The sequence below is a fragment of the Pedobacter hartonius genome (genome assembly GCF_900107535.1).
GTDB lineage: Bacteria > Bacteroidota > Bacteroidia > Sphingobacteriales > Sphingobacteriaceae > Pedobacter > Pedobacter hartonius.
The window spans coordinates 1-45,487 of sequence record NZ_FNRA01000018.1 but is presented as its reverse complement, the minus strand read 5'-3'; the positions used below and the strand labels follow the sequence as shown (position 1 = coordinate 45,487).

Annotated in this window: 48 protein-coding genes, 2 tRNA genes and 1 pseudogene; 23 read left to right on the top strand and 28 right to left on the bottom strand. The window is 40.0% G+C overall.

All coding sequences use genetic code 11. From position 1 onward, the window contains the following. Positions 1 to 21: 21 nt before the first annotated feature. The 5 genes from BLW16_RS21895 to BLW16_RS21875 form a co-directional block, all read right to left on the bottom strand. Positions 22 to 94: transfer RNA gene (locus BLW16_RS21895), tRNA-Lys, on the bottom strand. 197 nt (positions 95 to 291) lie between these two features. Further along, on the bottom strand, positions 292 to 810 hold the full coding sequence (locus tag BLW16_RS21890; protein ID WP_090560019.1) for a cupin domain-containing protein: 519 nt from the start codon (positions 808 to 810) through the stop codon (positions 292 to 294). Between the two features lie 220 nt (positions 811 to 1,030). Then, a complete protein-coding gene (locus BLW16_RS21885) occupies positions 1,031 to 1,603 on the bottom strand; it encodes a DUF1349 domain-containing protein (RefSeq protein WP_217631622.1) in 573 nt (190 codons plus the stop codon). A gap of 9 nt (positions 1,604 to 1,612) precedes the next feature. Beyond that, positions 1,613 to 1,981, bottom strand: a complete 369-nt coding sequence (locus tag BLW16_RS21880) for a VOC family protein (RefSeq protein ID WP_090560018.1) — start codon at positions 1,979 to 1,981, stop codon at positions 1,613 to 1,615. Then, positions 1,982 to 2,248 (bottom strand): hypothetical protein, encoded by a 267-nt coding sequence (locus tag BLW16_RS21875; protein ID WP_090560017.1) that lies wholly within the window; start codon positions 2,246 to 2,248, stop codon positions 1,982 to 1,984. It lies immediately after the preceding gene. A gap of 281 nt (positions 2,249 to 2,529) precedes the next feature. On the opposite strand from BLW16_RS21875, the gene BLW16_RS21870 reads away from it, so the two are divergent. From BLW16_RS21870 to BLW16_RS21845, 6 genes are all read left to right on the top strand, one after another. Then, positions 2,530 to 3,729, top strand: a complete 1,200-nt coding sequence (locus BLW16_RS21870; protein WP_090560016.1) for a hypothetical protein — start codon at positions 2,530 to 2,532, stop codon at positions 3,727 to 3,729. A gap of 6 nt (positions 3,730 to 3,735) precedes the next feature. Continuing rightward, the gene (locus BLW16_RS21865; RefSeq protein ID WP_090560015.1) at positions 3,736 to 5,397 is read left to right on the top strand and encodes a hypothetical protein; all 1,662 of its coding nucleotides are present in this window, start codon (positions 3,736 to 3,738) and stop codon (positions 5,395 to 5,397) included. Between the two features lie 138 nt (positions 5,398 to 5,535). After that, a complete protein-coding gene (locus tag BLW16_RS21860) occupies positions 5,536 to 6,228 on the top strand; it encodes a DUF4142 domain-containing protein (protein ID WP_090560014.1) in 693 nt (230 codons plus the stop codon). Positions 6,229 to 6,501: 273 nt separating this feature from the next. Further along, positions 6,502 to 7,071: an RNA polymerase sigma factor gene (locus tag BLW16_RS21855; RefSeq protein WP_245735416.1), complete on the top strand. Its 570-nt coding sequence runs from the start codon at positions 6,502 to 6,504 to the stop codon at positions 7,069 to 7,071. 19 nt (positions 7,072 to 7,090) lie between these two features. After that, positions 7,091 to 7,432 (top strand): DUF3106 domain-containing protein, encoded by a 342-nt coding sequence (locus BLW16_RS21850; protein ID WP_217631621.1) that lies wholly within the window; start codon positions 7,091 to 7,093, stop codon positions 7,430 to 7,432. 16 nt (positions 7,433 to 7,448) lie between these two features. After that, positions 7,449 to 7,679: a hypothetical protein gene (locus tag BLW16_RS21845; protein ID WP_090560012.1), complete on the top strand. Its 231-nt coding sequence runs from the start codon at positions 7,449 to 7,451 to the stop codon at positions 7,677 to 7,679. A gap of 161 nt (positions 7,680 to 7,840) precedes the next feature. On the opposite strand, the gene BLW16_RS21840 is transcribed toward BLW16_RS21845, so the two are convergent. The 3 genes and pseudogenes from BLW16_RS21840 to BLW16_RS21830 all read right to left on the bottom strand — a co-directional run bounded on the left by BLW16_RS21840 (position 7,841) and on the right by BLW16_RS21830 (position 10,798). After that, the gene (locus tag BLW16_RS21840; protein WP_090560011.1) at positions 7,841 to 8,455 is read right to left on the bottom strand and encodes a gluconate 2-dehydrogenase subunit 3 family protein; all 615 of its coding nucleotides are present in this window, start codon (positions 8,453 to 8,455) and stop codon (positions 7,841 to 7,843) included. Positions 8,456 to 8,465: 10 nt separating this feature from the next. Next, positions 8,466 to 10,144: pseudogene (locus tag BLW16_RS21835) on the bottom strand (GMC oxidoreductase). A gap of 87 nt (positions 10,145 to 10,231) precedes the next feature. Beyond that, the gene (locus BLW16_RS21830) at positions 10,232 to 10,798 is read right to left on the bottom strand and encodes a DUF4256 domain-containing protein (RefSeq protein WP_090560010.1); all 567 of its coding nucleotides are present in this window, start codon (positions 10,796 to 10,798) and stop codon (positions 10,232 to 10,234) included. A 219-nt stretch (positions 10,799 to 11,017) separates the two neighbouring features. Between BLW16_RS21830 and BLW16_RS21825 the strand changes: the two genes are divergently transcribed. Continuing rightward, positions 11,018 to 11,275, top strand: coding sequence for a DUF4974 domain-containing protein (locus tag BLW16_RS21825; RefSeq protein ID WP_090560009.1), 258 nt, complete (start codon positions 11,018 to 11,020; stop codon positions 11,273 to 11,275). Positions 11,276 to 11,582: 307 nt separating this feature from the next. Continuing rightward, on the top strand, positions 11,583 to 11,870 hold the full coding sequence (locus tag BLW16_RS21815; RefSeq protein WP_090560007.1) for a hypothetical protein: 288 nt from the start codon (positions 11,583 to 11,585) through the stop codon (positions 11,868 to 11,870). Here BLW16_RS21815 and BLW16_RS21810 read toward each other — a convergent pair. The 15 genes from BLW16_RS21810 to BLW16_RS21745 form a co-directional block, all read right to left on the bottom strand. After that, on the bottom strand, positions 11,856 to 12,770 hold the full coding sequence (locus BLW16_RS21810) for an arginase family protein (protein WP_090560006.1): 915 nt from the start codon (positions 12,768 to 12,770) through the stop codon (positions 11,856 to 11,858). The genes BLW16_RS21815 and BLW16_RS21810 overlap by 15 nt on opposite strands. A gap of 449 nt (positions 12,771 to 13,219) precedes the next feature. Beyond that, positions 13,220 to 14,740: a hypothetical protein gene (locus BLW16_RS23375; protein ID WP_175470680.1), complete on the bottom strand. Its 1,521-nt coding sequence runs from the start codon at positions 14,738 to 14,740 to the stop codon at positions 13,220 to 13,222. A gap of 733 nt (positions 14,741 to 15,473) precedes the next feature. Then, the gene (locus tag BLW16_RS21800; RefSeq protein WP_090560005.1) at positions 15,474 to 16,400 is read right to left on the bottom strand and encodes a transporter; all 927 of its coding nucleotides are present in this window, start codon (positions 16,398 to 16,400) and stop codon (positions 15,474 to 15,476) included. Positions 16,401 to 16,402: 2 nt separating this feature from the next. Beyond that, positions 16,403 to 17,449, bottom strand: coding sequence for a cytochrome-c peroxidase (locus tag BLW16_RS21795; RefSeq protein WP_090560004.1), 1,047 nt, complete (start codon positions 17,447 to 17,449; stop codon positions 16,403 to 16,405). 5 nt (positions 17,450 to 17,454) lie between these two features. After that, positions 17,455 to 18,309: an MbnP family protein gene (locus tag BLW16_RS21790; protein ID WP_090560003.1), complete on the bottom strand. Its 855-nt coding sequence runs from the start codon at positions 18,307 to 18,309 to the stop codon at positions 17,455 to 17,457. A gap of 5 nt (positions 18,310 to 18,314) precedes the next feature. Further along, positions 18,315 to 19,400, bottom strand: coding sequence for a cytochrome-c peroxidase (locus BLW16_RS21785; RefSeq protein ID WP_090560002.1), 1,086 nt, complete (start codon positions 19,398 to 19,400; stop codon positions 18,315 to 18,317). A gap of 4 nt (positions 19,401 to 19,404) precedes the next feature. Then, positions 19,405 to 20,187: an MbnP family protein gene (locus BLW16_RS21780; RefSeq protein ID WP_090560001.1), complete on the bottom strand. Its 783-nt coding sequence runs from the start codon at positions 20,185 to 20,187 to the stop codon at positions 19,405 to 19,407. A 256-nt stretch (positions 20,188 to 20,443) separates the two neighbouring features. Continuing rightward, positions 20,444 to 20,827, bottom strand: coding sequence for a hypothetical protein (locus BLW16_RS21775; RefSeq protein WP_090560000.1), 384 nt, complete (start codon positions 20,825 to 20,827; stop codon positions 20,444 to 20,446). Positions 20,828 to 21,211: 384 nt separating this feature from the next. After that, positions 21,212 to 21,427, bottom strand: a complete 216-nt coding sequence (locus BLW16_RS23795) for a helix-turn-helix domain-containing protein (RefSeq protein ID WP_245735415.1) — start codon at positions 21,425 to 21,427, stop codon at positions 21,212 to 21,214. Between the two features lie 50 nt (positions 21,428 to 21,477). Next, a complete protein-coding gene (locus tag BLW16_RS23790) occupies positions 21,478 to 21,801 on the bottom strand; it encodes a hypothetical protein (RefSeq protein WP_245735414.1) in 324 nt (107 codons plus the stop codon). A gap of 11 nt (positions 21,802 to 21,812) precedes the next feature. Then, positions 21,813 to 22,052: a hypothetical protein gene (locus tag BLW16_RS21765; protein WP_090559999.1), complete on the bottom strand. Its 240-nt coding sequence runs from the start codon at positions 22,050 to 22,052 to the stop codon at positions 21,813 to 21,815. A gap of 584 nt (positions 22,053 to 22,636) precedes the next feature. Next, positions 22,637 to 22,712 (bottom strand) — tRNA-Lys (locus BLW16_RS21760). Positions 22,713 to 22,768: 56 nt separating this feature from the next. Beyond that, the gene (locus BLW16_RS21755) at positions 22,769 to 23,305 is read right to left on the bottom strand and encodes a pyridoxamine 5'-phosphate oxidase family protein (RefSeq protein WP_090559998.1); all 537 of its coding nucleotides are present in this window, start codon (positions 23,303 to 23,305) and stop codon (positions 22,769 to 22,771) included. Between the two features lie 104 nt (positions 23,306 to 23,409). Next, the gene (locus tag BLW16_RS21750) at positions 23,410 to 24,174 is read right to left on the bottom strand and encodes a response regulator transcription factor (protein WP_090559997.1); all 765 of its coding nucleotides are present in this window, start codon (positions 24,172 to 24,174) and stop codon (positions 23,410 to 23,412) included. Between the two features lie 134 nt (positions 24,175 to 24,308). Then, a complete protein-coding gene (locus BLW16_RS21745; RefSeq protein ID WP_090560022.1) occupies positions 24,309 to 25,055 on the bottom strand; it encodes a DUF1223 domain-containing protein in 747 nt (248 codons plus the stop codon). 126 nt (positions 25,056 to 25,181) lie between these two features. Between BLW16_RS21745 and BLW16_RS21740 the strand changes: the two genes are divergently transcribed. The 7 genes from BLW16_RS21740 (at position 25,182) to adhP (ending at position 30,389) form a co-directional block, all read left to right on the top strand. After that, on the top strand, positions 25,182 to 25,769 hold the full coding sequence (locus tag BLW16_RS21740; RefSeq protein WP_090559996.1) for a sigma-70 family RNA polymerase sigma factor: 588 nt from the start codon (positions 25,182 to 25,184) through the stop codon (positions 25,767 to 25,769). 70 nt (positions 25,770 to 25,839) lie between these two features. Further along, positions 25,840 to 26,037, top strand: coding sequence for a hypothetical protein (locus BLW16_RS21735; RefSeq protein WP_245735413.1), 198 nt, complete (start codon positions 25,840 to 25,842; stop codon positions 26,035 to 26,037). Positions 26,038 to 26,097: 60 nt separating this feature from the next. After that, positions 26,098 to 26,337, top strand: coding sequence for a hypothetical protein (locus BLW16_RS21730; protein WP_090559994.1), 240 nt, complete (start codon positions 26,098 to 26,100; stop codon positions 26,335 to 26,337). A gap of 163 nt (positions 26,338 to 26,500) precedes the next feature. Further along, positions 26,501 to 27,151 carry a DUF1349 domain-containing protein gene (locus tag BLW16_RS21725; protein ID WP_090559993.1) on the top strand — a complete coding sequence of 217 codons (651 nt, stop codon included), beginning with the start codon at positions 26,501 to 26,503 and terminating at the stop codon, positions 27,149 to 27,151. Positions 27,152 to 27,418: 267 nt separating this feature from the next. Next, the gene (locus BLW16_RS21720; protein WP_090559992.1) at positions 27,419 to 27,652 is read left to right on the top strand and encodes a VOC family protein; all 234 of its coding nucleotides are present in this window, start codon (positions 27,419 to 27,421) and stop codon (positions 27,650 to 27,652) included. Between the two features lie 207 nt (positions 27,653 to 27,859). Next, complete coding sequence (locus tag BLW16_RS21715; protein ID WP_090559991.1) at positions 27,860 to 29,263, top strand: NAD-dependent succinate-semialdehyde dehydrogenase; 1,404 nt, start codon at positions 27,860 to 27,862, stop codon at positions 29,261 to 29,263. 91 nt (positions 29,264 to 29,354) lie between these two features. Further along, on the top strand, positions 29,355 to 30,389 hold the full coding sequence (adhP, locus tag BLW16_RS21710) for an alcohol dehydrogenase AdhP (protein ID WP_090559990.1): 1,035 nt from the start codon (positions 29,355 to 29,357) through the stop codon (positions 30,387 to 30,389). A 54-nt stretch (positions 30,390 to 30,443) separates the two neighbouring features. Here adhP and BLW16_RS21705 read toward each other — a convergent pair whose 3' ends face one another. Next, on the bottom strand, positions 30,444 to 31,328 hold the full coding sequence (locus BLW16_RS21705) for an NmrA family NAD(P)-binding protein (protein ID WP_245735412.1): 885 nt from the start codon (positions 31,326 to 31,328) through the stop codon (positions 30,444 to 30,446). Between the two features lie 72 nt (positions 31,329 to 31,400). Further along, positions 31,401 to 31,964: a Crp/Fnr family transcriptional regulator gene (locus tag BLW16_RS21700; protein ID WP_090559989.1), complete on the bottom strand. Its 564-nt coding sequence runs from the start codon at positions 31,962 to 31,964 to the stop codon at positions 31,401 to 31,403. Positions 31,965 to 32,324: 360 nt separating this feature from the next. Here BLW16_RS21700 and BLW16_RS21695 point away from each other — a divergent pair, with 360 nt between their 5' ends. The 4 genes from BLW16_RS21695 to BLW16_RS21680 all read left to right on the top strand — a co-directional run bounded on the left by BLW16_RS21695 (position 32,325) and on the right by BLW16_RS21680 (position 36,810). After that, positions 32,325 to 32,759 carry a VOC family protein gene (locus tag BLW16_RS21695; protein WP_090559988.1) on the top strand — a complete coding sequence of 145 codons (435 nt, stop codon included), beginning with the start codon at positions 32,325 to 32,327 and terminating at the stop codon, positions 32,757 to 32,759. A gap of 397 nt (positions 32,760 to 33,156) precedes the next feature. Further along, positions 33,157 to 33,387, top strand: coding sequence for a hypothetical protein (locus BLW16_RS21690; RefSeq protein ID WP_090559987.1), 231 nt, complete (start codon positions 33,157 to 33,159; stop codon positions 33,385 to 33,387). Between the two features lie 2 nt (positions 33,388 to 33,389). After that, positions 33,390 to 33,758: a type II toxin-antitoxin system VapC family toxin gene (locus tag BLW16_RS21685; RefSeq protein WP_090559986.1), complete on the top strand. Its 369-nt coding sequence runs from the start codon at positions 33,390 to 33,392 to the stop codon at positions 33,756 to 33,758. Positions 33,759 to 33,804: 46 nt separating this feature from the next. Next, the gene (locus BLW16_RS21680; RefSeq protein WP_245735411.1) at positions 33,805 to 36,810 is read left to right on the top strand and encodes a DEAD/DEAH box helicase; all 3,006 of its coding nucleotides are present in this window, start codon (positions 33,805 to 33,807) and stop codon (positions 36,808 to 36,810) included. A 313-nt stretch (positions 36,811 to 37,123) separates the two neighbouring features. Here the strand turns inward: BLW16_RS21680 and BLW16_RS21675 are convergent, their stop codons facing one another. The 3 genes from BLW16_RS21675 to BLW16_RS21665 are packed head-to-tail and all read right to left on the bottom strand — an operon-like array spanning position 37,124 to position 43,096. Continuing rightward, a complete protein-coding gene (locus tag BLW16_RS21675; RefSeq protein ID WP_090559985.1) occupies positions 37,124 to 38,335 on the bottom strand; it encodes a GIY-YIG nuclease family protein in 1,212 nt (403 codons plus the stop codon). Then, the gene (locus BLW16_RS21670; RefSeq protein WP_090559984.1) at positions 38,328 to 40,376 is read right to left on the bottom strand and encodes a DEAD/DEAH box helicase; all 2,049 of its coding nucleotides are present in this window, start codon (positions 40,374 to 40,376) and stop codon (positions 38,328 to 38,330) included. The genes BLW16_RS21675 and BLW16_RS21670 overlap by 8 nt, the downstream gene beginning before the upstream one ends. Beyond that, positions 40,376 to 43,096, bottom strand: a complete 2,721-nt coding sequence (locus BLW16_RS21665) for a class I SAM-dependent DNA methyltransferase (protein WP_090559983.1) — start codon at positions 43,094 to 43,096, stop codon at positions 40,376 to 40,378. The genes BLW16_RS21670 and BLW16_RS21665 overlap by 1 nt, the downstream gene beginning before the upstream one ends. Positions 43,097 to 43,459: 363 nt before the next feature. Here BLW16_RS21665 and BLW16_RS21660 point away from each other — a divergent pair, with 363 nt between their 5' ends. The 4 genes from BLW16_RS21660 (at position 43,460) to BLW16_RS21645 (ending at position 45,245) form a co-directional block, all read left to right on the top strand. Then, a complete protein-coding gene (locus tag BLW16_RS21660; protein ID WP_090559982.1) occupies positions 43,460 to 44,209 on the top strand; it encodes a hypothetical protein in 750 nt (249 codons plus the stop codon). A gap of 179 nt (positions 44,210 to 44,388) precedes the next feature. After that, positions 44,389 to 44,661: a helix-turn-helix transcriptional regulator gene (locus BLW16_RS21655; protein ID WP_090559981.1), complete on the top strand. Its 273-nt coding sequence runs from the start codon at positions 44,389 to 44,391 to the stop codon at positions 44,659 to 44,661. An 18-nt stretch (positions 44,662 to 44,679) separates the two neighbouring features. Then, a complete protein-coding gene (locus BLW16_RS21650) occupies positions 44,680 to 44,943 on the top strand; it encodes a helix-turn-helix domain-containing protein (RefSeq protein ID WP_090559980.1) in 264 nt (87 codons plus the stop codon). Then, positions 44,940 to 45,245: a hypothetical protein gene (locus BLW16_RS21645; protein ID WP_090559979.1), complete on the top strand. Its 306-nt coding sequence runs from the start codon at positions 44,940 to 44,942 to the stop codon at positions 45,243 to 45,245. Before BLW16_RS21650 ends, BLW16_RS21645 begins: the two co-directional genes overlap by 4 nt. Positions 45,246 to 45,487: the final 242 nt, after the last annotated feature.

Sequence of the window (45,487 nt, the reverse complement as noted above, 5' to 3'; positions counted from 1 at the left end):
TCTCTTTGATATTGTTTCTTGTGATCCCGCTGGGATTCGAACCCAGGACCACTACATTAAAAGTGTAATGCTCTACCAGCTGAGCTACGGAATCAATTCCTTTCGTTTAAGGAGGTGCAAAGATAGAAATTAAATATTATGTTGCAATTAAATCTGAAAATAAATCTAAAAAAGATTCAGATATCCTTTTAAAATGCTAAAAACACCCTGAATCATCGTCCTTAGATCACTCATGCAGCTATGATATCAGCAATTTCTTTCACCATAGCTGCTTCGTCAATAGCTATGCCGTTAAGCTTCGTTGCGTTCCCTGCATAATTTATTCAGAATCACCTCGTGCTGAGGATAGCGACCGATTAATTCTTGCTTATCTGCCATTTCAAATTCTTTAAACTCGAAGCCCGGGGCGACTACACAACTAACCAATGTAAAATCAGTTCCGGATGGAATCTCAGCGGCAAACCAGATCCCTGCTTCAATCAAAAATGACAGGGTTCCTGTTGACGTATCTGAAAGTTCCTGCGTCGTATAAACTCCATTATTATCGATCATATGAATGAGCAGGGGAGCTCCTTTGTGGAAATACCAGATTTCATCCGAAGCGAGGCGGTGAAAGCTGGAATAGTCATTTCCTTCAAGCAAATAGTAAATAGAGGTACAGGCATTGTATACTGAAACAGAGACAGATGACCATCTTGATACCTTCAGCTGAGAACGGTAAAGTTCATTATAATAACCGCCTTCCGGATGTGGCTGTAATTTCAGTTTCTCAATCCAGCGGGCAGCACTTTGTGGTTTATTTTCTTCCATTGTTAGTTTAAATTTTTATTGTTGAAGTTATTTCTATTTTACAATATCTAAACGCAAATATTCAATATCTAATATCATTATACGATTTTTTTACATAAGTACTGCATGACCAGCATATGATATATGCACTAAGAGGAGGGATAACATCTATTTACTATCTGATATACAGGATATTATAGATTATACTGGGAAGAGAAATATTTCCGGGTGGGCAGATACTTTATATAACAGGTTCAACTTTAAAATCTTCGAATATTACATCAAAAGATTGTTTACCAGGCGCCGCTGCAACCACTCCGATCATTGCTTTCACTTCCGGAGGGAAATAGGCCAACCGCAGCATATCAAATTTTACGCCGTCAAAAGAGTACTTAATCTCCACGAAATCACTTTTACGTAGTAACTTTAACCACATAGATTTTGGGCTGTCATGCCTCGGTATTACCGACCAGTCAGAAACCTCACGGGTAACTACAGCACTGACGTTCTGTACGCCATCCACATATTCAATTCCGGTCTTTATCCAGTTTTTATCATCAATACGAACCATTAACCCGGCCTGGTGAAATAGTTCTTTATACTTACCGCTGATCTTTACACTGGCTTCAAAAGCTCCGGCTTGTTCCATATAAAAATAGGGGCCATTGTCACGGATAAAACCATAATGTGTAATACGCCAGTAATCTGTATCAGGATTTACTGTCATGTGTAATTTACATCCCTGTGCGAAAGATTTATCCGGTTCATTAAACCACTTCATCCGGGACTGTGAAAAATCAAGTGAGGAGCTCATGGGCAAATACTATTTAAGATGTTCAAGTAATTCAAAACGGTTGCCGAAGGGATCACGAAAGAAACAGCGCTGCCGGCCGTCGATCTCCGAAGAATATGCAATAGCTACTCCCTTTTTTTGCAAAAACAGCTTTGCTGCATCAAGGCTTTCAACTTCAAAAGCCGGGTGCCTGTCAGACAAAGGACCGGCAGGCTCTTGTCTGACATGTAATTCTATATCACCTATCTTAAACCAGAGCGCAGCCCGCGGATGTTCCCCACTGATCTCTTCAAGTTCCATGACATCTCCATAAAATTCTCTCGCCTGTAGCTGCGTACCTTCAGGAACAGTGATCATCACATGATTTATTCTTTTAAAATTGATATTCTGCGCACTCATTTAAAACTCCTCATCAAGATAAATATCATGTACAAGGAATTTGACTTTGGCGAGCGGCTCCAGCAACTCGGTAATATCGTCAGATTCAATAGGATAAATGGTTTCTTCAGCATCCGGGATCTCTGAATCTGGAATCAGCTCGAAGAACTTAACCGGAAGATCTGTTTCCAGCTCTACCAGCTTAATATATTTTACGCCATTAGCTTTCCAATTTTCAAGAATCCCTACATTAAATTGGGTGTAGGGATTGCTGCGTTCATTTTCCATTTCGTAAAGCTAGTGATTTTAGCGGAACAAGAATTATCGGCAGGGCTTTGTAAGAAAATTGATAAACCCGTTCCTGCACTATTAATTCTTAGAAGAATCTACAGGAAGACAGCGTCAAATCAACATAAATTATAACTTAATAAAAATATAGCAATAATATTTTCGTTTATTTATTGATTTTAACTATAAAAATATCTTTATAAAATTTCATTTTAATCAATCATTTATCATACAGACGCATATCTCGAACTCAACCAATCTATGCATATAATCAAATTCTAATGGAAACAATAACCATATCACAGCCTTCAAAGGAAGAAAAGATTGCTACAGGTGTAACAGCAGAAAGTTCTTTACCTGTCTACATTTACGCCGTGGTATTTTCGTCATTGAGTATCACCGGGGGACTGATCTGGGATCTTTCCTGGCATATGACCATCGGGCGTGACGGGCTGTTTGCCCCTCCGCATATGTTTATGTATCTGGGGGCAGTGATCGCCGGGGTATTCTCCGGCTATCATGTCCTTCGCCTTACGTTTGCATCCAAAGCGGTTGAAAAACAGTCGGCTGTTCATTTCTGGGGCATATTTTATGGATCGCTTGGTGCATTATTCTGTATATGGGGGGCATTCGCAATGATCACATCTGCTCCATTTGACGATTGGTGGCACAATACCTTTGGGCTCGATGTTAAAGTGCTTTCGCCTCCGCACAGTATTTTGGCAGTTGGTATGATCACCATACAGTTTGGTGCCATTGTTAGTGTACTGGCATTTCAAAACAGGGCAACCGACGCATCACCGAGTACCAGAGATATCATCAACCAGTGTTTTAACCTCTCGTTTGGATTTCTGCTGATCATGGTATTTTTCTTCGCGAATGAATACCTGTCCAGAAATAGTATGCACAAAAGCCTTTTTTACCAGATTAGCGGAGCGTTATTCCCATTATTTATGGTTGCCGCATCCCGGGCTTCTGCCGGTAAATGGGGAGCCACAGGTATGACCATCGTTTTTTCTGTCCTTTTAATCCTTCTGGTATGGATCCTTCCATTATTCCCCGCAGAACCTAAATTAGGACCGGTATTGAACCATGTAACACATTATCAAAACTTCGATTTCCCTTTGCTGCTTATTTTTCCGGCCATCGCCATTGATCTGGTTAACCAGCGTATGCGGGATAAAGGTGATTTTGTAAAAGCAATATACATAGGGATCCTGTTCAGTGTGATATTTTTGGTATTTCAATGGCCCTTTGGCGATTTCCTGATGAGCACCTATGCGCGAAACTGGATCTTCGGCAGCCGCTCCTGGTACTTCGGTACTGATCCTGACTATCCGTACAGGTATGTTTTCAAGCCTTCAGACCTGGAAACAACTGCAGTTTTTATAAAAGGTATTGGCATTGCGATAGTCATCACGATAGTATCATCATCAGTGGGATTCAGATGGGGCAGGTGGATGAAATCTATAAAACGGTAAACAAACATGAAAAAGAGCATATTATTTTTAAGCCTGCTGTTTACTGCTGTAACTGGTTACGGGCATGTTGGCAGCCCGGGAGTAACGTTTGAGGGGGATGCGGGGCCGTATAAACTACTGGTAAACATTACTCCGCCAGATGTAATTCCAGGCACAGCGCTGGTAACGGTGTATCTGGAAGGTGCTGATAAGAACATCAATATCAGTGCAAGACCTGTCTATTGGCTTTCTGGGGCAGATGGTTCGCCAAAGGCTGATGTTGCTGTGCCATCCGCTACAGAATCCGGGCGTTATGAACTGAAACTATGGCTCATGACTACCGGTACATCCAGCGTTCAGGTCACGGTAAATGGCGCCAGGGGCAAAGGTATAGCCGTAATTCCTGTGATGGCTGTCTCCACTGGCAAGCGTAATATGCCCCCTGGCTTAGGCTGGGCATTGCTGGCCATGGCTGTCTTTTTACTGATCCTGATGGTAACGATCATCGGTTCCAGCGTAAGTGACAGCTTACTAAATCCCGGTGAAAAATTTACTACTAAATTGCGAAGACGGCAAATCTCCGGCGTGGTTACAGCTATCGTAGTGTTGGGATTGATTTTATGGGGAGGAAGAAGCTGGTGGAACTCTGCCGCAGATGAGTATACAAGGTATCTGTACAGGCCCCTTCAGGCAACTACCACATTGGATGCCAGCAACGGTACACTCAGACTGACGATTGATACCGCCTCGCTGAGAAAGATTGGAAACGCAAAGCGGATGGACCTTACCAGGAAAATGAATTACATCGTACCGGACCACGGTAAACTGATGCACCTGTTTTTAGTACGTTCAGGTGAACTGAATGCCTTTGCGCACTTACACCCACGCAGACTTGATTCCCTGACTTTTATAGCCGCAATGCCTGATCTGCCTGCCGGAAGGTACTGGGTTTATGCGGACATTACCCGCCTGAGTGGTTTTGCAGAAACTATTGTGGATACACTGGATATACCGGAGCATACATTTCATCTGGTGAGCAACCGGCCGGAGTTAAAGATATCATCCAACAAGGATGACAGCTACTTTGTTACCAATCCGCTTAACGGAGGCAATATGCCTGCAAGCACGCGGCCCTCGGTATTATGCGGGTCATCCGGAATAGAAGCCAAATTGCCGGACGGTTCCTCGGCAGTATGGCTGCAAACCGCAGGACAGACGATCAGATCAGGCGAGTTGACGATGCTCAGATTTGAAATACTGGACAAGAACAGGAAGCGGGCCAAACTGGAGCCTTATTTAGGGATGGCCGCACATGCGGTGATCCTCAAGGATGATGGCAGCGTATACATACACCTGCATCCCGCAGGCAGTTATTCTATGGGTTCACAAAAAGCATTACTGGACAGGATAGCATTCCATCAGCCTTTAAATGAATACTTACCCAACCCTTCAGTATTTGCAGACAGCGTGAACCATCTGGTAAACCGCCTGGATACGATGGATGAAAAAGATCGAAATGAGATCCTGATGGCCGGCATGGAACATCCTGTGGAAACAACAGGCGCACATGATATGCAGGAAATCAGTTTCCCCTATACCTTTCCACAACCGGGTAAGTACAGGATATTTATACAGACTAAACGCGAAGGGCAGATACTGAATACCGCTTTCGACGCAGATATCAAATAAAAACAGGATTGCCTTTATTCATCATTAGAAGGATGAATAAAGGCAATAATTATAAACAACATTGCGGCTATAGCCCGCCTGTCATTATCATAATTGTAGCATGGTGTTTGATAGAGGCTTGGATATGCAATTAACCTCATGAAAAGTTTTGGTTTTATAATTCTGCTGGTGGCCGTAACCGCTCTGGTACAGTCTTGCAGCAGCATGTTTTCAACTGCGGGAGGCAACACTGCCGGAAATGATAGTATTAGTAGATTTACAGCCCCCACCATAGTTGGAACATCAAATACACCGGGAACACCCAGAGGAGGGTATTTAGGTGAACCGCCACCCGGGATTCGCTCTACAGCCAATTCTACAGGCCCCAGTCCGTCTCCTAACGATACAAAGACCAACTCAGCCCTGGCTTTTGAAACACAGAAATTTATCCGGCTGGCATCTGTCAGCAAAATCACTGAAACACAGTTAAGCCAGCTGGCCACATCCAGGTCTAAAAATTCCGGGATTAAAGAATATGCTTCCAGGATTGTGCTTGAGCAGAACAGGATAGGAGAAGACCTGAAGTCTTTATCAATTTCCAGAGACATGGCTGTAGTAGATTTAGATCAGTCTGCAAGTGATGAGCTCACCGGCAAACTGGACAAACTGAACAAAGCAACGGATACACAATTTGATGAACTTTATAAAAAGATGATCCAGAAGGAGCACCGCGATGCAATCAGAATATTTGACGGAGGCTCTAAATTTAAAGATCCCGGAATTGCTGCTCTTTCAAATAAATACTTACCGTTGTTAAAAACACGATTGCAGGAACTGGAGTCTTTAAAATAGGCTTTCAAATCCATTCTCCTGTACATTCTTAAGCCAATTGAACCCGAAACCGGCGTTGGTTCTCCGTATAGTTATACCAAAAGGCCTTAACAATTAATTTTGCTGAGGCCTTGTTATTTATAAATAATATTGCATTAACGCCATTTAATGAGTTACTTACGTCCGTTATCCAAAGATATAACTAGAGGCAAATATCACATTCTTCAGAAGAAAGTAAAAAAAATTAAAATGTTTCGCCGCCATAGTCGTCTTTATCAGTAAACAATCCATATTTTGAAAGCCGCGTTGATGCCCAAAGACCAGAACAGTTACATTATAGAAACTATTAAAGCATATGGTAAGAGCTTGATGGGTTTTATTCGTAAGCAGGTAAAAAGCGATGCGGATGCAGAAGATATATTGCAGGATGTATGGTACCAGTTCAGCAATGTGATCAATGCCCAGCCTATTGAACAAACCAGTGCATGGTTATATCGCGTAGCTAAAAACAAAATCCTGGATAAACACAAAAAACATGGCGAAAGGCTGCTTGATGATCTTTATAAGGCGGAGGATAATGATGATACAGCTGATCTGATCAGTATGCTGATGATCGAAGTGACCACCCCTGAAACTGCCTATCTGCGTAACCTTTTCTGGGAACAGCTTTTCCTTGCACTTGATGAATTACCTCCGGAACAGAAGGCTGTTTTTGTATGGCAGGAACTGGAGGACCTTTCATTTGAAGAGATCTCCGAGAAAACCGGTGTCAAATTCAACACCCTGGTGTCCCGTAAGCGCTATGCAGTACTCCATCTCCGTAAACGTTTAAAACAGCTTTACCAGGAGATCACAGAATATTAACTAAAACACACTTAGTCAAATGAAATCTACATTCAATAGAAACAGAAAAAAGTTTTTTCTTATTCCTTTCGGTATCGCAGCCTTGCTGGCCCTGGTTAGTTACGTGGTAATGATATTGTGGAATAATTTACTTCCGGAAATACTCCATGTGGGCACTATTACTTACTGGCAGGCTATGGGCATCTTTATTTTATGCAAGCTCCTGTTCGGATTTGGAAAGGGCAGTGGAAGAGGCCCATGGTCACGCCATAAAATGGCAGACCGTTTCAGGGGCATGACGCCAGAAGAAAGACAGCACTTTAAAGAAGAGATGAAAAACAAAATGTGCGGCTGGACAAAGCACGACACAGAAAATAGCTAATTTTAAAGAACCCGGGATGCACCTTATCATATTTAAAACAAGCGTTGACAAACAAAAACATGTTGGGAAGCTGTTGTCATTACTAAAGGCATTGCCGCCGGTTACCCAATGTAATTTTGATCTGGATGATTGTGACAATATCCTGAGGGTAGTCAGTACAGATTTACAGCCGCAGCTGATCTGTGAGCTGCTAAAAACTGAGGGCTTTCACTGCGAGCCAATGGAATCCTTCGTCTACCATTTATAATCTTTATCTGCCATTTATAATGCTTTATGGTCTCGTTCTGGCTTCATCTATGCTTGTGGGTCCGAGGTAGGTAGTACCTGTCTTGTAGGATACTCGGACTCATAAGCATAGAGCAAGCCAGAAACAAGCCGGAGATAAGCCGGATGCACTGCGCCTGCAGCTTATGACTTCGTCACGTTCCCATCATACCGTCCCGGTACAGAAACATAACCTATGCTCTTATATCCGATCTCTGAGGTGAAGTAACCCAATAATGTAAGTTGTTTGATCATCGCAAAATAAGGTGTGGGCGGCGTTTTTTTAAGGTAATTGGGCTTGCCGCCTGCCTGTGAGGATTTTTGCCTTTCAGCTTCTTTCTGCTGTAGCAGGTCATTTCTTTTTTTGCCGTCTTTTACTTCGGCGTCCAGGGTGATTAATAACTTTTGCCTTTCCTCCAGACTGCTGCTTAAAAACCCTTTACCCAGTGTTTTTTTACAGCGCTGCTCCAGGGCATCCAATCCATCAAAGAATATTTGGCGGTCTTCAGGAGAATAACAATCTCTAACCATAATCTTCATAAAGGCACCCACATTTGCGGCTTTAGCACCGTCCGAGGCAGCGGTTTTAGGAAGGATAGTTTCGCCTACTTCGTTTAGATAACTGACCTGAGCGTCAGTAAGTAGCGCCTGAACCTGTGCAGGGTGTTCATTTGTACAACCACTTATAAATAAATCAGCACCTATGATAGTGCTTCCCAATATCATGGCCACCCTTGAAATTGCTGTTCTTCTGTCCATAAGTTAATAATTAAAGATTACCGCTTTTTAATTCATTAAAGGCAAAGTCGCAGGCCCTGGCGGTAAGCGCCATATAGGTCAGTGAGGGGTTTACACATGCTGATGAAGTCATACAGGCACCATCGGTTACAAAAACGTTAGGGCATCCCACACCTGGTTATGCTTATTGAGCACTGAGGTTTTAGGGTCGAGCCCCATTCTGGCGCTTCCCATCTCATGTATTCCATGGCCCATGGCGTGTCCGCTATCCCATGTACGTATGTTTTTTACGCCTGCAACATCCAGCATATTTGCCGCTTCCATTGTAATGGCACTGCGCATCTTCTTTTCATTGTCCTTCAGCTCTGCGTCCATAGACAAAACCGGTAAGCCCCATTTGTCTTTTCTATTTGCATCCAGGGTGATCTTATTTTCATGATAAGGGAGAATTTCGCCGAATCCGGTCATTCCGATGTTCCAGTTGCCGGGTTTGCTCAGGGTATCTTTAAATTCACCCCCGATGTTCAGTTCTGCGATCTCCCTGCTCCAGGAGTCGCGGCTGGCACTACCCTGATAACCAAAACCGCGCGAAAAATCTCTTTTATCGCCATAAAGATTGGTAAACCTCGGAATGTAAAACCCTGTCGGCCTCCGTCCGTATATGTAATGGTCTTCGAAACCTTCAATAGTTCCGGAGGCACCCAAATTGTAATGATGATCCATAATATTATGCCCCAGTTCTCCGCTGCTGCTTCCTAAACCACCTTCCCATACATCTGTGGCCGAATTCATCAATACCCAGGCAGAGTTGAGGCTCGAAGCATTCAGGAAGATAATTTTTGCATGATAGCGATAGGTCTGGTTTGTCTGCGCATCCAGGATTTCGACTCCTGTAGCCTTCTTTTTATCCTTATCATAGATGATGCGGGTAACGATGCTCCATGGCCTGACAGTTAGGTTGCCTGTGTCCATGGCTGCCGGCAGGGTAGAAGACTGCGTACTGAAATAGCCTCCAAAGGGACAACCTTCCCAGCAGCGGTCCCTGAACTGGCATCTGGTACGTCCGGGGATCGCTGCTGTTAAATTAGCTACGCGTCCGTTGATCAGATGCCGCTGATCCTTGTAGTATTTTTTCAGACGGCTGGCCACATCTTTTTCTACGATGTTCATGCTTACCGGTGGCAGAAAATGACCATCCGGTAAATGTGCCAGGTCGTCCATGGCGCCACTGATGCCTGCAAATTTCTCTACATAATCATACCATGGCGAAATATCTTTGTACCGGATAGGCCAGTCTATAGCCCAGCCTTCCTTGGCGTTGGCTTCAAAATCAAAGTCACTCCAGCGGTAGCTTTGTCTTCCCCATAAAGTAGAGCGGCCGCCCAACTGGTAACTGCGCCACCAGGTAAAAGGCTTTATTTCCGTATAAGGACTATCCTGCTCGTTTACCCAGCATTCCATTACGGCCTCATTTGCCGCCCAACCACGATGAATTACCGGGTACTTGACCTGCTGCTCTTTTGTAGTGCTGCCCCGGTGTTCAGCTTCCCATGGTTGTTTGGTTCCGTATTTATAATCCTTAATATGTTCGTAATTTCTGCCTCTTTCAAGCATCAGCGTTTTTAAGCCTTTGCCGGTTAATTCTTTGGCTGCCCAGCCGCCGCTGATACCTGATCCTATAACGATTGCATCGTACGTGTTTTCTACCATGTTTTTTGGTTGATAAGGTTTATACCTGGATTGATATCCTAATGTATCATTTATTTACCAAACAGCAAACGTTTTAGCCAGCGGAAATCAAACCTTCAGTGAACCCCGGAATGCTCTCGCAGCATAATAGGACTGGGCGCCGTTGTGATACACGAAAACAGTACCATAGCGAAAATCAGCGAAGAGGGCACCTCCAAGTTTTCTGATATCAGCAGGTGTCTTTATCCAGCTTGACGTTTTTGCATCAAATTTTCCAAGTTTCTGCAAGGCCCGGTATTCTTCTTCCGATAAAAGCGCGATGCCCATCGCGGCAGCCATATCAATGGCGTTATTTCTAGGCCGGTGTTCTTTCCTTGATTCCAGCCCTTCGATGTCGTAACAACCACTTCTGCGGCCAGCAGGGCTTTCTGCTGAGCAATCGTAAAAAACGTATTCGCCGGTATTCTGATCAAAACTCACCACATCAGGCTCACCGCCGCTGCTCTCCATTTGACTTAGAGACCAAATTTTTTCAGTACCGGCTTCCAGTTTTGCCCGCACTTTAACCCATTCCAGATCTTTATGACGGTTCATGTTTTTCTCAAAACGGGATTTCAATATGCCGATTAGTGCTTCACGTTGTTCAGGCGACAACTCCTTTTTATTGCTGTTCATATGGCTGCTCAGGAATGTGGTTAAGTTTTTTATGCAATTTACTTATGAATTCCGCAATTTTCCAAATCCCGCAAGTAATTCGCTCTGGTGTTAATTTCATAATAAATACTTAATACTAGACTAATCGAAAAATGAAGCGGGCTCTAGTTTTGCTGAAAATATATTCATCCATTGATATGGAATATCCCTTATTTTAAGCAATTATTGCAGGAGTGTTCAATGAACAACCTGAAAGCTTTCAATACTTTATTCGACAGGTATTTTGTGAAGCTTTACCACTATGCCCTGAAGTATGTCAGAGATGAGCACTTGGCAGAAGAAGCAGAATCCAGGCTGATTTTCCGGGAAGCAACGCTCGTCGAGATTTTGCAGACCCTGCAAAGGTGGTATAATGTTAAAATAAGCTTCAAAAAACACCAGAAATCGGAAGAAAGGATGACAGTATTCAGGGCCATCAACAGGGGAGTGGATCATTGACCGGTAAAATTCGGAAACAGGGAGATATTCCGGTTCCGCACGAAGTATATAAAAAAAGCGGAAATGACCAAGAATGGCCACTTCCGCTTATCTAAATTAACGCTCTCATATACTAAAGCGTAAAATGGCTTTAAATATTGTGCAGCTGTTAAAATAATTTTATAAATCTTTTTCGCACCACCATTGAAGCTGTTCTTTCGCTTTTCAGCCGGAGAAGCAAACAAAAACCGGTAAATAAATATCCCAATAAAAAACGTTATCGTTAAATTAGGCAAATCTTAAACAGTAATCAGAAACAAGACGTTCAATGAAAGACTTACAGGAATTTAAAGACTCTTTAAAAAACGAAAGCCCGGGTGCGGATCTATCTGCGCAATTAAAGGCACTTTGGTATGACGGTAAAGGTGATTGGAATAATGCGCATCAGCAGGTAGACCATTTGAATGACCGCTCGTCAGCACACGTCCATGCTTACCTGCACCGCAAGGAAGGAGATATCTGGAATGCCGATTACTGGTACGGGAAGGCACAGCGGACACGTCCGGATCTATCTCTGGATGAGGAGTGGGAGCAACTCGTATTATTGTTCATGTAAATTTTGGATTGAATTGACCGTACCACAAAAATTAGCTACAAAATTCTTAGTGTATATACCAAGGGGGTCGAGGTCCGGATCTAATATCGTAATTTCTAAACCTATAGCTTTTGTATCAGATAATAGTAAAGTCAACATTTCATTAAACTCGGTATATTCCAGTCCATCTGGTTGGCGGCTATCAACCGCAGGCATGATATGATCATTCAAAACATCAACGTCGATATGGATCCAAAAACCATTTAAATTTTTATCCCTAACCATTTGTAGAAAATCAGAAATACATTTTCCAATTCCTTTTTGCCTCAGTAAATTAAGGTCAACATAATTTATACCTGAATCCGCTATTGCTTTAACATACCATTCCTCATAGTCTCTGTTTCCAACACACCAAACATTCTGTTCTTTAAAATAGGGTTTCTCCCCACTAATATCTGTGAGTTTGTTATGCCCATAGCCAGTTACTATTGCCAAATCCATTCCTGCAGCTCCACCCGTATGCGATAGGGATGGCCACATAAAATCTGTGTGCCCATCGAGAAAAAATAATGCAAACTCACCTGTTTTTTTTAATGCCAATGAATTGCCGATTAAAATGCTGCAATCACCGCCAATTACAATCGGGAAGTTGTTTTCGGAAAGCACCCTTTCTAATATTAGAGATTGTTCTTCGGCATATTCCGAAATTTGGCCGGCATTTCTTACGCCAGAAATTTCATCAAGGCTCATGCTATAAGGTGGCGGGGCAAGGTTAAGAATGCTGCTTGGGTTTAACGATGAATGAAAGTGATGCTTTCTTAAAAAGTCTGGTAATTTTTTTACGCCAGGTTCCCGTCCGGCACAGGGCTCTTTCAAACCAAGGTTAGAAGGGAATTCCAATATGCAAATAGGGTTTCTCATACAATTGCAAATAATATTTTGACGCTTGGTGTAAAAGCAATGTTTGGATCCATCGCTTACATTTCTAAGGCAGTTACATCAATAGACTGACGATCTGGTAACTAGACCAGGAATAATGGTAAACTGGTACAGTTCTCTATTTTGTAGAATTTAATATAGTTATTTATAAATTTTCAATGAATAAATTATTTAACATTTTAATTTTCCTGGGTTTCCTGCCCTTTACCAGCATTGTTCATGCTTAGGATGTTTATGTTCCTGGACACGGTCATGCCTAGAAGGTCTCACTATTACCGTTACCGAATCACCCGGCTCCCAAACACCTTATGCATTCGCTTGTCCTCCGCCCACAAATATCCCCGGATGTGGACAAGGGGATTGGAAAAAGTCGGATTCATAGAACATAAAAAAACCTATCAGAATATAAAATCCTGATAGGTTGAAAGGGATTAATTAGTACAGTTCTGTACAAATTCCCATGGGCCCCATTGTTCTGCTTCAGGCACCTGGTTAGGATTAACATACCACTTGTTCTTGTATATTTTTCTGTTATAAAAAACCTTGGTGCCTACAGTTGGATAAGCTTTTGTTGCATTATAAGCAGCTATTCCACAACCTCCTGTACTCGGATTAGTAGGGTTGGCAGGAGGAGTAGGATTTGTTGGTGTAGTTGGTATAGTTGGTGACTGGCCTGCATAATCAAATGCGCTTGCCAGTGCTGCAGACGTAGTCTGTCCGTTTAAAACTTTGTTGGCTACATTCAGGTAAGTTATACCAGTATAGTTAGTTCCTTTTGCAGATAACAAGGAAAGATTCCAGATCATGATACCGTCATTTTTACCTGCTCTTTTTTGTGAACCACCATCATGGATGTATTTTGCAAGATCGGCTTCAAACTGTGGTGTATGCTCAAAATAGGGCCCCCATGGTTCGTTAGGAACATGAGTACCATGTGCTAATTTAAAACCATAGGTGTTGGCATAATAAGCATATGAATCGTACATGAGTTTACGGTTAGGAGCTGCGCCAGTATTATAAGCCTGATAGGCAATAATATCCAGTTTATCCCCGGCAGCTTTAATTACAGGGATCATTGCACCTGTTGCGCTGAAGCCAAATAAACTGATACTTTTTGTACCATCCGTGGCACTGTACAAGTAACTATCGGATTCACCTGTTACTGTATTACGTTTACTGTAAGCAAAAGGAGAGGCCGTATCATCATTGTTCAGGCCACCCAATGCTCCTGCCCCTGCAGGTGCGGTAGCAATGATATACCCTGCTGATTTTGGCATTAATTTCCTGGATTCGGTGATGTATTTTGTTAGACGGGCTACATTGACTGCATTCCCTGATTCGCTGAAACTACCATTTGGCTCGAAATCCCAGTCAATACCTGCAAAGCCGATATCGTCTACCAGATCCTTTATCTGCTGATAGTTAATATTGTCGAAGTTCTCCTGTGTCCGCCAGTAGGTTTCTCCCCCTAAAGATAAAATTACAGATATACCGCGTTGTTTGAGGATTCCGACAGCACGTTTCAACATTAGTCCACCATCTGGACTACTGTAACACTCCAGGCCAGTATTTGCAGTTGTAATATTGTAAGAGCCTTTTACGTACTTCAGGTTAGGCTTGCCAAAAGCTAAGAATACGTGGGTTACAGTAGTTGGTAAAGTTGTAAATGGACTTTTTCCATCTTCATTAAGCCATCCTTCAGTCCAGCTTGGATAATAGCCTATGGTAATTGGTTTGGTCAAACTAACGTTAGGATTAGTTTCCAGAACCGCCAGGTTGACTTTTGAATTAGCTGACTGGCTATCGGACTGAAATTTTTCGTTTCCGGTTTTCTTACAGGAAGAAAGTACTGTTAATAATAAGAGCCCCGTTGCAGTACTCGTTTTCAGGAAATTGTACAATTTCGTTTTCGATGACAATATTTTGCCATAAACAGATAGATATTTTTTCATAGTATTTAATGTTTATTTAAAAGCAAAAATAGGAGATTTTATAAAATTTGCAAATTTAATTGTAAAAAAAAAGTTATAAACTAAAAAGTGTTAACTGTTTATCGATAATCTTATTATGTGTTATGCTAATATTGTTACTGTTGTCACAATCACGCTGGTTTATATATTAGGGACAGTAGTAGCAATAAATTATCACATAGACTATTATGTGATAATTTAGTGTGATTATTATAATTTTTACAACCTTCGGTTGTATTTTTTATTTGCTGTATTATGACAAGTTCAAATTTCTTTTTACATAAATTTTAGGCTATACATACGCATATCATAGAAATAAAATATTGTTTAAATAATAAATATTTATTATAAAGTGATGATTACAGATTCTATTTGTAGCCATATTGGAGATTTAAAGGAATCGAAATGGGATCAGAATCATGAGGATCCCAGGCCCTCAACACACAACAGGGTATTTATGGCAAGTTTACACATCCACAGTCTTGACGATGGCTGATTTTCTTGATCATTTCTAACACCAAGCCCTGTTTTTCATCAGACGTTAAAGCTTTTTTTCGACCGCTTATTTGAAAGTTTCATGGACCAGACTCAAATTCGCAAACATGTTGCTGTATCTGCGTGTTGAATTTAGCTGTCACTGTTGGAGGGAAAATTGCATATACTGCTTACACAAAAATCAATGCGATATAAATATATTTTGTCATAAGTTTTATTTCTAAAAAGGTAAAGAAATGTGAACCATTACACGGTTTCCTGCATGTGCTCTACCTCCTGCAAGATCCTGCGAACGTACATTTTGATAATTTACACCGAAAGAGAGTCCCTTCATTGCAACCTCGACACCGCCAACGGCAGATAAAGAATACCCACCTGATATCGCTACGTCATATTTTTCACTTTCCACATCTTTAGCCGCAGTTTCATATAACAAGCCAATATTTGGTGCTAAGGTTACTTTATTTGCTATCCTTAATTTGTAGTACGCCAACACATTAGATGTGAATTTATTTCCGTAACGGTAATCGTATTTATTTTCGGTATTGATTTTATAATTAACATTGGTATTGATTCCCATATCATTGTAACGGATGTCATAAGCCACATTAAGTGTGAAATCTGTACTGGCGGTTCCCAACTGGAAATTATTTGGAGACTCGCTTACGGCCAAACGCTCGGAAGGCTCATACTTCCCGGTAGGCACCTTAATTCCTCCACCGATCCATAAAGACTGAACCAATAATCGTTCACCCAAATTACCTTTGTGGTCGAATAATTTATAGTATGCCATTACTGCAATGTCTCCCAAACCTGTCTTTGTACCATTTCCAGTCTGGCTCTCCCGCTTGTTAAAATTGTAAGGTACAAAAGCCAGTACCCTAAATCTGTTTCCAAAATTCCAGCCTCCCCAAAGTTCTGCACTCTGGTAAGTTTCATCCGCTGTTATTGGAGTACGTTCTCCGATTGGCCCCAAGTGGGTACGCAGGCTTTTGTATTGGTAGCGCATGCCCAGAAAGCGTTTATTGTATTCCGGTAAAATTCCCAAGTAATAGCTCCCAACACCACAACCGCAAATATCACATGCTCGGGTAGCTGGTATGCCAATCATAATTAGGACTACCGTAATCATTATTTTCTTCTTCATATCTATTGTTCTGATAGTATCTTATTATTGACAAAGTCCGTGTCATTCAGGGTATTCAGAAAGGCAGTGAGTTTTGCTTTTTGATTTTCATTTAGCGCTATACCGAGTTTTCCATTTTGGTTCAATAGTGGATCTAAATTAGGTGTAGTCTGAACTTCTGAATTGTAATGCTCCAGCACACCAGCCAGCGATAAAAACCTCCCATCGTGCATATAAGGCGCAGTATATTGCAAGTTCCTTAGTGATGGTACTTTAAACTTATATCTATCTGTCTCGATCAGCGTAGCACCATATAAACCTTTGTCATTGATAGCACTGATACCTAAACCATTGTTACGGAAAGATCCATCGGTGAATAAAGGCTCGGAATGACAAGAGGCACACTTTTCTGTAAACAGCACATAACCTGCCTGCTCATCGGCCGTAAAGGTTGCATCAGCTTCCTTACGCATCACCTTGTCGTATTTGGAATTGCTGCTTACGCACATTACCATAAATTGAGACAAGGCTTTCATGAAACATGCCGTTGTTACTTCTTCTGTTCCAAAAGCATCTTTAAACAGGGCTGTATACTTAGGCAGTGCCCGGATCTTGTTCAATACATTTTCAAGATTCTCGTCCATTTCTTCATGGGTAGTGATTGGCGTGATCGGTTGCAGATCAAGATCAAAAATGCCACCTCCCCACATAAAGGCCTTATTCCAGGCCAGGTTCATAATTGGCGGTGAATTTCTTTTTCCCAGTCGGTCATCAATCCCGTGGCTCACATCGTGTCCATGCTGCGTAAATGCGGATGACTGGATATGACACGAACCACAGCTGATGGTATTGTTACGCGAAAGTCTGGGCTCATAGAACAAAGCCCGCCCCAGTTCAAACCCTTCTTTGGTAACGGGATTATTGGCTAACTTATACACAGGCTCAGGAAAGTTAGCTGGCTTCTGAAAGCCAAGAAACTTCTCTATCTCTTCTTTGATCGGGTTGTCTTTCTTACAGGCCAATATAAAAAGGCCAAAAACACACCATACGATCCAGTGTTTTCTGTTCATGTTACTTAATTTTCAGTATGGTCGTGCCTAAACATTTCCTGGAAATTGGCTGCAATTTTAGCACTAAAATCGTCGAACATCACATTCGGTTTCTCCGCTATTTTAAAAGCATTTTTACCATTAAATACCTTCATCAGATCTACAAAAAGGTGGATATTACTCTGACGGTCTTTCCTCACTTTGGCTATTCCCGCTGTCCTTAAATCAACATTTATCACTTTTATGTTATTCAATGTTGGGGCACTGTAGCCGCCAAAAAAGCCAATATGATATTTCATCTGTTTCTTACCTGTAGGATCCCCATTTACATCATCTGAAATGACATTCGAATTACCTTCAAATTTAAAGAAGATGTATCCGCTGTTCCATCCCCAATACATGCCGCCATCTTCCATACCACCACCCGCTGCCGGATCAAGTACACCTTTACGTTTGTCAATCGGCATGGTACTGCGTAAACTATCTATACCCAACGTGAAAGTTAAATTCGTATAATCGCCTTCAGGCACTCTGACCTTCGCAAAACGGGTTGCTTTGTCATCACCTTTAATCAAGAAATAACTACTGTCCTGTTTTACGGTATAGGTATTTCCAGACGCAGTGGTTGCCTTAATGTTGCTGATAAAATACTGAATTCTCGATACGGTAAAGGCCTCGCCAGCTGCATTTTTGTAAGGACTACCTGTATTGTCAAAAGCTAATGTCCTCTCCCCAACAATACTGTCAAACTCAACTGAAAGTGGCGCAAGGTTTTCTTCTTGAAAGTCTGGCGTAGGGTCGTCTTTTTTAGAACAAGCAGCAAGTACTAGCATGAAACTAAGCAACAGCATTGATTTTAAATTTTTTCCATTTATATTCATTTTGATTATGGATTAGGGTTATTAATTTTTTTATTGGTAATAAATTCATGATCGGTAAGCGCACCCAGAAAGGCAATAATGGCTTTCCTTTCTGTTTGTGATAGAGGAATACCTCCTTGCCCCAGATGCTGATAAAGTAACTGATCTGTAGTCGAAGAGATTTGAATCCCAAACTGATAATGATCTAATACTTCGTCAATTGTTTTAAATCTGCCGTCATGCATATAAGGAGCGGTAAGCAACACATTTCTTAGTGAAGGGGTCTTGAATTTACCAATATCGTTCGGATTAAAACTCACCCGAAAACGTCCCTGAAAAATGCCTTCATGCTCATCACTGAAACTTGCGTCAATGCCATTGTTATGGTAACCATCATCCGTAAACAGTTCACCGCTATGGCAAGCTTTACACTTGCTATTTACCAGGTTCATTCCCTGCAATTCAATAGCGGTAAGACTGGCGCCAACTTCAGTTCTTTTGTATTTATCGTATCTGGAAGTACCAGAAATCAGCGTACGTTGGAATTGGGCTAATGCCTTAACCACATTTGCAGATTTAATATCCTCATTAAAAACCTGCTTAAACCGTGTTACATAATCAGGAATGTGTTTCAGTTCAGCCTCTAATACCAAAAGATCCTGATGCATCTCGTCTGCACTAGTTAAAGGCCCAAACGCCTGAGATTCAAGGTTCTTTGAACCACCATCCCAGAACAGTCCGGTTTTTGCCCATGCCAGATTAAACAGTGCCGGAGCATGCCTGTCTAACATTTTCCCAGAAATACCAATCGTACTCAAAGCTACTCCATCAGTAAAAGCAAGATCCTGACGGTGGCAAGAGGCACAGGAAATCCTGTTGTTTCCAGATAGTCTCACATCATAGAAAAGCAACCTGCCGAGTTCAATACCTTCAGCAGTCAAAGGGTTGTCCAGATCCTTTTCAGCAGCCGGGAAGTTATCCGGTACCTCTAGCTTTACAGCATGAGGTACCGGATTAAGTTCTTCCAGCGGAACATCCTTTTTACAGGATGATACGGCAGTCAGTAAAAGAATACAGACAGTAATACGCAAATATGCGATCTTACCTGTCATTGAATTAGTTTACTGATTTTACCGAAAATACTTTTGTTGAATAGTTGGTTGCTACCGCGGTCATTATAGCTGCTTTTGAAGCGCTAACAACAGGATTGGTCAACACATCCACACCATCGATGGTTTTTTCTACATCAGCATTCAAAGCGATCTTTGTATCTTTCGCGGAACTGATTTTAACAGCCTGAGGCAAATCAAGTGTTACGGTTTTATAATTTGCATTTAGGCCAGTCTCTACCAATAAAGTTTTTGAGGTGCCATTTTCCGTTACTTTACCGCCAACAGAAGAAAAAATATAGCTGGTCATCCACATCCAGGAAACATTTGTCATCCCGTTTAACTGAGAAAGTTCACCTGTTTGCAGACTTAAATTGTCATTGTATTTCTGATCTACACCGATAGAGAATTTGATAGTTTTGTAATCTCCCAATGGAATATTTGACAACACCACATCTTCACGTTTAGTAGCCGGGTAGGTAAAAACCCCGTCCTGAACAGGAACCGCAGCGGTTTCCTCTACTAAAAAGTAAGAATTAGGTACTTTGTATTCTTCCCCTTTACTGTTTACAAGGATTACATTACTCACCCAGTATCTGAATCTGGTGAAGTTAAAGGTCTTTGTTCCAGAAGTTAGATCTTTATTCAATGCGAAATCCTGAGATCCGAAAACGGCATCAAAAGAAACAGTTGCTTTGCCCTCTGCTTCTACCAGAATAGTATCATTGTCTTTTGAGCATGAAGTAAATAGTAAAGCAGTTAAACCTATGATAGATAGTAATTTTTTCATTTTTAAGTGTATAATGTATGGTAATGAAACATCATCAATAATGACGACCGATTCAAAAAAATTAATAGGCGCACAACTTTACGATAATGTAGGTTATGCAAATTTTGATAATTGATAATGGTTACAACAGACTCTTGTATGTTGCAATACTTAAATACAATTTTCTAAAAACAGCTAGAACATAAAATTACAGTCAAACAATACAATTCCATTTATCGGAATATAAATTACCTGATTACATGTTATAAGTCTGTGATTACGAAAAAACCTTGGCAGGTGGTGGATGAAGTATTTCTGAACTAATTTTAGGAAGCTGGAAAGAAATGAAAGCTGGCTTTTTCTTTTTAGGCGTAAATTCGTAGAACGAAACTACCAATGGACTGCTTAGGATAAAAGCATCCTGTCCGCCTTTTTTCTGGTTAGCCTCTTCCTGCTTTTTTTCTTTTTCTTCCGCCTCTTTAAGCTTTTTCATCAGGTAACATTTACCATTACAATGCATTTGTGGTTTGTCTCTGTTTTCGCAAAGTGCAGCAGCAATGTATTTTTGATTAGCTTTAAATTCAGCATAAATGAAAAACCGTGATAAGTTAGTGCTTACCAATGCTAAAAGTAGGGTAATAGCAATTAAACGGTTGATCATTTGCCGCAAAGGTAATTAAAATACGTAATTCTCCAATGCTTTAATATTTTATAAGACCGTAGATGCTATATCTTGGAGCCGTAAAGATTTTCTAAAGCATTTGTTTAAAAGAATTTTCGCAATCAGCCAAGAACGCATTGAAGAATTTTATCAACGGCATCTTAATTATTATCTCGAACATCACCCCGACGGTAATGATGAAAATTTTTTAGATATCTATGGGATTTGATAGATCGTCAGCTGAGCGTATTACTGCTCAAAGATATCTACGACAAAGACCATATCCGAAATGAGGCTGAAATCCGACAGCTTAAAAAATTCACCGAAGTATTGATCTCACACGACACATGGAATTTGCATAAATCCACCGAATCAGTTGTTGCCTCACAGGCGATAATTAAAAGAAGCGCGAAATTCTAAAGGTGTTGTATTCGTTTTATCTTTAAAAAGCTTATTGAAACTTTGTGAATGCTCAAAGCCCAATTCATAGGCAATTTCGCTAACCGAAAGATTGGTGGTTGACAACCTTTCTTTCGCCTTTATAATAAGTTTTTCGTGAATGAGCTGTTGTGTATTCTGGCCGGTTAAAGTGCGGGTCATGTCAATTAGATACCTTTGTGAAACTTTTAATTGATCCGCCAGGTCTGCTACTACAGGAAGGCCCCTGTGCACCGCTTTATCTTTATCAAATAATCATTTAGCAATTGATCAAGCTGTTTTAAAACGTTGCTATTGACTGATTTTCGGGTTATGAATTGTCGTTGGTAAAAGCGATTGCAATAGTTTAGCATTAACTCAATTTGCGACCATACGATCTCCTGCGTTATGGCATCGATATGTTCGCATTCCTGTTCTATTTTACAAAACAGATCCTGCATATCCTTTGCTTCCCTTGCAGAAAGATGCAAGGCTTCGTTAACGGAATAATCAAAATATACATCCCAAGCTCTATTTTTAAAAAATACTTTTTCCATTCTTAAATTTTCTAAACTAATGAAACAAAGTTAGAATTACTAATTTGTAGGGTTGTTGCCGATTTGGTGTCTTTTGTAGTTGATTTGGTTGCAATACAATCAGTTGTCTTATACTTGATAATCAGGTATTCTTTGATATGTCTTTCCAATACATCAAATCTCTCTAATGTTCTTTCCGCATAATCTTCCGTTTCTACCAATACCGCCATGTTTTCATTGTGGATTTTAATGGCCTCGCAGATCGTATGCATTCTTTTAGATTTACCAAGATTTTTGCATTTAACACTATCAGCGGTGACTTCAGCCCAATCTGCATTTAAAAGCGATGGGCTACATAAACTTCAGCTTTTATATTTTCCAGAATAGGCATTCAAGGTTTTGACGTCTCCCTTTGTGCCAATTACTTTACCTGCTTTTGCACTCCATCGTTCCGGTTCGCGATTTCTGCTAGCTAACATTTCCGCACGAACCCCGTCTACAGTGATTCTTAAAAAGATAAAGTAAACGCCTCCTTGCAGACTTTTTGAATGATGATTTTACTAAGTTGATGAAGGATTTTTCTACTCCGCCCTTCATGATGGGGATGTATGCAAAGGTGATGGCTAACCAATACAAACTTAAAACGAAGGACTCTGTGGTGTTAAAAATGATCTTCTAAAAGAAATTAATACCGTAGATAAACAGCTCAAAAATGTAGAGAATTACTGATTGACGATAAAATTGACTTATCGAACACCTAAATTGAATGAAGGCGCTTTCTATATACCTCTGTTAAACAAGATATTAGGTGAGAATTATGACGGGACAAACTATGATTTTTAAAGCTTGTCCCATATGGTGACCCCGCTGGGGCTCGAACCCAGGACCCATACATTAAGAGTGTATTGCTCTACCAACTGAGCTACAGAGTCGTTTTTATATTTGAAGATACGAATATACAATAATGAACTTAAAAATTCATTTTCAGTTAAACATTAATATCACCTTCAATTGAATCATCAAGGGTTTTACCGACCGCTGCACCGATCACAGTTTTAAGGGCAGCGATGACGTTCCCATGCTTATTGTCCCAGTAATAACCAGTTGCAGGCGAAACCTTTATAATAGCAATACGGTGATCATCTACGCCTTCGGTAAACCATGTCTTCATGATGGGATTCCACAATTCCTTGATTCTGACTTTATCTGCTGAGAGTATTGCTATTCCTTCAAGAAAAAGGAAATCGGAGTGCGGTGAACCCTGAAAATATAATTTCACATCTGAATTCAGGCTGATGTCCCGGTAAGTATGGCTGTCATTGGCCACCAGAAACCATAATGTGCCTTGCTCATCAACTTCCTGCACATTCATAGGCCGCGTACCATTGGAGTCTTCTGCTGTAGGGGTTGTGCACAGGAAGCAGGTTTTAGCTATTCCGGTAAGTTCTTTAATCTTCTCAATAGCGGATACGCTATCCAGATTTTCGTGATTTTGTTCAGATTGATTTTGATTAATGCTGTCCATAGATATATTTTTATGGATGCATTACAACTCATTCTGATTATTTGTTTTCCTCTCTAATGAATTGTTTACAACCTTAGCGGGGGAGGGGCATGAAGCTGAATGATTTAGATAAGGTGCATTAACTCTGCAATACGGCAAGCTTCATGAGAATTATTTACCCTCAGCTTTTCCAGAATATTCTGACGGTGCCTGTTCACTGTATTTATACTTATTTTGATTATATCAGCAATTTCTTTACTCATCTTACCTTTTCGGATCAGTTGTAAGATTTCCTTTTCCCGCACAGACAGAATATTGTTTGATTTTTGATTGTCAGATTTTATGATTTCACCCGTGGCAGAATTTACAATTTTACATTCAGGTTTTTCAACGGCAAACTCCTCATCGGAAAAATTATAAAGGCACAGGGCCAGCCAGAGACTACCGTTGGGTAAGCTGGAAACATAGAACATGCGGTGCCTGATGAATTTATATTTTCCTGTCTGATCAAACATCCTTATTCTGCTCTTAACCTGATAATGAACCCTTTCTGAAACTGGCATACCTCTCAACATATTGAAAAACTGCAGCTCCAGCAGATGTTTATCCAAAAGGTCATCCGGATGAATCTTACTAAAAATCTCATCCTCCCATATTGAATTTATCTCCTCTGAAAGGCCTGATCCCATCAGTCCCAGCTCGTTAGCCACATTCCCCTTATATATATAGCTTTTATTTGATTTCATGTCACTCAATACAGCTATCGAATTTTCTATCCGGGAATACATCAATGCGGTATATTGATAATGGGGCAGACTCAGCAGCTTAGATTGGTTATCGCTAAAAACCTGCTTTAATAATTTTTCGCTCAATGTATTTACGATATCCATCTGGTTATTGTTCAGTATTGACTGCTCTTTAAAGGGTGTATATATATCTTTGTTAAGATAAATATTATATGGTTATTAACCAATGAAAAAAATATTCTGTCTATTATCTCATTAACAGAACCGCCATTTCAGCTTTAATATTTCAGCTTTGCCACTGCAGTTATTTTGCCAGTTTTACCATTTTGCAATAAGGCAATGATGTCCGCACTGCCCTGCTGAATTCCTTTTGCAGGAAGAAAACTTACCCTTCCATTTTCTTCCCCGTTCAGGCTGAAATTTTCCAAACTGCGCACGATCTGTACATGCGAAAGTGTTCTTCCCTTATTTTCCCCCCGTTCAATTTTATTGCGTGCATTTGGTGTGATGAATGCGACCAGTAAATTGTAGCCTGAGGTTGGCTGATTGATTTGATAATCCATTATAAGGCTTTCCCCCATGTGCCCCGAAAGGGAGATTCCGAGTTTTGTATTGCCTGCTTCAGAAAGTGAAGCTGCAATTGCGTCCCGTAGTGTTTTTTCTTCCGAACCGACAAATTCTTTGCTGCCATTGACCACGATCTGTGGTGTATAAACGCTGCCAAGTCTTAACCATTTTGCGTATTGACCCTGTCTTTGGGAAAATATGCGTTCACTAAAGGTATCTTTCCAGCCCAGCCGGTCCCAATAATCGACATGATAGGCCAGCACATAAACAGATCTGTCTTTATTTTCCGTCTCTATTTTGGCAACCAAGGCATCTGCCGGCGGACAGCTTGAACACCCTTCCGAAGTAAAAAGCTCCAGTACCGCAAAACCGTTCCGGACGGGTTGCCTGAGCTCACTAGTAAATGCAAGACTTATAGCGCACAGTGAAGTTAGGAGCAATGTTGTTTTTATGGACATAAGATTCTTTTTACCATTGGTCGCGGGCCTGGTGTATTCCTTACAAAAAAACAAAAAAATGTAAGGAATTAATTTTTTAGCGACTAAACTCTTAAGCACTATATTTATACAGATGTAATCAAAAAAATGAAAGAGGAGAAGACTGCAATAAACAGCCCATTAAAGAGCGATCCGGCAACCTGGGTTGAACAGTATGCCGATTATCTGTACCGCTTTGCCTTTTCCAGGCTCCGCAATGAAGAGATTGCAAGGGATCTGATACAGGACACATTTCTGGCGGCACTACAACAGGTTTCCAGGTTTGAAGGAAAGAGCAGCGAAAAAACATGGCTGACCGGTATCCTTAAAAACAAGATTGCGGACTTCTACCGCAGGCAGGCTTCAAAAAGTATTACCGAAATTAGGACTGCTGAAATTGAACTGCAGAATTTCTTCGATGCAGATAACGGACATTGGAATATGCAGCATTCCCCCAAGGCCTTTGGATTGGACGACAACGATCCAATGTTGTTAAAAGAACTTGGCGGTATTTTAAACGACTGTCTTAAAAAACTCCCTGCATTGTGGCTTTCCGTATTTTCAATGAAACATATGGATGACCTGACATCGGAAAAAATCTGTATAGAACTTAAGCTGACAGGCTCTAATTTCTGGGTAATCATGCACCGGACAAAACTTAACCTGAGGGCCTGCCTTCAAAAACACTGGAACTGATATGACAGGAGCACTAAAAAAAATAATATATAACTGTAAACAGGCTACTTTTCTTATAGAAAAAAGAACATTGGGAAAAATCACAGCGGCCGAGTCGCTACAGCTTCAGCTGCATCTAACAGGCTGTTCGATCTGCAGGACCTACCAAAAGCAAAGTACACTTATCAGCCGCCTTTTTACCGGTTTTCAATCCAATGAACTCAGACTGGATGCTGAGTTTAAACTACAGCTTCAGCAGCGCATTGAAAAAGAAATGAATAAAAATTGATTTTGATTGTAAGGAGTTTTATAGTCTAACGACTAAGAAGGAAACAAAAAATACAATAACATGAAAAATAAATTCTTAAAATCGGTAGGTAAGCTTTTTCTTATTGCTTTGGTGATGGTAAGTCTTTCTGTATCAGGCTTTGCAAACGCTCCTAAACAGGAGAAAGAAAAAATGTCCAAAATGAAACAAGATAAAATGGGCAAGGAGAAAATGGAGAAAAGCAAAATGTCAAAGATGAAAGCAGACTCGATGAAAAAATCTAAAATGTCAGACAGTAAAATGTCGAAAGGAAAAATGTAAAAAACAGGCAGGAAAGTATTTTCTTTCCTGCCAAAATTTTTGATATGATAGAAATATTTACGATATCCATCTCCATATGGTTATTATTCAGTATTGATTGCTCTTTAAAGGGTATATACATTTGTTAAGATAAATGTTATATGGTTATTAAACCAATCAACAAATGAAAAAAATTATTCTGGCCATTATCATGATGGCGGTAGGGCAGACGGGATCCGCTCAAAATCTTGAGAAGATGCAGTGGTTTAATGAACCAGATAAGTGGGAAATAAAAAATAACACTTTGAATATGTTTGTGACACCTCAAAGTGATTACTGGAGAATTTCATATTATGGTTTTACTGTTGACGATGCTCCATTTTTTTATACAACCTATGGTGGAGAATTCGAGGCAAAGGTTAAAATATCTGGTGATTACAAAGTTCGTTTTGATCAAATGGGCTTAATGCTTCGTATTGATCAGGAAAATTACATCAAAACAGGAATTGAATTTGTGGATGGCAAATATAATCTGAGCACCGTAGTAACACATAAAACGAGCGATTGGAGTGTAACAACAATAGATAAGACCCCGGACTTCCTATGGATAAAAGCAGTCAGAAAGCTGGATGCTGTTGAGATATTCTACTCTTATGATGATAAAACATATATCATGCTGAGAAATGCCCATCTCCAGGACAATGTTCCGGTGATGGTTGGATTAATGGCCGCAAGCCCGGACGGCAAGGGCTTCAATGCTAAATTTGATAGTTTCCAGGTGAAACATTTGCCTGATCAGAGAAGATTAGAATGGCTGAAAAAGAATCCTGATTAAACACCATCATAGAAAGATAAAGACCCTGCAACAGCCTTCTAGGATAGGCCTATAACCCAGGCGATCTCCTTTTAGAATCGCCGTACCCTCTGCTATAAGCAGCACACTCCAAAATGAATATGATTTTATTCCCCAGGAATTCTTACCGGGTTGCGTTTTCATATTTTGATTTTTAGTGAACCAAAATTCTGATATAAAAAACCGCGAATCATACACCTGGGTTAATAAATAATACCAGGTAGTATTGTCAGCGATAACATTTATGTTATGCTGTTAACTATGCCTTTCTTCCAGACTTTTACCAAAAAAGAAATCGTAGATGCCCATAAAGCCGTGGAGTGCTCTATATGCCTGTCTGCCGATACTAAAGATGCAGTTAACGAAATGGTAGACAAAGCAGAAGCGTCGGGCGCCACAATACCTAACCCAGCTACTGACTATGGCTTTATGTACAAGCACAGCTTTGAAGATCTGGATGGTCATCATTGGGAGTATGTATAGATCCAAAAGGTATTCCTGAAGATCAAGGGTAAAACATCCCATTAAACAAGTAATGGTGGCACGTGTATTCCGTTGATCAATGTATGTAATCAAAGATTGGAACACCAAAAAGGAAATAGTGAGGAAGATTACTGATATAACTGATTGGCATCATTTATTACACCCAGGGCTGTTCCTAACTTTGATTAACCTCTAAAATATGATGAAATGGAAACAGTAGCTAAGACTTCCCCAATAAAAACAGTGAACCCTTTTAATAATGAATTTGTCAAAGCGTTCGACGTAATGAGTGATGAGCAGGTCGAGTCAAAGGTCGCTCTTGCAGACGCCGCCTTCCAAACCTGGAAGAAAACGCCAAAAAAGGAACGGGCGCGACTCTTGCACAGAGTAGCGCAGCTGATGCGTTTCCGGAAGCCACAACTGGAAGTACTGGCGACGCTGGAAATGGGAAAACTTCTGACAGAGAGCCGTGCAGAAGTGGAGCTTTGTGCCGCCATCTTCGACTATTATGCAGATAATGGTGAAAAGTTTTTGGCGGACCGCCCTTTACAAACCCCGCAGGGTTCAGCCTTCCTAAGTTATGAGCCAATTGGTGTTTTACTTAGTATCCAGCCCTGGAACTTTCCTTTCTACCAAATTACCCGTTCTGCAGCCCCTCATTTGATGGCCGGTAATACCATGCTGCTCAAACATGCTTCCAATGTACCGCAATGCGCGCAAATCATGGAAGATATTTTTATCGAGGCTGGTTTCCCTGTCGGTATTTACCAAAATCTATTTATTCCCGGGAGCAAAATTGATGTCCTTATAGCAGACAAAAGGATCAAAGCGGTAACCCTTACCGGCAGTGAACCTGCAGGTTCTTCAATAGCAGCGGCGGCTGGTAAGTACATTAAGAAATCTGCATTAGAACTTGGCGGGAGTGATGCATTTATAGTGCTGGATGATGCAGACCTTGAAAAAGCAGCTGAAGCCGCTGTGCGTGGCCGCATGTGGAATGCCGGCCAGGTTTGTGTGTCGCCAAAGAGAGTGATCGTGGAGGAAAGTATAGCCGACCTGTTCCTGGAAAAAGTAAAAGTTAAATTCGCCGCATTAAAAGTAGGCGACCCGATGGATGAGCAAACCGACCTTGCGCCATTAAGCAGTGAAAAAGCCGTAGAGGACGTAATGAAGCAGATTCAAAAAGCCCTGGAACAAGGGGCAACCTTGATAGCAGGTGGGCATCGCATTGATTGCCCCGGTGCTTTTATGGAGCCGACCATCTTAAGTAACATCCAACCTGGAACTGCAGCCTACCAGGATGAGATTTTCGGTCCGGTATTTATGTTTTACAAGGTAAAAGACGAGCAGGCAGCCATTGACCTGGCCAATGACTCTGATTTCGGTTTAGGAGGCAGTGTGTTCAGCTCTGATGACGAGCGGGCAGTTAATGTGGCAAGACAGATTGATACGGGCATGGTATACATCAATCATGTGACTGGTATAGCACCTGAACTGCCATTCGGTGGCACGAAAAATTCCGGATACGGCAGGGAACAATCACCGGCAGCGATTTATGAATTTGTCAACGCAAAACTGATCCGGGTGACTACGCCGGAAAATGCCTATTAATCATAATATCAGGCAGCTAAGGCCTGCATTTCGCATCGCTGTGACAATCAGGAATATGATAATTCTTCATTTTTAAACAATTAAATAGCTTATGATACCAAAAAAAATGAAAGCAGCAGTTATCCATGCGTTTGGAGAGCCATTGCATATTGAGGAGATGCCAGTCAGGGAACCTGGTGAAAATCAGATACTGGTGAAAGTAATTGCCTGTGGCGTTTGCCATACCGATTTACATGCCTGCCAGGGAGACTGGCCTGCTAAACCAAAAATGCCCTTGATCCCCGGACACGAGGCAATTGGGTACGTTGTTGCCATTGGCCGCAGTGTACAAAAAATTAAAGAAGGAGATGTGGTAGGTGTACCCTGGTTATACAGTGCCTGTGGCTGCTGTGATTACTGCTATACCGGTTGGGAAACGCTCTGCGAATCCCAGCAGAACGGCGGCTATAGTGTTGACGGCGGTTTTGCAGAATATGTTATTGCAGACTCCAGATATGTTGCACATTTTCCTTCCAATATCAATTTTTCAGAAATGGCCCCGATCATTTGTGCCGGTGTTACTGTTTACAAAGGTTTAAAGGAAACTGAAGCGAAACCAGGGGAATGGGTGGCAATTTCCGGCATCGGCGGTTTGGGACACCTTGCTGTGCAGTATGCTAAAGCAATGGGACTGCATGTTGCTGCCATTGATATTTCTGAAGATAAGCTGCAACTGGCTAAAGATTTAGGTGCCGACCTTACCGTTAATGCCAAAGAAACGGATCCCGGTATATTCCTAAAAAAGGAAACAGGTGGCATGCATGGGGTGTTGGTAACAGCCCCATCACCCATTGCCTTTAACCAGGGGTTAAGTGCACTTCGGCGTAAAGGGATACTGTCATTAAACGGCCTGCCGGCAGGGACATTTGATCTTTCCATTTTTAACACCGTAATAAACGGGACTACCATAAGGGGTTCCATCGTGGGTACACGCAAAGATATGGAAGAGGCTATTTCCTTCGCGGTGGAAGGGAAGATTAAAGCGACAGTCAAATCAGCCCGCCTTGAAGATATCAACACTGTTTTTAACGATATGAAAAATGGAGACATTAGTGGACGGATAGTCTTAGAAATAGGCAAGCCTTAGCTAGATGATATTTGTGTTTTCGCGACTCATTTTCTGATGATTTATTAAAATACTTTAGATATTTTTTTCGACTGAAGACCAATTTAATCCCTTGTAGCGGTCGTTATCCAAACTTTCATGATGTGCAAAAAACATACTATATAAATATTGCGACTGCTGCCATCTTGAATAGAGTTCATTTTCACCGGCGGGATTTACTGCCCGCTGCATTTTATTGTAAGCGGAAAATCCTTCCATAGTTCCCATATTAACAAGTTTAAATTCTGCACCCTTAAGTTCTTTACTTAACTGTACAAGGTCATTGGGACTAACCCTGAAGCTGGCGATTTTCAAATATCTTGGAGTTGTTTCAGCGAGGGCTGCCATCGCTGCATAGGCGGCAGTATCATCCATTGTTGTAAAGTCAATTTTCCAATCCTGTTTACCATCATAATAAGCAATAGTTTTTTCAGGGACATTAAAGAGTGGGGTATTGTAGCGCAGGATATCAGCAAAGCAGCCATTAAAAATTGAGGTAGCTTTAATTGGACTTCGATCAAGATAGACATGGAATTTCCTCCTCAGGTCAAAATTGCGATTTTCGCCTTCGGGAATGCAGGTGAAATCAGATGAAAAATCTGAGGGAATAAAATGGTTCACACCTGCAGCAATAGCGGCATTTAAGAGTTTTGTTTGTGCTTCTACGATGACATTACTTAAACCTGCAAGGGCAGATACAACGCATGAAACGCCAGTACATGCCTTTATTAATTCCTGTTCGTTGGATAGATCAGCCTTAAATAACTCAACGCCCATTTTTTCAAGGCTGTCAACTTTTTCATTACTGCTTTCTTTTCTTATAACCGCCCTTACTTTGACCTTATTTTTAATCAGTTCACGGCAAATCTTTTGCCCAAGATTACCGGTAGCGCCTGCTACCAATATTAGTTTATCGATCATAAATCATTTTTTAATGACGTAAAGCTATGGGCAATTGATATCTGAAAAACTACCATTTGGTAGTTAATAAATCTATCTGATGTTTTTTCTGATTCTGCTCAATGCATTAGGAGTGATTCCCAGATAGGAGGCCATTTGTTTTACTGGAATTTTTGTAATTACCTGAGAATCGGTCATGAATTCTAAATAGCGCTCTTCCGCAGATAAAGTTTGAAAACTGATGATCTGATTGATCATTCTTACTGCCATATTTTCCAAGGTGATCCTTCCAAATTCCTGCCACGCAGGGAATTCTTTATACAATTTTTCCATGTCCTGTTTATCGATGCAGAGTAATTCTGTATCTTCTATAGCTTCAATATTAAACCGGGAGGGCTTTTGTGGACCAAGACTAGAGATCTCTGTAAAAAATTCGCCCTGGAAAACTACCCAGGCGGTCACCTGTTGATCAAATTCACCATAAAAAAAACGCAATGCCCCTGATTTAATATAGAAATATTGGTTGGCAATTTGGCCTCTTTTTAAAATTGACTGCCCCTTTCTAACAGACTTTTGCTTAAAGTTTGATAGAATGACTTCCAAAGTTGATTGTTCAATCAGGACTTTTGATCTTATAAAATCAGAAAACTCTTTCACTAATATCAGTATTTTACGAGACCTAATGTAGGTAAAATTTTACTCACAGAATCACTCGTCTTTTTTACTGTGAATTTTGATGAATTTCAGGTATTCCTGTAAACGAAAAAAGCTTACAATTATGTGATTTGCAATATTTACGTAGTATTGATACTATTCTCTATGACCCTGCTGATACCTTTATCGAACACTTTTATTAAGGATTGCATGAAAATTAGTATATTAAGCTATAGTTTTGAACGGATGTAGAATTTACACAAGGCTTTTAGGATGGGTACGCGGTAATGTTAACCAACCTTGACAATCTGCTGACGACATTAACGCAGAAATAATAAGAAATTAATCACTCAAGATAAAATCATGAAAGCAATCAATCCCTGGATTAACTTTAATGGCAATGCCGAAGAAGCATTCACCTTTTACAAATCAGTTTTTGGCGGAGAGTTCACAAAGATGATTCGTTTCAAAGATCTGGCAACTACCGAATTTCCGGTAGCAGATAATGATGCAGATAAACTCATGCACATTGCTTTGCCTATTGGCCCAAATAATGTATTAATAGCCAATGATGTACCTGAATTTATGGGACGGGTAAGTGAAAACGAAAACCGGTCAAAAATAACACTGAGTGCCGAAAGTAAGGAAGAGGCTGATAATATATTTAACGGACTATCGGCAGGCGGTGATATTGAAGGGCAGATTGGCGACAGTCCATGGGGCACATATGCTGGAATGTTTAGAGACAAATATGGTATTGAATGGATTGTGGAATTTGACCCAGATTACAACGCGTAAAATTATGACTTGATCCGATTTAATACATATTTTAGGTATTCCTGTAAACGAGAAAAGCTTGCAATCGTTTGATTTGCAAGCTTTTACGTAGTATTTATACTATTCTCTGTGATCCCGCTGGGATTCGAACCTAATCCAAAAATCAGCGTTTAAATAATATTTTATGTGGTTTTCGATTTCGGCTCACCTAATCGCTCACCATTATTTTCGATACGTTTTAGCTGCAATTGCTATATTGTAAATATAAGAATCATATTATTATGATTCAATTAATATTTTGTATTCAAGGGCTATAAGTGCAAATGTTAAGATATTTCCAGCACGATTTTTGTTTCCATTTTATCGTATAAAACTTTATTTTTAGTAATTTTGTAAATATCACAAAGAACATATTACTATGGAACTCATCTTAAAATCAAATAACCAAGAGAGCCTCGCTAAGATCATGACATTAGCTAAAAAGTTAAATGTAGTGATTGAAAAGAAAGATGCCGATTTACAGGACACCTCTAAGGAAGCACTTAGGAATAGAATTTTAAATTTCAAAGCTAAAAGAGCATCTTCATTCGGAGATGCAGGCAGATGGGAAAAAGACCAGCGTGAAGATCGTTACCTTCCGCTTATATAAATATGGCTTTTCTTCTCGATAGTAATATAATTATTTATTCCTATTCAAGTGAATTTGAATATCTAAGGGAGCTAATCATAAGCGAATCATGTACAATCTCTGAAATTTCCAGAGTGGAGGTACTTGGTTATCATGGATTAAAAAAAGAAGAAGATAAATACTTTAGGGACATTTTTGACTATGTCCCTTTAATTCTTCCTGATCAGGACATATTTGATCAGGCGATTACTATACGCAAGAAATACAACTTAAAATTGGGTGATAGTCTGATAGCCGCGACAGCGGTTGTTAATGACTTAGAAATTTATACTCGTAACTTAAGTGACTTTGAGCGGGTGAAAGGCTTAAAGTCTTATAATCCAATTTCTTAGAATGTAAAAACATACAATTCAAAATTAATTAATATATAGATATATATTGGATAATTCATCTGTAAATAACATTTTGCTATATAAATCTTTATTCCGAGGCAGGGAAGATATTTATGCAGTTCACTGGGCAAAAGGAAATAAAAGTGGTTATATGCCTGCTAAAGTATTTGACCCATATCTTAACAGGATTTATAAAAAAAATACAAGTTCAATAAATTCCACATCTCCAACCTATCTCGAATTAACTCAGGAACAGATTCAAAGACACCTCGAAGGCAGGCAGCTGGTGGGATTATATCCACTTTTAACCGATAACACTTCTTGGCTGATAGCAGCAGATTTTGACAAGAGTAACTGGCTGGAAGATTGCAGGAGTTTTATTAAAATATGTTCCAGCTATAATATACCAGTGTACTTAGAGCGTTCACGTTCTGGAAATGGCGGCCATGTCTGGATTTTCTTTGACAAACCTTATCCTGCTTCTAGAAGCAGAAGTATCATAATAGCATTACTTGAGAAATCTGGGTTGGTGTCAGTCTTTGATAAAAATTCCAGCTTCGACCGATTGTTTCCAAATCAGGATAAACTTTCTGGAAAGGGGTTTGGAAACCTAATAGCCTTGCCCCTTCATAAAACATCAATGGAATCTGGCAATAGTTGTTTCATCGATATCAACAGTGGACTACCATATAAAGACCAGTGGCATTTTTTAAACTATATTCAACGAATTTCCACAGGGGAACTAGATCATATATTCTTTTCGATAGTTAATTATAAAAAATCAGATCCCATAGGGTCAGAAAAGCTCACGATATCCTTATCAAACAGAATAGAAATCAAAAGCAGTGAAATGAGTACCGCTTTAATTACCTTTTTAAAAGATGAGCTCAATTTCTTTAATGCGGATTTCATAATTAAAAAGAATAGCGGAAGGTCAACTTTCGGTACGAAGCGATATTTTAAATTTATAGAGGAGGCGGATGGATGTCTTGTTATTCCGAAGGGGTTTATCAAAAAATTAGTAATGTATTGCCGAAAGCAGAATATCGAATATCAACTAAATGATAATCGCAAATTATTACCTCCTGTGATATTTTCATTCAACGCCTCACTCAGGGAATATCAATTGCCAGCAGTATTAGCTGCATCTCAAAAAGGCATTGGCGTTATAGTTGCCCCACCAGGATCAGGTAAAACTGTAGTTGGTCTTAAAATAATTGCAGACAAACAACAACCAGCGTTAATCGTAGTTCATCGCAAGCAATTGGCTGATCAATGGGCAGAAAGAATTGAAGCATTTCTTGGAATACCCAAACACGATATTGGAAAAATTGGCGATGGGAAAACCAAAATAGGAAAGCAGATCACCATTGCCATGATACAGAGCCTTGGCAAAGAATTACAGAAACCTGAAGCAAATCAGTTGGTAAAAAGCTTTGGAACTATTATAGTTGACGAATGCCACCATATTGCTGCTGAAACCTTTAAAAATGCAATTTCGCTGTTTCATTCTTATTTCTTGTATGGCCTTACAGCCACGCCCTTTCGAAAAAATAGTGATGACAGGCTAATTTTCATACACCTTGGAGAAGTTATTTCCAATCTGGAGGCAAGTGATTTTGGGACATCAGTATATCCAGAAATTATTATAAGAAACACAAGTCTGGAAGTGCAGTACAATGCTAAAACTGATCGATTTGAAACGTTATCTAATATACTTATTCATGATTCTGACAGAAACAAACTAATTTTTAAAGATGTAGCATTTCAGCTTGGTAAGGGAAAACGAATTGTTATACTTACCGAAAGAAAGGAGCATATTGAGACGCTGCAACAATATTTAAAACAGTCTTATGAGACTGTCACATTAAGCGGTGATGATTCTGAAGCCAGACGCACATCTAAATGGAAAATATTAAGGGCTGGCAACTATCAGATACTCATCACAACCGGACAATATTTTGGAGAAGGCTCTGACCTGCAAAATGTTCAATGTTTATTTTTAGTTTATCCGTTTTCTTTTGAAGGAAAGCTCATTCAATATATTGGACGTGTGCAGCGTTCAGAGCTGAACCCTATTATTTATGATTATAAAGACATTAAAATAGATTATCTCAATGCAATGTTTCTTAAACGTAATGTATACTATAAAAAATTGATAAGGCACAGGACGCTATTCGATGATGTAATTGATAATGATGATCAAGTACAGCCAGCGACCGATTTTAAAAGTAGTTTAAGCGATCAAATTATCGAGCGGACTATTAAGGTAACAATTGAATCGTTGGATTTTCTATATGGCGGTATTTGTTTCCGTGAACATATTAATGAAATTGATGATAAAATATTATTTTATATAGAAAATCTTAATATGCGCCCAGAGTTTGAAGTGTTAAAATCATACTTTGCGAAATTTCTAAAAACTAAAGTATTACATATAGAAATCTGTATTGTAATAGAGCATGGAGCTATTGTAGGAAAATCTGCCAAATCGGACGATGTAAAAAAGTTGAACAGAGAGGTCGTAGATGGCGTGCGTTTCCGCTTCACCGAAAAGAATTTTATTAAGAAATCCAATCTTTCGGAAAAAGACATTAAAATTTCACAGCTTAATACTGGTGATTCTAATCACACATTATATGAATCTGGTGAAGAACTGCTCAAGGATGTATTATCGAAGGGCAATTATAGACACAGAATTCACCTCAAATATCTTTCTGAAGTGCATGAAGGAAAGATACTTAAGATACGGTTTGTTCTTAGCCCATTCTCATTCGTTTTTCTCATCGGAGGCATTGAGCAATACCATATTGTCATGGAGACCTTAGATACGGATGAGGCGACTTATATTTGGCATGTTTTAAAAGATATTGCTGCTCTTAAAAATGCACTTCACGACATTGACAATGATCTCTATAAAATACGCAATGATGGAAGGGCATCATACTTGGAATCCACCCCAATAAACTTTAGTCGTGTTTTGCATGATTATACAGATGAACTCAAAGGTTTTGTAATTTGGAAAGACGATTTAGAGCAACTTTTAGTGTAATTATGAGGGCTCTTAGATTTCGATGAAGTATATTACCCCTCAATTCTATCTTGGACAATTCTGGATCACATACAAATATTTTTTAATGCAAAATGCCCCAATTTGCATTGAGGCATTTCGTGATCCCGCTGGGATTTACACCTAGTGTAAAAATCAACGTTTGCAATATCTTAGAGTGGCTTTGAAATTCGAACTCCCCGAATAACGCACCTTTTTTTTAATATATTTTAGCTGCAAATGCTATGCTTAAATCTACTGATTTATCTGAAAAAAAACAAATCAACATTAAACTTTAGAGGCTACTAAGTATTGTTCAATACTTATTCAGTCCCACAGAAGCGGGATCATAATAATAATCGGTGATAGTGCCATCCTTTATTTTTCCCACCATTTCGTCAATAATAAATAGTGGTACTAAAAACCATTCTTGTGCCTTTACCAGCTTTCCAAAACGATCCTTCATTTCAATATCTAGTTTTGCTGCACTGAAAAACTTATGGATGACTTTCTCAAGTTTTGAGCGATTGATATTGGCCAGTTTATAAGTAGCAATAATTTCTACATCAGCCAAAAGGAAGGTAGCGTCATATTTGGCATTTGCGATGCGTTTTTTGACATCCCCACCAGTCACACCAATTTTATGAACAACGTTACGATTTTCTCTAACGAGAGGGTAATCGGAAAGACTGCGAAGTACATATATTGTCCCGCTTTCAAGGTCATATTCGCTGTTTTCACTTGAGAAAAGAGGTCCAGAATTAGGTTCAGTAATAAATCTACTCGTTTCATCTTTATACATTGAGCGGATAAGAGACCGTAATAAAATATTACTTTCAGTGCGGTTGTCATAAATAACCCTTAAACGAGCATCATCTTCGCCATTGGGAGCTTTGAATGAATCTCCAATTTCTGCTATATATGCAATTTGACCACCTATTATAATGAATTGTCCTTTTTTAAGCGTCGTTTTAGTGAAACCTGCATCTTTCCTAAAACGAATAGTGGTCTTATACTGGGTATCAATATCATTTTTTACAGCCTCAAATAGTGGTTTAAATTGCTCAAAATCTTCGCAGCTAGTACGGTTGGCTATTTCTTCAGCAGCCTTTTTTTCTGCATTAGATTTTACGTGTTTTAGCTTTGTAATCGAATTTTCTTCATTTCCATCAAACCCAAGTTGCGCTAGCAATTCATCATCATTTATATTATCTGGGGTGTCCATTATTTGTTGAAAGTCATCCTCTAAAAGATTATGAAAGTCCAGGTGTTTCAAAAGATTTCTGCATTCTTCTTGTTTACGGATTTGATCAAGTCTAACTGCATAAAGCCTTTCAAAAATATCTCCGTCTTCACCATGTTGTGGTAAGCGCCCTTTTTCTTCTACAAATTTTTCTATCTCTTGAAAACCAGTAATAATCCGCTCCTCACGCGAAGTGTGACTAGCAATCTCCTTTTTTTCGACCTCAATACCCAATTCTGCTAAAAGTGCATCATCTTCCTCGGTAAGTATCTTTTTTTTAGCCATTTCTTTCTTCAGATTTTATGCGGGAAAGAAACGCAATGCCTTGAGCCATGCGTTGTTCCCAGGGGTCAATCGATTTGATTTCTGGCAGTCTACCTCGTTCTTTCTTGAACTTTAAAGCGCGTTTGGCCAGTTCACGAGCTTCTTCTAATGAAATATTGGGTTTTTTACCAGAAATTACTTCCGCCATAGTTTTTAGGCTTTGCTCTGTCATTGCCTTGGATAAAATGGCATAAGCTTCACTAAATGGGTTGATACTATCAATCCAATCCACATCAAGTTCCCGGACATCCATAGCGAATCTACGTATTCCATCAATTAATGCTGTATTGCCACGAGTGCTTAGATCATCATCACTATTGAGTGTTTCTTTTGCCTTTTGAGTTAAATTTAAGGCAGCTATAGCATGTTGTCTTACGGCTTCCAGATCCTCTTCATCTAGTTCTGGATATTTATCTTTGATTATTTTACCCATTCTGATTTGCGTCAGCTCTTGTGGTACAACTTCCTTGTCAAAAAGTCCGCGTTCAACCGTTTGTTTATCTTGTGCAAATGCCGCAATAACCTCATTTAAATCTTGTTGGCAAATACGCTGGGCATCAAGGCTTTTTGGCATCGAAAGTCCTTTAACTTCAATTTGGAATTGACCAGTTTGATCATTGAATCCGACATTTTCTTTGTCCGGATTGTAACCGCCTTCACCATAATCGTATCCCTCGATTGGGCCGTTTTGTGGTTTTTTCGGCGTGAAATTGAATCTTGGCGCCAGTACCTGTTCCATCAACAAACTAGCCGAAATGGCTTTAAGCGTATCATTTACTGCATCAGCAACAGCCCCCTCTGAAGCATCTGGCTCAGCAATCAGATTTGTGAAACGTGCATGGGTCTTGTTTGGTGCGTCGCGAGTTGCACGGCCAATAATCTGTACGATTTCAGTTAGGCTTGAACGATAACCTACTGTTAGCGCATGTTCACACCATATCCAATCAAAACCTTCTTTAGCCATGCCAAGCGCGATTATAATATCAACATAATCACGATTCTTCTTTGCTTCTGGGTGTTTTAACGCCGCGGAGACTTTATTACGCTTCGCATCATTATCTACTAGATCAGCGATACGCAAAATTTTACCTTCGGGAGTTTTAACCAAATGAAAGCCTGTTATAGGATCAATTCCTTGCCAATCTCCTAACTCATCAATGATATGCTCAACTTCTTTGATCTTATCACCCATGCTTTCGCGGGAGTTGACATTCGGAATGTGTATAATAGTTTTTTCACTTGGATTTAGAACATTTAAGATCTCGTCAGCATATGCCCCGCTATAAAAATAATACCCGAGATTCAGTGTTTTTAGATATTCGTATCCATTTAGCTGCTCATAATATGTATAAGTAACAGTATCGAATTTGACTTCGTCCTCATGTATTAGCACAGGATTTGCATCTCCACGAAAATAAGATCCCGTCATAGCGACTATATGTGTTTTATCCCTTGCAACTAATTGCCTTAGTTGTGAACCAAGTACATTACCTTCATCTGCACTAACATGGTGGAATTCATCAATAGCTATTAGTCGGTCGTCAAAAAATTCAACTCCAAATCTCTCTATCGCGAAACGGAAGGTCGAATGTGTGCAAACTAGTACCTGATCTTCACTTTTAAGAAAAGATTTAACTGAATTGACCTTGCTACCATCCTCGCCAGGTGCATTACAAAGATTCCATTTTGGCTCCACGTTCCAATCGTAATAGTAACCGAATTCTGTAAGCAACTCATTAGCAAAGCTTGAGCCGATGGACTTTTCAGGTACGGCTATAATTGCTTGCTTAATTCCTTGATTTCGCAACTTATCAAGCGCGATGAACATCAAAGCACGGCTTTTTCCGGAAGCCGGAGGAGATTTAATTAATAAATATTGTTCACCTCGCTTTTCGTAAGCACGTTCCTGCATTTGTCGCATACCAAGTTCATTTGATTTGGTCGAACTCTTAGTACTTTTATAATTTACAGTAACAGATGGTATAGCTTTTTTTTCATTCATTAAGCTTTTCTTTTAGAGGTTAATTGGGTGTAAAGATCAAAGAGCTTTTCAAGTCGTTCAGTGTCATTTTTAAACCTGCGGCCAACATAGATGCGATCAATGACTTCATCATTCCTATCATGAGCGCGGCGCAAATCTTCTGGCATACTTTCCGAATCATATAGGTCGGCAATTGTAGCTGGGAAGTACCGTTCTCTTGCAATCAGAATTTCTTCGGCACAGTTAATTAAATCTTCTTTATTTTTTTCTGTAAGGAGCGGTACAGGGAAGGTATTATAGGCAGTTGTGTTACCATACCTAGTTCCATTACCTAGACGCCCAGCAATTGTTTCTGCCCAGACACAATGTAAGGTTGATACGATAATTGAAAACTCCACAAGCGGGGTACCGTAAATAGTAAAGGCTGCATCGCTTGATACAAATCCTTTAGGGCGAAGAGTAGCGGGTACAAATTTCGTAGAATTGCCTATTACTTTGCCTACATTAACAAATGGTAAATCATTATAAGTAGAATAACAAAAAGCGTAAGGACGTTTTGCTGCTTTTCTGGCATCCCGCCCAGCCGTTTCCCTGTATATGCGACAGGCCTCAACTCTTTCAGCTATCAATGGAATTGCCAGAGCCTCTTCAACTTCATCTTCCTCAATCCATATACACCATCGATTATTTCCAGACGTAATTTCATCGGTACCTCCATATTTTTTAAGGTACTTTTTTGCTCGTGGGTCAGAACTAATTATTTTTTTATATTCTTCTACCGAAAGTACCAATCTTTTACCATCAACAGGGTTACTACCCATTTGCATTTGTCGAATATCAGAAATAGGTTTCTTGCGAGGCTCGCAAATTATATCCGGCCCAGGTATTAAATATGGAGCAATATTATCACAAAGTTTAAGCTGCCCATCAAAAAAAAGGCGTTTTATTTTTTTTTCATGGGCTTCTAAACCAAGAATTGTACACCAAACACCAGCATTATTCGCTGCCGAGTTTGCCCATTTAAAGGGACGGTAAGCAAAATTCAATTTAGATTTTTTGAAAATTTCAGGCCAAAGTAGTGACACTTGCTCACCTTGACAAATGGAGCTTGTTACAACTAATGCCATTCCGCATTCAGTATGTTTAATGACTTCTAAACCTTTAATTATGAATGCACAAACATAATCAAGCAGTTGTGCTTTTCCTAAACCCACCGCATTCATATCTTCAGTTTGTATTGTAGATTTTTTTTTTGCTCCAAGATAAGGCGGATTGCCGCAAATGTAGGTTTCGCCTCTTTCGTTTTCGAAGTTGATTTCTGATTGATGAAGCGGAGTGGAGAAAAGATCATCGGCGTGAAGTTTGACGCCGGCGCCTTTTACGTCCATCAGGCTGAGCCAATCTCTTCGTAGAGAATTTCCACAAACAATCCAGTTTTCCTTATTAAGCGGTAGAAACTCAGCAAGAGCTAATTTCTGACCTCGATAAATCACATCGCTTTGGTATTCAGCTATAATAAGGGCAAGGCGTGCTATTTCGCAAGAAAAATCTCGAAGTTCTATACCCCTAAAATTAGTAAGAGGAATTTCGGAGGCAAGGTGACCTTCGCCGCGGCGACTATTGATCTCCGCCTCAATTTCTCGCATCTGTTTATAGGCAATCACTAGAAAATTGCCTGATCCACAGGCTGGGTCAAAAATGCGAATGCGCGAAATGCGTTTACGCAAGTTCAGGAGCTTGCGCGTATTATCCCCCGCTTCTTCCAATTGCATTTTAAGATCATCAAGGAATAATGGATTTAGAACCTTAAGTATATTAGGGACAGATGTATAGTGCATTCCTAATGCACCACGTTCATCTTCATCTGCCACAGCCTGAATCATCGAACCGAAAATATCTGGATTGACTTTTTTCCAGTCCAGCTTACCGACATGAAGCAAATAGGATCGCCCAATTTTGGTAAACTTCGGCGTTTCAGTCGATCCAGAAAATAATTGTCCATTTACATACGGAAATTTAATAGCCCAATTTTTGACTTTCCCCTCAGCGCGATCATCCTTTTTAATGTCCATCGTTCGAAAGATCTCGCTAATAATCTCATGCGTATCGGACGCATCACGATTACTCATCTGCTGAACAGTTTGGGTGAAAAGACCATCTTCTATGAATATATCCGTATCTTCAGCAAAGAAACAAAATATCAAACGTGCTAAAAAATGGTTCATATCATGTCGGCGTTCCGCCGTTGCCCATTCAGGATTATTGCTTAACAACTCGATATACAATTTGTTTAGTCGGCTTGTAGCTTTTATATCAAAAGCGTCTTCACGGATTTGCTTAACAGTGCTAATACCAGCAAGAGATAGAAAGAATCCAAAGTAATTATGAAAGGCTGAATAATCACAGACCACGGTTTCACCACTGTTCAAATCTTCAGCCTGAAATTCGCTTCCGTCTGTGGCTAGAATAAATTTGACCTTCGCCTTGGTGGTGGCGGGGCTTTCTTTCAGCTTAAAAAGTGTTTCTGTGACGTTGCCGATATCACAAACAGCAATATGGATATTATTATATTGTAGAACACCACCTTCAACATCGGATTTATTATTATTACCCGTTTTGAGTCGTATAATCGTTGTTGCTTTGTTTCCAAAAGCTTCTAAGAACGCATATGGAAATTCAGCAGCAACAAATGGCTGTTCTGCTAACAAAGAAATAGCTTCTTCAATCTCAACTGCATTCATTTCTTAAATAATGTGAATCAAATTGCAAAAAAAAGGAAACTTTTAGAATATTTAAATACCAAGATATAGTTCTAAAAAGTTGTAGTTTAATTTGAGCAATTCGTTTGTTTTTCTAACAAGATTAACGATTTTCTCGGGTTAAAAAGAATAAAATTTTTAAAGGCATTTCAAATAAGGATCGACGTTCATTACTAGGTTGTTAAGATTCATTACGTTATCAATAGAAAAGCCAGCCATTTAAAGTTTATTTTTTTTGGTATTTTAAAGGCACTATTGTTCTGTTTTTCTAAACATGCTTCTAATATTATTAAATTTGATTAAGCAATTTTTTATCGTTCCTACCAGATCTTAATATTAAAAGCCATGCCTAACAAATATTTTAAAGCACACGAAGCCTACAACCTTAATCCACACCGTTACGATGTAGGTACAATCATCGGGCTAAAAAATGGCTTCGAGGATAATCTCTTCATTAAAAAACTATTTACGCTACCCGAACCGGAATATCCCGCCTTTTACCAATATCACCTTGCTTATTTTCTAGGAAAGGAACCAGACGGCGAAGAGGAATTTTTTACCTTTGTTTGGCAGATCGTCCTTAGACGTATCAATTTTTTAGAGCATAAAAATCCTTTTAATTCCAGTCATGCACTGGATATGGAGATACTGGAAAAACTCACAGATTTTCAAAAATATCTTCGTTCGATTGACCAGTGGCATACCCAAAAGACCTTACCTGAAATTATCGCAGACCAGTATGAGGAAATAAGGAATCAGCAATCAAAGATTGAGCTTTTGAAAGAAGAGTTAAGGATAGCAAATAAGCTGGAAACCAAACAATATATAGATATCCCTAAGGGTCACCTATTGACCGTTTATGACATTTTTAACCAATTGATTGATCTCAAAATCAAGGACGAAAAGCTGATGGTTACAAAATTCCCGATTGTATGGGTCAAGATAATATGTAAGTATTTTCGGGTGGATAAGAAGGTGCTAGACATGGAACGTGTACGCAGTTATTTTCCAAAAGACAGGGACAATCCTGGCGAGCGATCACGCCTTGTTCCAATGGATCAAAAGATTTTTGAAATCAAAACTAAAAAAAGATAGGTAAAAACGTCCTCATATCCGATCAGTAAATCTTTTATACCTTAGAATTGTATCAATCTGATATCAAGCATCTTGCGTTTTAACATCAACTTAATTTAAACATCCCCAAGTTACCATAAAAATCTTTATGGTACAGGCAAATCATTTCCATAGCATTCCTTTGTCCCAAAACAAAGGCTATGGAGATTATCAATGAACAAGCCCTTAGCCAGTGCATCCGGGATGCATTGAGGGCAGAACTACAAGAGCATTTCAAAACAGGTGTCAGTTCCAGCAAGGATCAGCAAGAACGCCTATTGTCCAAACAGGAACTGTCGGCAGAGCTTGGCGTATCACTGGTCACCCTGACGGACTGGATGAAAAAGGGACTGCCCTTTTTGCGCCTGCACAGGCGTGTGTATTTCAAAAAAAGCGAAGTGCTTAAAATCATGCAAAAAGACATTACCGATTAATTTAAGGAGGGAAAAACTATGAACCTAGAGATCATCACTAAGGAAGATTTAAGACAATTAAAGACCGAAATGCTGGCCGAAATCAGGCAGCTTATTAAACCGGAAGACAGGCAGAGTAAGCAATGGCTAAAGAGCGCCGAAGTGCGCAAGCTGCTGAACATCTCACCGGGAACGCTGCAAAATCTACGCATCAACGGTACGTTGCGATTTACAAAGGTTGGCGGGATGATGTACTACAAATTGGAAGACATCAACAGGCTATTAGAGGGAGGCAACCAATGACAGAAACAGGCATCCATAACAAGATGGCTGACTACAGCAAACTAGTGAGACGCATGGGTGCAGACAGCCGGATGCTGACCACCCATGTCAGCCTGTTTGCCGCACTTTTTGTCTGCTGTCAACATAGCGGATTTACCAGCCCCTTTGCCGTTACCCGCAAAAAGCTGATGGTATATAGCCGGATCGCATCGATTGCCACATACCACAAATGCATCAAAGAATTAGATGCATTTGGGTACATCCGCTACCAGCCATCCTACCATCCGATCAGGGGCAGCCTGGTCTACTGGCCGCCCGGTTGACCTGAGCAGCCGACCAAGGAAAAGGAGCCGGAAAACCCGGCGAAGTATTGAGCTCTGACGCTCCTTTCAGGAGCCATCAGGGCATGGAAACCGCTAAGGTTTGCCGAAGCTTTTAGCACGTCAAACTTATGCGCTTTGTAGGGAGCGAGATACTATTATAAAAAGCAAATTTTGGAGTATCTTTTTTCAAGTATTATATTTGTCAATACAGAGGTTATGTCGCTAATTTTTGGCAAAGACCA

Bases quoted from the DNA above. Each gene is read 5' to 3' on its own strand.
- BLW16_RS21845 (WP_090560012.1), top strand. From the start codon at position 7,449: ATGCACCTTATCATATTTAAAACAAGCGTTGACAAACAAAAACATGTT.
- BLW16_RS21720 (WP_090559992.1), top strand. From the start codon at position 27,419: ATGCTGTTAACTATGCCTTTCTTCCAGACTTTTACCAAAAAAGAAATC.
- BLW16_RS21675 (WP_090559985.1), bottom strand. From the start codon at position 38,335: ATGGCTAAAAAAAAGATACTTACCGAGGAAGATGATGCACTTTTAGCA.
- BLW16_RS23790 (WP_245735414.1), bottom strand. From the start codon at position 21,801: ATGGAAAAAGTATTTTTTAAAAATAGAGCTTGGGATGTATATTTTGAT.
- BLW16_RS21890 (WP_090560019.1), bottom strand. From the start codon at position 810: ATGGAAGAAAATAAACCACAAAGTGCTGCCCGCTGGATTGAGAAACTG.
- BLW16_RS21800 (WP_090560005.1), bottom strand. From the start codon at position 16,400: ATGAAGAAGAAAATAATGATTACGGTAGTCCTAATTATGATTGGCATA.
- BLW16_RS23375 (WP_175470680.1), bottom strand. From the start codon at position 14,740: ATGAAAAAATATCTATCTGTTTATGGCAAAATATTGTCATCGAAAACG.
- BLW16_RS21715 (WP_090559991.1), top strand. From the start codon at position 27,860: ATGGAAACAGTAGCTAAGACTTCCCCAATAAAAACAGTGAACCCTTTT.
- BLW16_RS21690 (WP_090559987.1), top strand. From the start codon at position 33,157: ATGGAACTCATCTTAAAATCAAATAACCAAGAGAGCCTCGCTAAGATC.
- BLW16_RS21880 (WP_090560018.1), bottom strand. From the start codon at position 1,981: ATGAGTGCGCAGAATATCAATTTTAAAAGAATAAATCATGTGATGATC.
- BLW16_RS21780 (WP_090560001.1), bottom strand. From the start codon at position 20,187: ATGAAAAAATTACTATCTATCATAGGTTTAACTGCTTTACTATTTACT.
- BLW16_RS21685 (WP_090559986.1), top strand. From the start codon at position 33,390: ATGGCTTTTCTTCTCGATAGTAATATAATTATTTATTCCTATTCAAGT.
- BLW16_RS21705 (WP_245735412.1), bottom strand. From the start codon at position 31,328: ATGATCGATAAACTAATATTGGTAGCAGGCGCTACCGGTAATCTTGGG.
- BLW16_RS21765 (WP_090559999.1), bottom strand. From the start codon at position 22,052: ATGCATACGATCTGCGAGGCCATTAAAATCCACAATGAAAACATGGCG.
- BLW16_RS21850 (WP_217631621.1), top strand. From the start codon at position 7,091: ATGAAATCTACATTCAATAGAAACAGAAAAAAGTTTTTTCTTATTCCT.
- BLW16_RS21785 (WP_090560002.1), bottom strand. From the start codon at position 19,400: ATGACAGGTAAGATCGCATATTTGCGTATTACTGTCTGTATTCTTTTA.
- BLW16_RS21750 (WP_090559997.1), bottom strand. From the start codon at position 24,174: ATGGATATCGTAAATACATTGAGCGAAAAATTATTAAAGCAGGTTTTT.
- BLW16_RS21840 (WP_090560011.1), bottom strand. From the start codon at position 8,455: ATGGACAGAAGAACAGCAATTTCAAGGGTGGCCATGATATTGGGAAGC.
- BLW16_RS21870 (WP_090560016.1), top strand. From the start codon at position 2,530: ATGGAAACAATAACCATATCACAGCCTTCAAAGGAAGAAAAGATTGCT.
- adhP (WP_090559990.1), top strand. From the start codon at position 29,355: ATGATACCAAAAAAAATGAAAGCAGCAGTTATCCATGCGTTTGGAGAG.
- BLW16_RS21795 (WP_090560004.1), bottom strand. From the start codon at position 17,449: ATGAACAGAAAACACTGGATCGTATGGTGTGTTTTTGGCCTTTTTATA.
- BLW16_RS21645 (WP_090559979.1), top strand. From the start codon at position 44,940: ATGACAGAAACAGGCATCCATAACAAGATGGCTGACTACAGCAAACTA.
- BLW16_RS21810 (WP_090560006.1), bottom strand. From the start codon at position 12,770: ATGAGAAACCCTATTTGCATATTGGAATTCCCTTCTAACCTTGGTTTG.
- BLW16_RS21865 (WP_090560015.1), top strand. From the start codon at position 3,736: ATGAAAAAGAGCATATTATTTTTAAGCCTGCTGTTTACTGCTGTAACT.
- BLW16_RS21725 (WP_090559993.1), top strand. From the start codon at position 26,501: ATGAAAAAAATTATTCTGGCCATTATCATGATGGCGGTAGGGCAGACG.
- BLW16_RS21670 (WP_090559984.1), bottom strand. From the start codon at position 40,376: ATGAATGAAAAAAAAGCTATACCATCTGTTACTGTAAATTATAAAAGT.
- BLW16_RS23795 (WP_245735415.1), bottom strand. From the start codon at position 21,427: ATGACCCGCACTTTAACCGGCCAGAATACACAACAGCTCATTCACGAA.
- BLW16_RS21885 (WP_217631622.1), bottom strand. From the start codon at position 1,603: ATGAGCTCCTCACTTGATTTTTCACAGTCCCGGATGAAGTGGTTTAAT.
- BLW16_RS21860 (WP_090560014.1), top strand. From the start codon at position 5,536: ATGAAAAGTTTTGGTTTTATAATTCTGCTGGTGGCCGTAACCGCTCTG.
- BLW16_RS21745 (WP_090560022.1), bottom strand. From the start codon at position 25,055: ATGTCCATAAAAACAACATTGCTCCTAACTTCACTGTGCGCTATAAGT.
- BLW16_RS21655 (WP_090559981.1), top strand. From the start codon at position 44,389: ATGGAGATTATCAATGAACAAGCCCTTAGCCAGTGCATCCGGGATGCA.
- BLW16_RS21730 (WP_090559994.1), top strand. From the start codon at position 26,098: ATGAAAAATAAATTCTTAAAATCGGTAGGTAAGCTTTTTCTTATTGCT.
- BLW16_RS21830 (WP_090560010.1), bottom strand. From the start codon at position 10,798: ATGAACAGCAATAAAAAGGAGTTGTCGCCTGAACAACGTGAAGCACTA.
- BLW16_RS21740 (WP_090559996.1), top strand. From the start codon at position 25,182: ATGAAAGAGGAGAAGACTGCAATAAACAGCCCATTAAAGAGCGATCCG.
- BLW16_RS21755 (WP_090559998.1), bottom strand. From the start codon at position 23,305: ATGGACAGCATTAATCAAAATCAATCTGAACAAAATCACGAAAATCTG.
- BLW16_RS21660 (WP_090559982.1), top strand. From the start codon at position 43,460: ATGCCTAACAAATATTTTAAAGCACACGAAGCCTACAACCTTAATCCA.
- BLW16_RS21875 (WP_090560017.1), bottom strand. From the start codon at position 2,248: ATGGAAAATGAACGCAGCAATCCCTACACCCAATTTAATGTAGGGATT.
- BLW16_RS21695 (WP_090559988.1), top strand. From the start codon at position 32,325: ATGAAAGCAATCAATCCCTGGATTAACTTTAATGGCAATGCCGAAGAA.
- BLW16_RS21650 (WP_090559980.1), top strand. From the start codon at position 44,680: ATGAACCTAGAGATCATCACTAAGGAAGATTTAAGACAATTAAAGACC.
- BLW16_RS21790 (WP_090560003.1), bottom strand. From the start codon at position 18,309: ATGAATATAAATGGAAAAAATTTAAAATCAATGCTGTTGCTTAGTTTC.
- BLW16_RS21825 (WP_090560009.1), top strand. From the start codon at position 11,018: ATGAACAACCTGAAAGCTTTCAATACTTTATTCGACAGGTATTTTGTG.
- BLW16_RS21815 (WP_090560007.1), top strand. From the start codon at position 11,583: ATGAAAGACTTACAGGAATTTAAAGACTCTTTAAAAAACGAAAGCCCG.
- BLW16_RS21775 (WP_090560000.1), bottom strand. From the start codon at position 20,827: ATGATCAACCGTTTAATTGCTATTACCCTACTTTTAGCATTGGTAAGC.
- BLW16_RS21665 (WP_090559983.1), bottom strand. From the start codon at position 43,096: ATGAATGCAGTTGAGATTGAAGAAGCTATTTCTTTGTTAGCAGAACAG.